Source organism: Micromonospora sp. NPDC051300 (assembly GCF_044455315.1).
GTDB lineage: Bacteria > Actinomycetota > Actinomycetes > Mycobacteriales > Micromonosporaceae > Micromonospora > Micromonospora robiginosa.
The window spans coordinates 1-57,253 of sequence record NZ_JBITEP010000028.1 but is presented as its reverse complement, the minus strand read 5'-3'; the positions used below and the strand labels follow the sequence as shown (position 1 = coordinate 57,253).

Here is a 57,253-nt window from a genome sequence, read left to right as displayed (position 1 = left end):
TGCTCGACATCACGCTCTACCGCGACGACCTGCGCCGGCACGCCACCCGCGCGGTCGGCCCGACCGACCTGCCGCCGGGCGGCATCGACGGCCGGCGGGTCGTGCTCGTCGACGACGTGCTCTTCTCCGGCCGCACCGTGCGGGCCGCGCTGGACGCGCTCAGCGACGTCGGCCGCCCGGCTTCCGTGCAGCTCGCGGTCCTGGTCGACCGGGGCCACCGCCAACTGCCGATCCGCGCCGACTACGTCGGCAAGAACATCCCCACCGCGCTGGCCGAGAACGTCAAGGTCACCCTCGCCGAGACCGACGGCGACGACGAGGTACGGCTGTACGGAGGCGACCTCTCATGATCCGGCATCTGCTCTCCGGCGCCGACCTGGACGCCGACACCGCCACCCTGGTCCTGGACACCGCGGCCGAGATGGCCACCGTGGCCGGCCGGGAGGTGAAGAAGCTGCCCGCGCTGCGCGGGCGGACCGTGGTCAACCTCTTCTACGAGGACTCGACCCGCACCCGGATCTCGTTCGAGGCGGCCGCCAAGCGGCTGAGCGCCGACGTGATCAACTTCTCCGCCAAGGGTTCCAGCGTGACCAAGGGCGAGAGCCTGAAGGACACCGCGCTCACCCTCCAGGCGATGGGCGCCGACGCGGTGGTCGTCCGGCATCCCGCCTCCGGCGCCCCGCACCGGCTGGCCGACTGGGTGGACGGGTCGGTGGTCAACGCCGGCGACGGCACCCACGAGCACCCCACCCAGGCGCTGCTCGACGCGTACACCATGCGGTCCCGGCTGGGCCGGCTCGCCGGCCTGCACGTGGCGATCGTCGGCGACGTGCTGCACTCCCGGGTGGCCCGCTCCAACGTGCTGCTGCTGAGCACGCTGGGCGCCAAGGTCACCCTGGTCGGCCCGCCGACGCTCATCCCGGTCGACATCTCGCCCGCGCTCGCCCCCGGCATCGACGTCTCCTACGACCTGGACACCGTTCTTCCCGACGTGGACGTGGTGATGATGCTGCGGGTGCAGCGGGAACGGATGAGCGACTCCTACTTCCCGTCGGCCCGCGAGTACGCCCGCCGCTACGGGCTGGACGGTCCGCGCATGCGGCGGCTGCCCGAGCACGCGATCGTCATGCACCCCGGGCCGATGAACCGGGGCATGGAGATCACGCCCGAGGTCGCCGACTCGTCCCGCTCCACCATCGTCGAACAGGTCGCCAACGGGGTCTCCGTGCGGATGGCCGTCCTCTACCTGCTGCTCGGAGGGAGCAACCGGTGACCGCGTACCTGGTCAAGAACGTCAGCCCGGTCGGCGGCGAGCCGACCGACCTGCTCATCCGCGACGGCGTGGTCGCCGAGGTCGGCGCCGGCCTGGGTGCGGACGACGCCACGGTGATCGACGCGACCGGCCTGGTCGCGCTGCCCGGCCTGGTCGACCTGCACACCCACCTGCGCGAGCCCGGCCGGGAGGACGCCGAGACGGTCGAGTCCGGCTCCCGGGCGGCGGCGCTCGGCGGCTACACGGCGGTCTGCGCGATGGCCAACACCTCGCCGGTCGCGGACACCGCCGGCGTGGTCGAGCAGGTGTGGCGGCTCGGCCGGGAGGCCGGCCTGGTCGACGTGCAGCCGATCGGCGCGGTCACCGTCGGCCTGGCCGGCGAGCGCCTGGCCGAGCTGGGCGCGATGGCCGACTCCGCGGCCCGGGTGCGGATCTTCTCCGACGACGGGCACTGCGTCGCCGACCCGCGGCTGATGCGCCGGGCGCTGGAGTACGTCAAGGCGTTCGACGGGGTGATCGCTCAGCACGCCGAGGAGCCCCGGCTCACCGAGGGCGCGCAGATGCACGAGGGCGAGGTCTCCACGCGGCTCGGCCTGACCGGCTGGCCGGCGGTCGCCGAGGAGGCGATCATCGCCCGGGACGTGCTGCTGGCCGAGCACGTGGGCAGCCGGCTGCACGTCTGCCACGTCTCCACCGCCGGCAGCGTCGAGGTGCTGCGCCACGCCAAGGCGCGCGGCGTGCGGGTGACCGCCGAGGTGACGCCGCACCACCTGCTGCTCACCGACCAGCGGGCCGAGAGCTACGACCCGGTCTTCAAGGTCAACCCGCCGCTGCGCACCGCCGCCGACGTCGACGCGCTGCGGGCCGCGCTGGCCGAGGGCGTGATCGACGTGATCGCCACCGACCACGCGCCGCACGCGGTGGAGGACAAGGAGTGCGAGTGGGCGTACGCCCGGCCGGGCATGCTCGGCCTGGAGACCGCGCTCTCCGTCGCGCTCGACGTGCTCGGCCCGCGGTGGGACCTGATCGCCGAGCGGATGTCACGCGTGCCCGCCCGGATCGCCGGGCTGACCGGTCACGGCCTCGACCCGGCGCCCGGCGTGCCGGCCAACCTGACCCTTGTCGACCCGGCCGCCCGCCGGGTGATCGAGCCGGCCGAGCTGGCCAGTCGCAGTCGCAACACCCCGTACGCCCGCATGACGCTGCCGGGTCGCATCGTGGCGACCTTCCTGCGCGGCGAGCCGACGGTCCTGGACGGAAAGGCAACCAAGTGAGTCGCAGGCGTTCAGCGATGCTCGTCCTGGAGGACGGGCGCACGTTCCACGGCGAGGCGTACGGCAGCGTCGGGGAGACCTTCGGCGAGGCGGTCTTCAACACCGGCATGACCGGCTACCAGGAGACGCTCACCGACCCCTCCTACCACCGCCAGGTGGTGGTGCAGACCGCGCCGCACATCGGCAACACCGGCGTCAACGGCGAGGACGACGAGTCCGGCCGGATCTGGGTGGCCGGGTACGTGGTGCGGGACCCGGCCCGGATCGGCTCGAACTGGCGCGCCACCGGCGGGCTGGAGGACCGGCTCGCCGCCGAGGGTGTGGTCGGCATCAGCGGCATCGACACCCGGGCGCTCACCCGGCACCTGCGGGAGCGCGGCGCCATGCGGGTCGGCGTCTCCAGCGTCGACGACGACCCGGCCGCCCTGCTGGAGCGGGTCCGCACCTCGCCGGGCATGGTCGGCGCGGACCTGTCCACCGAGGTGACAACCGCCAAGCCGTACGTGGTCGAGGCGCAGGGCGCGCACCGGTTCACGGTGGCCGCGCTGGACCTGGGCATCAAGCGCAACGTGCCGCGCCGGCTCGCCGCCCGCGGGGTCACCACCCACGTGCTGCCGGCCGGCTCGACCATCGACGACCTGCTCGCCACCGGCGCGGACGCGGTCTTCCTCTCGCCCGGTCCGGGCGACCCGGCGACCGCCGACGGACCGGTCGCCCTGGCGCGGGAGGTGCTCACCCGGCGGATCCCGCTGTTCGGCATCTGCTTCGGCAGCCAGATCCTCGGCCGGGCGCTCGGCTTCGGCACCTACAAGCTCGGGTACGGCCACCGCGGCATCAACCAGCCGGTGCTCGACCGGGCCACCGGCAAGGTCGAGGTGACCAGCCACAACCACGGCTTCGCCGTGGAGGTCCCCGGGGTGCGCTCCGGCGCGGTGGTGCCCGACCAGGTGGTCGACACCGACTTCGGCGGGGTCCGGGTCTCCCATGTGTGCCTCAATGACAACGTGGTCGAGGGGCTGCGGGCCGAGGACGTGCCCGCCTTCACCGTCCAGTACCACCCGGAGGCGGCGGCCGGCCCGCACGACGCGGACTACCTGTTCGACCGCTTCGCCGAGCTCATCGAAGGCGGCAAGAATGCCTAAGCGGACCGACCTGAAGCACGTGCTGGTGATCGGCTCCGGGCCGATCGTGATCGGACAGGCCTGCGAGTTCGACTACTCCGGCACCCAGGCGTGCCGGGTACTGCGCAGCGAGGGGATCCGGGTCAGCCTGGTCAACTCCAACCCGGCGACGATCATGACGGACCCGGAGTTCGCGGACGCCACGTACGTCGAGCCGATCACGCCCGAGTTCGTCGAGCTGGTCATCGCCAAGGAGCGCCCGGACGCGCTGCTGCCGACCCTGGGCGGCCAGACCGCGCTGAACACCGCGGTGGCGCTGCACTCCGCCGGCGTGCTGGAGAAGTACGGGGTCGAGCTGATCGGCGCCAACATCGAGGCGATCAACCGGGGCGAGGACCGGCAGCTCTTCAAGGACATCGTGGCCCAGGCCGGCGTACGCCTGGGTGTCGAGGACCCGTCGACGCTGACCCCCCGCTCGCGGGTCTGCCACTCCATGGACGAGGTCCGCGACACGGTCGCCGAGCTGGGCCTGCCGGTGGTCGTCCGCCCGTCGTTCACGATGGGCGGCCTGGGCTCCGGGATGGCGCACACCGACGCCGACCTGGAGCGCATCGCCGGTTCCGGCCTGGCCGCCAGCCCGGTGCACGAGGTGCTGATCGAGGAGAGCGTGCTCGGCTGGAAGGAGTACGAGCTGGAGCTGATGCGCGACCGCCACGACAACGTGGTGGTGGTGTGCTCGATCGAGAACGTCGACCCGATGGGCGTGCACACCGGCGACAGCGTGACCGTCGCCCCGGCCATGACGCTCACCGACCGGGAGTACCAGCGCCTGCGGGACCTGGGCATCGCGGTGCTGCGCGAGGTCGGGGTGGACACCGGCGGCTGCAACATCCAGTTCGCGGTCAACCCGGTCGACGGCCGGATCGTGGTGATCGAGATGAACCCCCGGGTGTCGCGCTCCTCGGCGTTGGCCTCGAAGGCCACCGGCTTCCCGATCGCCAAGATCGCCGCGAAGCTCGCGGTCGGCTACACGCTCGACGAGATCCCCAACGACATCACGCTCAAGACGCCCGCCGCGTTCGAGCCGACGCTCGACTACGTGGTGGTGAAGATCCCCCGGTTCGCGTTCGAGAAGTTCCCCGGCGCCGACCCGGAGCTGACCACCACGATGAAGTCGGTGGGCGAGGCGATGAGCCTGGGCCGCAACTTCACCGAGGCGCTGAACAAGGCGATGCGCTCGATGGAGACCAAAGCGGCCGGCTTCTGGACCGTCCCCGACCCGGCGGGCGCCACGAGGGAGAACACGCTCACGGCGCTGCGGATGCCGCACGACGGCCGGCTCTACACCGTCGAGCGGGCGCTGCGCCTCGGCGCGTCGATCGCCGAGGTGGCCGAGGCGTCCGGCGGCATGGACCCGTGGTTCCTGGACCAGATCGCCGGGCTGATCGAGCTGCGCGACGAGATCGTCGACGCGCCGGTGCTCGACGCCGGCCTGCTGCGCCGGGCCAAGCGGGCCGGCCTGTCCGACCGGCAGCTCGCCGCGCTGCGCCCCGAGCTGGCCGCCGAGGACGGCGTCCGCACGCTGCGGCACCGTCTCGGCATCCGGCCGGTCTACAAGACGGTGGACACCTGCGCGGCCGAGTTCGAGGCGACCACGCCCTACCACTACTCGACGTACGACTCCGAGACGGAGGTGGCGCCCTCGGCCCGGCCGAAGGTGCTCATCCTCGGCTCCGGGCCGAACCGGATCGGGCAGGGCATCGAGTTCGACTACTCGTGCGTGCACGCGGTGCAGGCCCTTCGGGAGGTCGGTTACGAGACGGTGATGGTCAACTGCAACCCGGAGACCGTCTCCACCGACTACGACACCGCCGACCGGCTCTACTTCGAGCCGCTGACCTTCGAGGACGTGCTGGAGGCGTGGCACGCCGAGGACTCGTCCGGCAGGGCGGCCGGCGGTCCCGGCGTGGTCGGGGTGGTGGTGCAGCTCGGCGGCCAGACCCCGCTCGGCCTGGCCCAGCGGCTCAAGGACGCCGGCGTGCCGGTGGTGGGCACCTCCCCGGAGTCGATCCACCTGGCCGAAGAGCGGGGCGCGTTCGGCGCGGTGCTGGCCCGGGCCGGGCTGCGCGCGCCCGCGCACGGCATGGCCACCTCGTACGAGGAGGCGAAGGCGATCGCCGAGGAGATCGGCTACCCGGTGCTGGTCCGGCCCTCGTACGTGCTCGGCGGCCGGGGCATGGAGATCGTCTACGACGACGCCACGCTGCGCGACTACATCGGCCGGGCCACCGAGATCTCGCCCGACCACCCGGTGCTGGTGGACCGGTTCCTCGACGACGCCATCGAGATCGACGTGGACGCGCTCGTGGACGCGGACGGCGACGTCTACCTGGGCGGCGTGATGGAGCACATCGAGGAGGCCGGCATCCACTCCGGCGACTCGTCCTGCGCGCTGCCGCCGATCACGCTGGCCGGCTCCCACCTCACCCAGGTGCGCCGCTACACCGAGGAGATCGCCCGGGGCGTCGGGGTACGCGGCCTGCTCAACGTGCAGTACGCGTTGCAGGGCGACACGCTCTACGTGCTGGAGGCCAACCCGCGCGCCTCCCGGACCGTCCCGTTCGTCTCCAAGGCGACCGCGGTGCCGCTGGCCAAGGCGGCGGCCCGGATCGCGCTGGGCGCCACGATCGCCGAGCTGCGCGCCGAGGGGATGCTGCCGCCGACCGGGGACGGCGGCACCATGCCGCCGGACGCGCCGATCGCGGTCAAGGAGGCGGTGCTGCCGTTCAAGCGGTTCCGCACCCCGTCGGGCAAGGGCATCGACGTGCTGCTCGGCCCGGAGATGCGCTCCACCGGCGAGGTGATGGGCATCGACACCGGCTTCGGTCAGGCGTTCGCGAAGTCGCAGGCCGCCGCGTACGGGTCGCTGCCCACCGCCGGGAAGATCTTCGTCTCGGTAGCGAACCGGGACAAGCGCGGCATGATCTTCCCGATCAAGCGCCTGGCCGACCTGGGCTTCCAGATCGTCGCCACCACCGGCACGGCGGAGGTGCTGCGCCGGCACGGCATCGCCTGCGAGCAGATCCGCAAGCACTACGAGTCGGGCGAGGGCGCGGACGCGGTGTCGCTGATCCTCGGCGGCGACGTGGCGCTCGTGGTGAACACGCCGCAGGGCTCCGGGGCGAGCGCCCGCTCGGACGGCTACGAGATCCGCAGCGCCGCCGTGACGGCGGACATCCCGTGCGTCACCACGGTCCCGGGCGCGGCGGCGGCGGTGATGGGCATCGAGGCGCGCATCAACGGCGACCTCCGCGTCCGCCCGCTCCAGGACCTGCACGCCGCCCTCCGGGCCAACGAGTGACCACCCCGTGGGCCATGAGGGTGGCGGATGTCGCCGCCACCCTCATGATCATCGAGTCGGGGGGCGCGCGGTGATCTTCGAGAGGGTGGTGCGGCCCCGGCTGTTCGCGCTGGGGGGCGGCGACGCGGAGGCGGCGCACGAGTGGACCCTGGCGCGACTCGCCGGGCTGTCGCGGCGTCCGGCGGCGTTGGCGGCGCTGCGTCGCGCGTACTTCCGGGCCGCGCCGCGCGAGGTGTTCGGGGTGCGGTTCCCGAACCCGGTCGGGCTGGCGGCCGGGATGGACAAGAACGGCGTGGCGCTGCCGGCCTGGCCGGCGCTGGGCTTCGGCTTCGTCGAGGTCGGCACCGTCACCGCGCACGCCCAGCCGGGCAACCCCCGGCCCCGGCTGTTCCGGCTGCGCGACAGCGAGGCCGTGGTCAACCGGATGGGCTTCAACAACGCCGGCGCCGAGGCGCTCGCGGCCCGGCTGTCGGCGCTGCCCCGCCCGCTCGGTGTGCCGCTGGGCATCTCGCTGGGCAAGTCCAAGGTGACGCCGCTGGACGAGGCGGTCGAGGACTACCTGGCCTCCTACCGCGCGCTCAGGGGGCACGGCGACTACTTCGCGGTGAACGTGTCCTCGCCGAACACCCCGGGCCTGCGGTCGCTTCAGGACCGCTCGCACCTGGACGCGCTGCTCGCCGCGCTGGTGGGGGAGAAGCCGGTGCTGGTGAAGATCGCCCCGGACCTCACCGACGCGGCCGTGGCCGAGCTGCTGGAGGTCTGCCTGGACCGGGGCGCGGCAGGCGTCATCGCCACCAACACCACGCTCGGCCGCGACGGGCTCGCCCCGGCCGACCGGGCGCGCGGCGCCGAGGCCGGCGGCCTGTCCGGGCGGCCGTTGACCGCCCGGTCCCGGGAACTGGTCGCGTTCGTGCACCGGGAGACCGGGGGTCGGCTGCCGGTGATCGGCGTCGGCGGCATCCTCGACCCCGACGACGCGACCCGGATGTTCGACGCCGGCGCCGCCCTGGTGCAGCTCTACACCGGCTTCATCTACCGCGGCCCGTCCCTCACCCGAGCCATCACCACCCGCACCCCACCCCGCTAAAACCCACCCACCCCACCCACCCCACCCCACCCCACCCCAGCGCCGTCGCGCGATCTTGCAGTTGCGGCCCCGGCATACCGCCCGAACCGGGCAGGCGGCGGGCCGAAACTGCAAGATCGCGGGGGGAGGGGGAAGGAGGGAAGGAGGAGCCGTGACGCCTGAGGAGATCCTCGCCGTGGACCGGCGGCATGTCTGGCATCCCTATGCGGCGATGCCGTCGGGCAGCCCGCCGCTCGTGGTCGACAGCGCCGCCGGGGTACGGCTGCGGCTGGCGGACGGTCGGGAGCTGGTCGACGGCATGTCGTCGTGGTGGGCGGCCATCCACGGCTACCGGCACCCGGTGCTGGACGCCGCGGTGACCGACCAGCTCGGCCGGATGAGCCACGTGATGTTCGGCGGGCTCACCCACGAGCCGGCCGCGCGCCTGGCCGCCACCCTGGTCGAGCTGGCCCCGGACGGCCTGGAGCACGTCTTCCTGGCCGACTCCGGCTCGGTGAGCGTCGAGGTCGCGGTGAAGATGTGCCTGCAGTACCAGCGCGCCGTGGGGCGCCCGGAGCGTCGCCGCCTGGGCACCTGGCGGGGCGGCTACCACGGCGACACGTTCCACCCGATGAGCGTCTGCGACCCGGAGGGCGGCATGCACCACCTCTGGGGCGACGTGCTGCCCCGGCAGGTCTTCGCGCCCTTGCCGCCCGCCGGCTTCGACGCCCCGCCGGACCCGGCGTACGAGGCGGCGCTCGTGGACGCGGTCGAACGGCACGCCGACGAACTGGCGGCGGTGATCGTCGAACCGGTGGTCCAGGGCGCCGGCGGGATGCGCTTCCACCACCCGCACTACCTTCGGGTGCTGCGCGAGGTGACCGCGGCGCACGGCATCCTGCTGGTCTTCGACGAGATCGCCACCGGCTTCGGCCGGACCGGGCGGATGTTCGCCGCCGAGCACGCCGGCGTCACGCCCGACGTGCTCTGCGTCGGCAAGGCGCTCACGGGTGGCTACCTGACGCTGGCCGCGGCGCTCTGCACGCCGCGGGTGGCCGGCGCGATCTCGGCCGACGGGGTGCTGGCGCACGGGCCGACGTTCATGGGCAACCCGCTGGCGTGCGCGGTCGCGAACGCTTCCCTGGGCCTGCTGCGGGCCGGGGACTGGGCCGGGCGGGTGGCGGGGATCGCCGACGGGCTGCGGGCCGGCCTGGCGCCGCTGCGCGGCGTGCCCGGGGTGGCCGACGTGCGGGTGCTCGGCGCGATCGGCGTGGTGCAACTGGACCACGAGGTGGACCTGCCGGCCGCCACGGCCGCCGCGGTGGCCGAGGGGGTGTGGCTGCGCCCGTTCCGGGACCTCGTCTACACCATGCCGCCGTACGTCTGCGACGCCGCGGACGTGGCCCGGATCGCGGCCGGCGTGGCGGCGGCGGCCAAGGCCGGCTGAGTCCGGTCGTGACGCGGCGGAGGGTCCGTCGCGGGGCACGGAGGCGGCCGCGCCGCCGGGAGAGGAAGAGAGAGGCGATGGAGACGTTCGGGGTACGCCTGCACCGGGCGGTGGCGGAGCGGGGACCGCTCTGCGTGGGGATCGACCCGCATCCCGGGTTGCTGGCCGACTGGGGACTGCCCGACGACGTCGAGGGGCTGGAGCGGTTCTGCCGCATCGTGGTGGAGGCGGTCGGCGACCGGGTGGCCGTGGTCAAGCCGCAGTCGGCGTTCTTCGAGCGCTTCGGCGCGCGCGGGGTGGGCGTGCTTGAGTCAACTATCCGACAGTTGCGAAATGGGGGCGCGCTCGTTCTCCTCGACGTCAAGCGTGGCGACATCGGTTCGACGGTCCGCGCGTACGCCTCGGCGTACCTTGATCCATCCAGTCCGCTGTATGTCGACGCGATCACCGCGAGCCCCTACCTGGGAGTAGGTTCGCTCGCGCCGATGATCTCCACGGCCGCCGAGCACGGTGGCGGGGTGTTCGTCCTGGCGCTCACCTCGAACCCCGAGGGCGCCGGTGTGCAGCGTGCCGTCGGTGCCGACGGGCGCACCGTCGCGCAGACCGTGATCGACGAGATTTCCCAGCTCAACCGGGGTGCGGAGCCGCTCGGCAGCTTCGGTCTGGTGGTCGGCGCGACGATCGGTGAGACCGGTCACGACCTCGGCGCGGTCAACGGTCCGCTGCTCGCCCCGGGCCTGGGCGCGCAGGGCGGCACCCCCGCCGGGCTCCGTACGGTGTTCGGCGCCGCGCTCCCGTCGGTGCTGCCGTCGTACTCCCGGGAGGTGCTGGGCGCGGGGCCGGAACCGGACGCCCTGCGGGCCGCCACCGAGCGGGTGCTGGCCGAGTGCCGGGCCGCGCTGGCCACCGCCTGACTGACTGACGGCTCGGTCACTTTACGTTGATCATCGCGCGTCCACGTTGCCGAAAGCTCCGTTGACCGCTAGTTTTCCCCGCGCTGGGAACCACGGACCCCTTTGGTTGCCAGCGACACCACGTTTCACAGCTGCGGTGGGGCTCCGCCCGCCGTACTAGGGACCTGAGGAGAACTGGTGCCGCTCCCGTCACTGACCCCCGAGCAGCGCGCTGCCGCGCTGGAGAAGGCTGCGGAGATCCGCAAGGCCCGCGCTGAGCTGAAGGAGCAGCTCAAGCAGGGCAAGACCACCCTCGCCACCGTCCTTGAGCGGGCCGAGTCCGACGACGTCGTGGGCAAGCTGAAGGTTTCGGCGGTGCTCCAGGCGATGCCGGGCATCGGCAAGATCCGGGCCACCCAGATCATGGAGAAGCTCAAGATCGCCGACAGCCGTCGCCTGCGCGGCCTCGGCGAGCAGCAGCGCAAGGCGCTGCTGGGTGAGTTCGCCGCCAACTGAACGGCCCACCGTGTAGAAACAAGCGGTGAGCACGGATGACGAGGCGCGCTCGGCGGCTCGGCTCACCGTCCTGTCCGGCCCTTCCGGGGCCGGCCGGGGCGGTGTCGTCGAGCAGGTCCGGGCGCGTCTCGCGTCGGTGTGGGTGCCGGTGGTCGCCACCACCCGCCCGCCACGTCCGGGCGAGCGCCACGGCGTGGACCGGCTCTTCCTCGACCCGGCCGGCTTCGACCGGCTGGTCGACGCGGACGGGCTGCTGGAGTGGTGCCGGATCGGGCCGTACCGCCGGGGGGTGCCCCGCGCGGGCGTGCGGACCCGGCTCGCCGAGGGGCGGCCGGTGCTGTTGCCGATCGACCTCGCCGGCGCGCTCGCCGTGCGGGCCGCCGTGCCGCAGGCCCGGCTGGTGCTGCTCGCGCCGCCGGCGTACCGGGCGGATCCGGTCGTCGCGGACGCGTTCGCACACGCCGTGACGCACGACCGCACCGAGCGCGCCGTGGCGGAACTGGTAGGATTGATCGGTTCGTCAGTCCTGGCTCCGGCCCGACCGCCCGTGAGCGGTTGAGCGGCCACCGACCGCCCGCGCGGCGGCGCACGAGACGCAGAGGTCAAATTTCGTGGGATCCATCGCCACCAACCCCGAGGGCATCACCAACCCGCCGATCGACGAGCTGCTCGAGAAGACCACCTCGAAGTACGCGCTGGTGATCTTCGCCGCCAAGCGGGCCCGTCAGGTCAACGCCTACTACAGCCAGCTCGGTGAGGGCCTCCTGGAGTACGTCGGCCCGCTCGTGGAGACCACCCCCCAGGAGAAGCCGCTCTCCATCGCCATGCGCGAGATCAACGCGGGCCTGCTCACCGCCGAGCCGACCGACCAGCCGTAACCGCGCCCGCGCCGATGCCCGCCGAGATCGTCCTCGGGGTCGGCGGCGGCATCGCCGCCTACAAGGCGTGTGAGCTGCTCCGGCTCTTCACCGAGTCGGGTCACCGGGTCCGGGTCGTGCCGACCGCCTCGGCGCTCCGCTTCGTCGGGGCGCCGACATGGTCGGCGCTCTCCGGCCGGCCGGTCGCCGACGACGTCTGGTCCGACGTGCACGAGGTGCCGCACGTGCGGCTCGGGCAGCACGCCGACCTGGTCGTGGTCGCGCCGGCCACCGCCGACCTGCTCGCCAAGGCCGCCCACGGCCTCGCCGACGACCTGCTCACCAACACGTTGCTGACCGCGCGCTGCCCGGTCGTGCTGGCCCCGGCCATGCACACCGAGATGTGGGAGCACCCGGCCACCGTGGCCAACGTCGCCACGCTGCGCTCCCGCGGCGTCCGCGTGATCGAGCCGGCGGTCGGCCGGCTCACCGGGCAGGACTCCGGCAAGGGCCGGTTGCCCGACCCGGCCGAGATCTTCGCGGTCGCCCGCCGGGCGCTGGCCCGGGGCGTCGCCGCCCCGGCCGACCTGACCGGCCGGCACGTGGTGGTCACCGCCGGCGGCACCCGCGAGCCGCTCGACCCGGTCCGCTTCCTGGGCAACCGCTCCTCCGGCAAGCAGGGGTACGCGTTCGCCCGCGCCGCCGTGGCGCGGGGCGCGCGGGTGACTGTCGTCTCGGCGAACGTGGCGCTCGCCGACCCGGCCGGGGTGGACCTGGTCCGGGTGGGCACCACCGAGGAGCTGCGCGCCGCCACGCTGGCGGCGGCCGCCGACGCGGACGCGGTGGTGATGGCCGCCGCGCCCGCCGACTTCCGTCCGGCCAGCTACGCCACCGGTAAGATCAAGAAGTCGGACGACGGTGTCGCGCCGACCATCGAGCTGGTCACCAACCCGGACATCGCCGCCGAGCTGGGCCGGCACCGTCGGAGCGGGCAGGTGCTCGTGGTGTTCGCCGCGGAGACCGACGACGCCGAGGCCAACGGCCGGGCCAAGCTGGCCCGCAAGCGCGCCGACCTGATCGTGGTCAACGAGGTGGGCGTCGACAAGGTCTTCGGCGCGGAGACCAACGCGGCCACCGTGATCGGCGCCGACGGCGCCGTGCACCGCTTCGCCGAACAGCCCAAGGAGGCCCTGGCCGACGCCGTCTGGGACCTCGTGGTCGCTCGACTGGGCCCGCCGTCCTGACGGTTGGTCGACAAGCATTCCTTGAGCCACGCGCCAGCGCGGACGACTAAACTGCCGCCGAGCGACCTTTAAAAGTCTTCACATGCTTAGGAGTGCCGTGACACGTCTCTTCACGTCCGAATCGGTCACGGAGGGCCACCCGGACAAGATCGCCGACCAGATCAGCGACGGCATTCTCGACGCGTTGCTCGACCAGGACCCGCACAGCCGCGTCGCGGTGGAGACGATGATCACCACCGGGCAGGTGCACGTCGCCGGCGAGGTCACCACGAAGGCGTACGCCGACATCCCGACGATCGTGCGGGAGACGATCCTCGGCATCGGCTACGACTCGTCGAAGAAGGGCTTCGACGGCGCCTCCTGCGGGGTCAGCGTCTCCATCGGCGCCCAGTCGCCGGACATCGCGCAGGGCGTGGACAACGCGTTCGAGCTGCGTACCGGCGGCTCGGAGAGCGCGCTGGACGCGCAGGGCGCGGGCGACCAGGGGATGATGTTCGGCTTCGCGTGCTCCGAGACCCCGGAGCTGATGCCGCTGCCGATCGCGCTGGCGCACCGCCTGGCGCGGCGGCTGTCGCAGGTGCGCAAGGACGGCACGATCCCCTACCTGCGGCCGGACGGCAAGACGCAGGTGACCATCGAGTACGACGGGCTGCGCCCGGTGCGGCTGAACACGGTGGTGGTGTCCAGCCAGCACGCGGCGGACATCTCGCTGGAGTCGCTGCTCACGCCGGACGTGCGCGAGCACGTGATCGCGCCGGAGCTGGAGGGCCTCGGTCTGGACACCGAGGGCTACCGGCTGCTGGTGAACCCGACCGGGCGGTTCGAGATCGGCGGCCCGATGGGTGACGCCGGCCTGACCGGTCGGAAGATCATCGTGGACACCTACGGCGGCTACGCCCGGCACGGTGGCGGGGCGTTCTCCGGCAAGGACCCGTCGAAGGTGGACCGGTCGGCCGCGTACGCGATGCGCTGGGTGGCGAAGAACGTGGTCGCCGCCGGCCTGGCCGAGCGGTGCGAGGCGCAGGTCGCGTACGCGATCGGCAAGGCGCACCCGGTGAGCCTGTTCATCGAGACGTTCGGCACCGAGACGGTGCCGGTGGCCTCGATCGAGAAGGCCGTGGCCGAGGTGTTCGACCTGCGCCCGGCCGCGATCATCCGGGACCTGCACCTGCTGCGCCCGATCTACCGGCAGACCGCCGCCTACGGCCACTTCGGCCGCGAGCTGCCGGAGCTGACCTGGGAGAACACCGACCGGGCCGCCGACCTCAAGTCGGCCGCGGGAGCCTGACCACCGCCACGCGCCGCGACCGGCGACCCGCCGAGGGGTCGCCGGTCGCTCGCGTCTGCGTGGACGTGCCGCTGCCGCACCTCGACCGCCCGTTCGACTACCTGGTCCCGGAGGCGCTGGACGCCGACGCCCGGCCCGGGGTCCGGGTGAAGGTCCGCTTCGCCGGGCAGCTCGTCGACGGCTGGCTGCTGGAGCGCGTCGCCGAGTCCGACCACCCGAAGCTCGCGTACCTGGAGAAGGTCGTCTCCCCGGTCCCGGTGCTGTCGCCGGAGGTGGCCCGGCTGGCCCGGGCGGTCGCCGACCGCTACGCGGGCAGCCTGGCCGACGTGCTCCGGCTGGCCGTGCCGCCGCGGCACGCCCGCGCCGAGAAGTCCGCCACCGCCACCGACGTGGAGCCCGACCCCGCCACGGGGCCCGCCGTCACGGACGCGGAGCCGGCCACCGCCGCCGAGCCGGCCACCGCCGTCCCGGCACCGGCCGGCGGTGCTCCGGCGCCTCTCGACCCGCGCGGCTGGCGGGACTATCCGGCCGGGCCGGCGCTGCTGCGCGCGCTCGCCGACGGCCGCGCGCCGCGCGCCGTGTGGTCCGCGCTGCCGGGGGAGGACTGGGCCGACAGGTACGCCGACGCGGTGGCCGCGACCGTGGCCGGCGGCCGGGGCGCGGTGGTCGTGGTGGCCGACGCCCGGGACCTGGACCGCCTCGACGCCGCCCTGACCGCGGTCCTCGGCCCGGGGCGGCACGCCTGCCTGGCCGCCGCCGCCGGGCCGGCCCGCCGCTACCGGGCGTTCCTGGCCGCCCGGCGCGGCGAGGTGCCGGTGGTGATCGGCACCCGGGCGGCCATGTTCGCCCCGGTCGAGCGGCTCGGCCTGGTGGCGGTCTGGGACGACGGGGACGACCTGCACGCCGAGCCCCGGGCGCCCTATCCGCACGCCCGTGACGTGCTGCTCACCCGGGCGCAGCTCACCGGCGCGGCCGCCCTGGTCGGCGGCTACGCCCGGACCGCCGAGGCGCAACTGCTCGTGGAGACCGGCTGGGCCCGGGAGGTGGTCGCCGACCGGGCCACGGTGCGGGAGCGGATGCCGGCGATGGCACCCACCGGGGACGACCCGCAGTTGGCCCGGGACCCCGGCGCGGCCTCCGCCCGGCTCCCCAGCCTGGCCTGGACCACCGCCCGGGACGCGCTCCGCGCCGACCTGCCGGTGCTGGTGCAGGTGCCCCGGCGCGGCTACCTGCCCTCGGTGGCCTGCGCCGACTGCCGGACCCCGGCCCGCTGCCCGCACTGCGCCGGTCCGCTCGGCCTGCCGTCCGCCCAGGGGACACCCGCCTGCCGGTGGTGCGGCCGGGTCGCCGCCGCGTACGCCTGCCCGCAGTGCGGCGGGCGGCGGCTGCGCGCCTCGGTCACCGGCGCCCGGCGTACCGCGGAGGAGCTGGGCCGGGCCTTCCCGGGGGTGCCGGTGCGGACGTCCGGGCGCGAGGAGGTGCTGGCCGGCGTGCCCGGCGGCGCCGGCCTGGTGATCGCCACCCCGGGCGCCGAGCCGGTCGCCGAGGGCGGCTACGGCGCGGTGCTGCTGCTCGACTCGTGGGCGCTGCTCACCCGGGCCGACCTGCGGGCCGGGGAGGAGGCGTTGCGTCGCTGGCTGGCCGGGGCGGCGCTGGCCCGGCCCGGCGCGGCAGGTGGCCGGGTGGTGGTGGTCGCCGACGGCGCGCTGGCCCCGGTGCAGGCGCTGCTGCGCTGGGACGCGGCCTGGTTCGCGGCCCGGGAGCTGGCCGAGCGCCGCGAGCTGGGCTTCCCGCCGGCGGTCCGGATGGCGAGCGTCACCGGCGCGGCCGAGGCGGTGGCCGACCTGCTGGCCGGCGCCCGGCTGCCGGACGACGCCGAGGTGCTCGGCCCGGTGCCGGCCGACGAGGGCCGGGAGCGGATGCTGGTGCGGGTGCCGCGGGCCCGGGCCGCCGCGCTCGCGGACGCGTTGCACGCCGCCGCCGGGCAACGCAGCGCCCGCAAGGCCGTCGATCCGGTCCGGCTCCAGGTGGATCCGCTCAGCCTGTTCTGATCGGGTCCGGAGATCGTGACCCAGCGCACCCGGACCCTCGCGCACGGTCGTGACCTGGGGTTTGCCGCACACCTGGTCCGGCAATTGGGTAGCGCGCGGTGATAGCATCGCCCGTCATGCCCAGGCGTGCGGGATTTCCGCGCGGGATGCGGCGCGACGGGTGCTCAGGGCACGTCGGGCCACACGGATTCGATGTCGTCAGTCAGCCGGTGAGCAGGGGTGGACCAGTCGTGACCGTTCGTCAGTCGATCGTCTTCAACGGTGACCTCGGCAGCGGCAAGAGCACCGTTTCCGTCGAGATCGCCAAGCGGCTCGGGCTGCGCCGGGTCAGCGTCGGCGACCTCTACCGCCAGATGGCGCAGGAGCGGCAGATGACCGCGCTCCAGCTCAACCTGCACGCCGAGCTGGACCAGGCCGTCGACGGCTACGTCGACCAGCTCCAGCGCGACATCGCCGCCTCCGGCGAGTCGCTGGTGATGGACTCGCGCCTGGCCTGGCACTTCTTCACCGACGCGCTCAAGGTGCACATGATCACCGAGCCGACCGAGGCGGCCCGGCGGGTGCTGGCCCGTCCGTCCGGCCCGGCCGAGAGCTACACCTCGCTGGAGGAGGCGCGGGCCAAGCTGCGCGAGCGCAGCGAGAGCGAGCGCAACCGCTTCATCGTCCGCTACGGCGTCGACAAGGCCCGGTTGCGCAACTACGACCTGATCTGCGACACCACCCGGGCCACCCCGCAGCAGGTGATCGAGCACGTGGTCGACGTCTACGAGGGCCGCCTCGGCGCCGACGTGCTGCGCGCCGGCCAGCCGCTGCTCCTGCTCGACCCGACCCGGGTCTACCCGACCGAGGACGTCGCCACGCTGCGCGGCTCCTGGGACCAGGAGCACGGCGGCGACGAGGCGGGGGAGCCGCTGAGCATCGGCTACACCGGCGAGTACTTCTTCGTGGTGGACGGGCACCGGCGGCTCAGCGCGGCGGTGCGCGGCGGCGTCCCGATGATCGCCGCCCGGCTGGTCGCCGAGGTCGACGAGCCGGTGGTCGGCGGGATGAGCGCGGTGGACCTCTTCGCCGCACAGGCCCGGCCGGGCCTGATCCACGACTGGGAGGACGCGCACGGGATCGCGCTGCCGCTGCCCGAGCACGCCCTGCTCGGTGGCGGCACGGTGCTCGCCGGGGAGCCGGGCGCCGGCGCCTGACCGGCCGCCCCCGCGCCGCGACGGGATCGCCCGATCCGGTGCGGCGAAGCATGATGGGGGTCTCCGATGCCTGGGGAGGCCGACCGTGGATCCCGCCGACGCCCTCGCGCTGCTGATGTCCCCCGCGGGTCGGATCGACCCCTACCCGACCTACGAGCGGCTGCGGGCGCACGGCCCGGTGGTCCAGGCCGGTCCGGTCTTCTACGCGGTGACCGGCCACGCCGAGGCCGACGCCATCCTGCGGGACGCCCGGTTCGGGGTGATGGACGACAGCCTGCGCGACCAGTTCATGCCCGGCTGGCGGGAGAGCCAGGCGGTGCTGTCGATCTCCCGGTCGATGCTGCGCACCAATCCGCCCGACCACAGCCGGATGCGGCGGCTGGCCGCCGGCGCGTTCAGCCCGCGCCGCATCGCCGCCATGCGGGGCGTGGTCGAGGCGCAGGCCGACGAGTTGGTCGACGCGATGCTGGCCGCCGGCCGGGACGGGACGCCTGTCGACTTCATGGCCGCGTTCGCCTACCCGCTGCCGGTCGGGGTGATCTGCGCGCTGCTCGGCGTGCCGGCGGCCGACCGGTCGCTGTTCCGACGCTGGGCCACCGACCTGACCGGTGTGCTGGAGCCGGAGATCACCATGGACGAGCTGGCCGTGGCCGACCGGGGCGCGGGTGAGCTGCGGGCCTACGTCACCGAGCTGGTGGCGGCCCGCCGCCGCGCGCCGGCCGACGACCTGACCACCGCGCTGGTGCAGGCCCACGACTCCGGCGGCGAGCGGCTCTCCGGCGACGAGCTGCTGGCCAACCTGATCGTGCTGCTGGTGGCCGGCTTCGAGACCACCACCAACCTGCTCGGCAACGGGCTGGTGACGTTGCTCGACCACCCCCGGGCGGCGGCGGCGCTGCGCGAGCACCCGGAGTTCGCCCCCGGATGCACCGACGAGCTGCTGCGCTACGACTCGCCGGTGCAGCTCACCTCGCGGATGAGCACCGCGCCGTCGCGGCACGGCGGCGTCGACCTGCCGGCGGAGAGCTGGGTCATCGTGATGCTCGGCGCGGCCAACCGGGATCCCCGCCGCCATCCGGAGCCGGCCCGCTTCGACCCCTGGCGCCCACAGGTCCACCCGCTGTCCTTCGGCGCCGGGCCGCACTACTGCCTCGGCGCGGCGCTGGCCCGGCTGGAGGCCCAGGTGGCGTTCCCGCTGCTGCTGCGCCGGCTGCCCGAGCTGGCGGTGGCCGGCACGCCCGAGCGGCGGGCCCGACTCACCCTGCGTGGTTACGCGACGCTGCCGGTCAGCGTCGGCCGGGAGGCGGCCCCGGTCACCGTTCCCGGTACGCCACCGGGGGCGGCGGGCCGCACTCCGTAGACTGGGGGCGCACCAGCCGTCCCAGACAAGGAGCCACGCCGCGTGACCGTCCAGCCCATCCGTCTGTTCGGCGATCCGGTGCTGCGCACGCCGGCCGACCCGGTTGTCGACTTCGACGCCGAGCTGCGCAAGCTGATCGCCGACCTGACCGACACGATGCGCGAGCAGAGCGGCGCCGGTCTGGCCGCGCCCCAGCTCGGGGTGGGCCTGCGGGTGTTCACCTTCGACGTCGACGACATGCTCGGCCACCTGGTCAACCCGGTGCTGGAGTTCCCCGACGAGGAGGAGCAGGACGGCCCGGAGGGCTGCCTGTCCATCCCCGGCCTCTACTTCGACACCAAGCGCCGGCAGAACGTGATTGCCAAGGGCTTCAGCGCCCACGGCGACCCGATGCAGATCGTCGGCACCGGGCTGATGGCCCGCTGCCTGCAGCACGAGACCGACCACCTGGACGGGGTGCTCTTCGTCGACCGGCTCGACCCGGCCGGCCGCAAGGCGGCCATGAAGGCGATCCGCCAGGCCGAGTGGTACGACCAGGGCGCCCCGCCCACGGTCAAGCTCAGCCCGCACCCGGTCAGCAACCCGTTCGGTCTGGGGCGGTGACCCGGATGCGCCTGGTCTTCGCCGGCACGCCGGCGGTCGCCGTACCGGCCCTGGACGCGATCGCCGCCTCCGGCCACGAGCTGCTCGCCGTGGTCACCCGTCCCGACGCGCCGGCCGGTCGCGGTCGGGGGCTGCTCCGCTCGCCGGTCGGCGCGTGGGCCGACGCGCACGGCGTCGAGGTGCTCACCCCGGCCCGCCCGCGTGAGCCCGAGTTCCTCGACCGGCTGCGCGCGCTCGCGCCGGACTGCGTGCCGGTGGTCGCCTACGGCGCGCTGGTGCCACCGGTGGTGCTGGAGATCCCCACGCACGGCTGGATCAACCTGCACTTCTCGCTGCTGCCCGCCTGGCGGGGCGCGGCCCCGGTGCAGCACGCCGTGCTGCACGGCGACGAGCTGACCGGCGCCAGCGTCTTCCAACTGGAGGAGGGGCTGGACACCGGCCCGGTCTTCGGCACGGTCACCGACGAGATCCGGCCCGCCGACACCTCCGGCGACCTGCTGGAACGGCTGGCCCACTCGGGCGCCGGCCTGCTGGTCGCGGTGCTCGACGCGATCGGCGACGGCACCGGCCGGGCCGAGCCACAGCCGGCCGACGGGGTCTCGCCGGCGCCGAAGCTGACCGTGGAGGACGCCCGGGTGCGCTGGGGCGACCCGGCGTTCGCGGTGGATCGGCGGATCCGGGCCTGCACGCCCGCGCCCGGCCCGTGGACCACGTTCCGCGACGACCGGGTCAAGCTCGGCCCGGTCACCCCGCTGGCCAACGGCCCCGAGCTGAAGCCGGGCGAGCTGCTGGTGGAGAAGTCCCAGGTGCTGGTGGGCACGGCGACCGGGCCGGTGCGGCTCGGCGAGGTGCGCGCGGCCGGCAAGAAGGCCATGTCGGCAGGCGACTGGGCGCGCGGCGCCCGGGTCGCCGCCGGGGAGGCTTTCTCGTGACGGGCCCGGAGCGGCCCGTCGAGGGCGAGCGGCCCCGGGGGTACGCGCGTGAGCACGGCGACCGCCGGCGCTCGGACGAGCGTTTCGGCGGGGACCGCCGGCGTGGCGACCGCCCCGGCGCGGACCGGCGCGGTGGTGACCGGTTCGGCGGCGACCGGCGGGGCGGGTCGCGTCCGAGCCGGCCGGCCGTGGACCTGCCCCGGCACGTCGCGTACGAGGCGCTCGCGGCGGTGCACCGCGACGACGCGTACGCCAACCTGGTGTTGCCGGCGATGCTGCGCGAGGCGGGGCTGAGCGGCCGGGACGCCGCGTTCGCCACCGAGCTGACCTACGGCACGCTGCGGCACACCGGCACGCTGGACGCGATCGTCACCGACGCGGCGGGCCGGGACGTGCAGCGGATCGACCCGCCGGTGCGCGACGCGCTGCGGCTGGGCGCCTACCAGTTGCTGCACACGAGGGTGCCGGCGCACGCGGCGGTGTCGTCCACCGTGGACCTGGTCCGCTCGGTGGGTCCGGGCGCGACCGGGTTCGCGAACGCGGTGCTGCGGGAGATCGCCGGCCGGGACGCCGACGCCTGGGTGGCGAAGCTCGCCCCGGACGAGGCGACCGACCCGATCGGCCGGCTCGCGTTGGCGTTCAGCCATCCGCAGTGGATCGTGCGGGCGTTCGCCGAGGCGCTCGGCGGTGACCTGGGGGAGACCACCCGCCTGCTCATCGAGGACAACGAGCGGCCGCCGGTGCACCTGTGTGCCCGCCCCGGTCTGGCCGACGCGGTGGAGCTGGCCGACGAGGTGGGCGGCGCGCCCGGCGCGTTCTCGCCGTACGCGGTCTACCTGCCGGGTGGCGCGCCCGGTGAGCTGGCGGCGGTGGCCGACGGCCGGGCGCACGTGCAGGACGAGGGCTCGCAACTGGTCGCGGACGCGCTGGCGCACGCGCCGCTGGACGGCCCGGACGGCCGGTGGTTGGACCTGTGCGCCGGCCCGGGCGGCAAGGCGGGCCTGCTCGGCGCGCTGGCCGCGACGCGGGGGGCGCGGCTGACCGCGGTGGAGGTGGCCGAGCACCGGGCCCGGTTGGTCGAGCGGGCGACCCGGGGCCTGCCGGTGACGGTGGTGCACGCCGACGGGCGCAGTGTGGGCGACGAGCCGAAGGTGCCGGAGGGGCACTTCGACCGGGTGCTCGTCGACGCGCCGTGCACCGGGCTGGGCTCGCTGCGGCGGCGGCCGGAGTCGCGCTGGCGGCGTCAGCCGTCGGACCTGCCGCCGTTGACCCGGTTGCAGCGGGAGCTGTTGACTGCCGCGTTGCGGGCGGTCCGCCCGGGCGGCCTGGTCGCGTACGTGACGTGTTCGCCGCACGTGGTGGAGACGCACGTGACGGTGACCGAGGCGTCCCGGCGGTGCGGCTTCCCGGTGGACTTCGTGGACGCCCGGGCGCTGCTGCCGGCCGGCATGCCGGGGCTGGGTGACGGGCCGACGGTGCAGCTCTGGCCGCATCGGCACGGCACCGACGCGATGTTCCTGGCGGTGTTGCGCAGGGGCTGACCCGAGGGGTCGGGTGCATCCCTCGCGGGGGAGGGGGTTCGCGGGATGTGACACCCCGTTGACTGTGCGATCGATACATGTAACTGTTCCGATCACCGGTCCAACGGTCCGTCACCCCCGCGTTCCCCCGAGGAGTCTCCATGAGACGCAGCACGCCGACCATGAGCCTCGCGCTCGCCCTCGTCGCCACCCTGACGACGGCGAGCCTGGCCGGCACCGCCTCCGCCGCTCCCGCCCCGGCGGCCGCCCCCGCCGCCACGCTCGCCGCTCCGGACGTCTCCCTGACCAACGTCCAGGCCCACCTCACCCAGCTCAACTCCATCGCCAGCAGCAACGGCGGCAACCGGCGGGCCGGCTCGGCCGGTTACGCCGCGTCGGTCAGCTACGTCAAGGGCAAGCTCCAGGCCGCCGGCTACACGGTCAGCGAGCAGAACTGCACCACCTGCACCTACCCGGGCAGCAACCTGATCGCCGAGTGGCCCCAGGGCCCGGCCGACCAGGTGGTCATGTTCGGCGCCCACCTGGACAGCGTCTCCGCCGGGCCCGGCATCAACGACAACGGCTCCGGCTCGGCCACGCTGCTGGAGAACGCGCTGGTGCTGGCCGCGCAGAACCCGACCATGACCAAGCGGGTCCGGTTCGCCTGGTGGAACGGCGAGGAGCAGGGGCTGCAGGGCTCCAAGCACTACGTCAACCAGCTCAGCACCACCCAGCGGGGCTACATCAAGGGCTACTACAACTTCGACATGGTGGGCTCGCCCAACGGCGGCTACTTCATCAACCGGATCACCTCGGCCACCGCCGCGCCGCTCAAGGCGTACTGGGACTCGTTCGGCATCCAGCCGGAGGAGAACACCGAGGGCCAGGGCCGCTCCGACGACTACTCGTTCGCCAACGCCGGCATCCAGACCTCCGGCTACGCGGCCGGCGCCAGCTACACCAAGACCGCGGCGCAGGCCGCCAAGTGGGGCGGTACCTCGGGCGCGGCGTACGACGGCTGCTACCACCGCTCCTGCGACACCACCAGCAACATCAACACGACGGTGCTCAACCGCAGCGCGGACGGCGTGGCGTACGCGATCTGGGCGCTCGCGGTCGGCGGCGGCACCCCGACCAACGACTTCTCGGTCGCGGTGAGCCCCACCTCCGGCAGCGTCGCGCGGGGCGGCTCCACCACCGCCACGGTCAGCACCGCCACCACGGCCGGCAGCGCCCAGACCGTCACGCTGTCGGCCAGCGGGGCGCCGAGCGGGGTCACTATCGGCTTCAGCCCGTCGTCGGTCACCTCGGGCGGCTCCGCCACCATGACGGTCAGCGCCTCGTCCACCGCGACCACCGGCACGTTCACCGTCACCGTCACCGGGACCGGCTCGGCCACCCGCACCGCCAGCTACACGCTGACCGTGACCGGCGGCAGCGGCGGCTGCACCGGCGGGCAGCTCGTCGCCAACGGCGGCTTCGAGTCCGGCGCCGCGTCGTGGACCGCCAGCTCCGGGGTGATCACCAGCGACTCCGGCCAGGCGGCCCGCACCGGCACCTACAAGGCCTGGATGGACGGCTACGGCTCGTCGCACACCGACACGCTGTCCCAGTCGGTGACCCTGCCGGCCGGCTGCACCAGCTACACGCTGTCGTTCTGGCTGCACGTCGACTCGGCCGAGACCACCACCACGACCGCGTACGACAAGCTGACCGTGCAGGTCGGGTCGACCACGCTGGCGACGTACTCGAACCTGAACAAGGCCACCGGCTACACCCAGCGCACCTTCAACCTCGCCGGCTACGCCGGCCAGACGGTCACGCTCAAGTGGACCGGCGTCGAGGACGCCTCGCTGCAGACCAGCTTCGTCGTCGACGACGTGACGTTGCAGGTCGGCTGAGCGCACCCGGCGGGGCGGGCCGACGCCCGCCCCGCCGTGGGGCTCAGGTGATCGGCAGCGCCCTGCCGCCGGCGCCGCGGACGGAGCGGGTGAGCGTCCGCTCGGACACCCAGAGGAAGCACTGCACGCCCCGGTCGCCGTCGCGCCACTGCTGCTCGAACGGGTGGTAGATGATCGTGCCGGCCCGGTACTGCATGTTCCGGTCGTTCGGCACCTTGGCGTACTTCGCGATCAGGCCCCGGCACGCCTTGTGCGCCCGCAGCGAGGTGCGCTGGAACTCGGCGTAGCTGATGTCGGGCGCCTGGTAGATCCCGACGAACTCGGCGTGGTGCCTCGTGGTGCAGGCGACCGGCCGCATCGCCTGCACCTCGTCCTTGCTCAGCTTCGGGTTGAAGCAGGCCAGCGCCAGCGGCGAGCCGGGCTTGAGGGCGCCGCGCAGGCTGCCGGTGCGGGCGGTGACGTTCCCCTCGTCCAGACCGTTGACCTCGGCGACGTCGCAGCGGTACCAGCGGGCGCCGCCGGACCAGGCCAGCGCCGAGGGGAACACCACGGAGAGCTGCAGGCGCCCGGAGCGCCAGTCCGCGCCGACCGCCCGGGTCACCTGCCGGGCGCACTCGGCGTGCGCGCTGCGGATGCCGGTCGAGCCGGCCCGCGGCGGCGCCGACCGCCCGGCGTCCGGGCCGGTGAGCGTGCCGACGTGCAACGTCTCGACCCGGTGCGACGTGGCGCAGTCGACCGGCTGGTAACCGCTGAGGTAGCCCACGTCGGCGACGGTGGGGTGGCAGACGTCGGCCTCGGGCACGAAGCCCTCCGGGGCGGCGAGGGCGGGCCACTCGTCGGTCAGGTCGCGATCGACCCCGGCCGGCGCGCTGCAGCCGCCGAGCGCCAGCACCGTCACCGCGCCCGCGGCGACCGCCGCCCACCATCGCCGCATCGCGACCGACCTCCCGCCGTCCGGAGCCGCCCGGCCGACCGGTACGCCTCGGCGACGCAGCATACGGCACCGGGGGCCTGACGCGGTCCCACGTCGGCGGCGGCCGGCGTCAGATGACGGGCAGTCCCTCCGGGCCGGCGCCCCGCATCGAGCGGGTCAGTTTGCGGTCGTCGCTCCACAGGAAACACCGCACGCCCCGGTCGCCCTCCTCCCACTCGCGCTGCGACGGCGGATAGAAGATGGACCCGGCCCGGTAGGGCAGCTCGGCGTTGTCCGGCACGTTGGCGAACGCGGCGATCAGCCTCATGCACCGCCGGTGTGCCGCCGGCGCGGCCCGGGCGAACTGCGCCCAGCTCATGTCGGCTTCGGCGTAGACGCCGACGAACTCGGCCCGGTGCGGTTCGGTGCACAGCACCGGGGCCATGTAGTTGAGGTTCGCGCCGATCAGTTTCGGGTCGAAGCAGCGGTGCACCAGCGGGTTGTCGCCGACCAGCGCGCCGCGCAGGCTGCCCACCCGGTTGACCGGCCGGGTGTTGTCGATGCTGTCGGTCTCGGCCAGGTCGCAGCGGAACCAGCGGGCGCCGGACAGCCAGGCGGTCGCCGGCGGCAGCGCGATGTTCAGGGTGAGCCGGGCGGCGTGCCAGTCGCCGCCGATCATCTCCCGGGCCCGCTGGTCGCACTCGGCCCGGGCGGTGCGCAGCTCCGGCGAGCCCGGTTCGGGACGGGCGCCGAGCGCCGCCGGCCCGGTGAACGTGCCGACGTGGACCGCCTCGGCGAGGTGGCTGCGCGCGCAGTCCACCGTCTCGTACGTGGCCGCCTGCACCACCGCGGTCAGCCGGGGCAGGCACGCGTCGGTGGCCGGGACGAACAGCCGGGGCGCCGGCAACGCGGCCCAGTCGTCGACGAGGTCACCGTCGGCCCGGTGCGTCTGCACGCAGCCGGCGAGCACCGCGGTCACCGTGCCGGCCAGCGCGAGCGCGTGGAGCCACCGTCGCATCGTCCGCTCCTTCGCCGGAGAGATGGCAGCCGGTCGCCGCGAGCCCGAGCGGCGTCCCCCGCGCCCGGGCGTGCAGCATATGTGACCGTCCCTGTAGGAGTTTCGCCATCTTTCAGTCGATCGGCCAGTACCGGACGACTATTCGTGTCGATTTCCGGTCCGGACGGGCCGACGCTGCACCCGCGGTGACGGAAGAGTCACCACCCGTACCGTGTGGTGCCGCGCCGCGTCCGGGGTGTGGCCGCGTTCGTACACTGACCCGGTGACCGTACCGCCGCCCGTCGTCGCGCCCAGCATCCTGGCCGCCGATTTCGCCCGCCTCGCCGACGAGGTCCGCGCCGTGGAGTCCGCCGCCGACTGGCTGCACGTGGACGTCATGGACAACCACTTCGTCCCCAACCTGACCATCGGCCTGCCGGTGGTGCAGAGCCTGCTCGCGGCCACCGAGCTGCCGTTCGACGTGCACCTCATGATCGAGGACCCGCGACGCTGGGCCCCCGGCTACGCCGACGCGGGCGCGTACAACGTCACGTTCCACGCCGAGGCGTGCGACGACCCGGTGGCGCTGGCGAAGGACCTGCGCTCGGCCGGGGCGAAGGCCGGGCTGGCGATCGACCGGGACACCCCGATCGAGCCCTACCTGGACCTGCTGCCCAGCTTCGACACGCTGCTGATCATGACGATCAAGGCCGGCTTCGGCGGCCAGCGGTTCCTGCCGCCGCTGCTGGACAAGGTGCGCGCCGCCCGCCGGCACGTCGACAGCGGCCACCTGGAGCTGCGCATCGAGGTCGACGGCGGCATCGCCGCCGACACCATCGAGCAGGCCGCCGCCGCCGGCGCCGACGCGTTCGTCGCCGGCACCGCGGTCTACGGCGCCGACGACCCGGCCGAGGCGGTACGCCGCCTGCGGGGCCTGGCGGAACGTGCGATGACCGGGGCCTGAGATGGACCCGGCCGGCGACCGACCCGACGTCATCCTGGTCGTCGACGACGACGAGGACATCGCCCGCTTCGTCGAGTTCAACCTGCGCCTGCACGGCTTCGAGGTGCTGCACGCCGCCGACGGCCAAGAGGCGTTGGAGGTGATCGAGCGGCAACGGCCGGACCTGGCCGTGGTCGACCTGATGATGCCCCGGGTGGACGGCCTGGAGCTGACCCGCCGGCTGCGTGCCGACCCGATGACCTCGGCGCTGCCGGTGATCATGCTGACCGCCAAGGGGATGACCTCCGACAAGGTCAACGGCCTCAGCGCGGGCGCGGACGACTACCTGGTCAAGCCGTTCGACACCGCCGAGCTGGTCGCCCGGGTCAGCTCCACGTTGCGCCGCAACAAGGAGTTCCGGGAGGTCTCCCCGCTGACCGGCCTGCCCGGCAACAGCCGCATCCGGCGGGAGATCAGCGACCGGGTGCGCAGCGGCGTCGACTACGCCGTCGGCTACGTCGACATCGACCGGTTCAAGAGCGTCAACGACCGGTACGGCTTCGTCCGCGGCGACGAGTTCATCTCCGCGCTGGCCCGCAGCCTGCACCGGGCCGTGGTGTCGATCGGGCTGCCGCCGGCCTTCCTCGGCCACGTCGGCGGCGACGACTTCGTCATCGTCTGCGCGCCGACCCAGGTCCGACCGCTGACCAGCCGCGCGGTGGTCGACTTCGAGAACGCCGCCGACACGCTCTACGACCCCACCGACCGGGAGCGCGGCTTCGTCGAGCTGAAGGACCGGCGCGGCAACATCCGCCGGGCCGCGCTGGTCACCCTCTCGATCGGCGTGTCGCTGTCCGACAGCGGCAAGCGGTTCACCGACCCGCTGGAGGCGATCGCCGTGGCCTCCGAGATGAAGACGGTGGCCAAGAGCCAACCCGGGTCGTACGTGGCGGTCGACCGCCGCCGTGGCGTCACCTGATCGACCGCCCGTGGCTGTGAGGTAGCTCGCCTCTGTGGCGCGCGTCGCCGCGGAACGTGTAAGACTTCCGGGGTACCCACCACGCGCTGGCGGGGCTCGGTGAAATTCCGAACCGGCGGTGATCCACGGTCCGACCGTGGTAAGCCCGCGACCCGGACGGCTTCGGCCGGACGGTGGACCTGGTGAGAATCCGGGGCCGACGGTTGGGGTGCGGCTCGTCCGCCCCCAGAAAGTCCGGATGGGAGACAGCGCGCGGAACGGGGGAGGCCCCTGTCGGCCGCTGAGCACCCTCAGCCGCCGCGTGGGCTCCTCGGGGCGGCCGTGCCGTTCCCGGGTTCTCCGCCGCCGCGTGTCCGCGGCCCCGTGCCGCTGCTTCCCGACCCGCCCGCGCGTGACCGGCGAGCGGGAGGGCAGGGCAGGTCATGGCGAGCGTCTCCGTCGACGAGGCGATGCGTCGCGCCGTCGAGCTGGCCGCCCGCGGCCTCGGCGCCACCAGCCCCAACCCGGTCGTCGGCTGCCTGCTGCTGGACGCCGACGGCGAGGTCGTCGGCGAGGGCTTCCACGCGTACGCGGGCGGGCCGCACGCCGAGATCGTCGCGCTGGCGCAGGCCGGCACGCGGGCCCGGGGCGGCACCGCGGTGGTCACCCTGGAGCCCTGCGACCACACCGGCCGCACCGGCCCCTGCAGTCACGCGCTCATCGCCGCCGGGGTGGCCCACGTCGTGGTCGCCGTGCCTGACCCCAACCCGGTGGCGTCCGGCGGCGCGGCCACCCTGCGCGCCGCCGGGGTCCGGGTGACCCTCGGGGTACGCGGCGAGGAGGCCGAGGCCGGCAACGTCGCCTGGCTCACCTCGATGCGCCGGGGCTGGCCGTACGTGATCTGGAAGTACGCGGCCACGCTCGACGGGCGCTCCGCCGCCGCCGACGGCACCAGCATGTGGATCACCTCGGAGGCGGCCCGCACCGACGTGCACGCGCTGCGCGGCACCGTCGACGCGGTCCTCGCCGGGGTGGGCACCGTGCTCGCCGACGACCCCCGGCTCACCGCCCGCAACCTGCGCGACGGCACGCTGGCCATCCGGCAGCCGCTGCGGGTGGTGGTGGACAGCTCGGGGCGTACCCCGGCCGACGCCCGGGTCCGCGACGGCGCGGCGCGCACCTGGGTGGCGACCGCCGCGGAGGTCGGCGCCGGCCCGGACGGCCGGGTCGACCTGGCGGCGCTGCTGGCCGAGCTGCACCACCGCGGCGTGCGGGCCGCGCTGCTGGAGGGCGGCCCCACGCTGGCCGGCGCGTTCCTCGCCGCCGGCCTGGTCGATCGGATCGTCGGCTACGTCGCGCCGAAGCTGCTCGGCGCCGGCCCCACCGCGTTGCTCGACGCGGGCGTGACGACCATCGCCGACGCCATCGACCTGGAGATCACCGACGTTACGCCGGTCGGCCCCGACCTGCGGATCACCGCGCTGCCCCGGAAGAGGGAGGCCTGAACATGTTCACCGGCATCGTCGAGGAACTGGGCGAGATCGTCCGGAGCACCGAGACCGGAGACGACTCGGCGCTTGTCGCCATCCGTGGCCCGCTCGTCACCTCGGACGCCCGGCACGGCGACTCCATCGCGGTCAACGGGGTCTGCCTGACCGTGGTCGACGTCGACGGGGGCGTCTTCACCGCCGACGTGATGGGCGAGACGCTGCGCCGCACCGCGCTCGGGGCGTTGCGCCCCGGCGACCCGGTCAACCTGGAGCGGGCCGCCGCGCTGAACAGCCGCCTCGGCGGGCACCTGGTGCAGGGCCACGTCGACGGCGTCGGCGAGGTCGTCGCGCGGGAGCCGGCCGCGCAGTGGGAGACGGTCCGGTTCCGGCTGCCCGCCGAGCTGGCCCGCTACGTGGTGGAGAAGGGCTCGATCACCGTCGACGGCGTGTCGCTGACCGTCGCCGAGGTGGGCGACGACTGGTTCTCCGTCGGGCTCATCCCGACCACCCTGAAGCTCACCGTGCTCGGCACGAAGCAGGTCGGCGACCCGGTCAACCTGGAGGTCGACGTGCTGGCCAAGTACGTCGAGCGGCTGATGGGCGGCGCGCGATGACGGGCCCGCTCGGCTGGCTGCTCGACGCCCAGGTGCACGTCGCCGGCTCGCCGGTGCTGGTCCGGGAGATCGTCGGCAACGTCTTCGGGCTCGCCTCGGCGCTGCTCGGGCTGCGCCGGGTGGTCTGGGCCTGGCCGGTCGGCATGATCGGCAACGGGCTGCTGTTCACCGTGTTCCTCGGCGGCGTCTTCGCCACCCCGCAGGCGCACGACCTCTACGGCCAGGCCGGCCGGCAGGTCTTCTTCTTCGCGGTGAGCGTCTACGGCTGGTGGCGCTGGTCGCGCAACCGCCGCTCCGGCGGGGGCGCGGAGCCCGCGGTGGTGCCGCGCTGGGCCACCTGGCGGGAGCGGCTGGGCCTGCTCGTCGTCGCGGCCGTGGGCACCGCAGCCGCCTACCCGGCGCTCGCCGCGCTCGGGTCCTGGGGGCCGCTGCCGGACGCCTGGATCCTGGTCGGCAGCCTGCTCGCCACCTACGGCATGGCCCGGGGCTGGGTGGAGTTCTGGCTGGTCTGGATCGCCGTCGACGCGGTCGGCGTGCCGCTGCTGCTGCGCGGCGGCTTCTACCCCTCGGCCGCCATGTACCTGGTCTACGGCGCGTTCTGCGCGGCCGGTTTCCTCAGCTGGTGGCGCACCTCGCGGGCGGCCACGGCCGCGCGCACCCGGATCCCGGCGACGTACTCGGAGGTCGTGGCATGAGCACCTTCGGCTCGATCGAGCAGGCGGTGGCGGACATCGCCGCCGGCCGGCCCGTCGTCGTGGTCGACGACGAGGACCGGGAGAACGAGGGGGACCTGATCTTCGCGGCCGAGCTGGCCACCCCGGAACTGGTGGCGTTCATGGTCCGCCACACCTCCGGCTACATCTGCGTGCCGCTGACCGAGGACGAGTGCGACCGGCTCGACCTGCCGCCGATGCACCACACCAACCAGGACCGGCGCGGCACCGCGTACACCGTGACGGTGGACGCCCGCGAGGGGGTCAGCACCGGCATCTCGGCCGCCGACCGGTCGCACACCATCCGGCTGCTCGCCGACGCCGGCACCGACCCGACCGACCTGGCCCGCCCGGGCCACGTGGTGCCGCTGCGAGCCCGCGCGGGCGGGGTGCTGCGCCGCCCCGGGCACACCGAGGCGGCGGTGGACCTGACCCGGCTGGCCGGCCTGCGCCCGGCCGGCGTGCTCTGCGAGCTGGTCAACGACGACGGCACCATGATGCGCCTGCCGGACCTGGAGAAGTTCTGCGCCGAGCACGGCCTCACGCTGATCACCATCGCCGACCTGATCGCCTACCGCCGCCGCACCGAGAAGCAGGTCGAGCTGGCCGCCGAGGCGCGGATGCCCACCCCGTACGGCGTGTTCCGGGCGTACGGCTACCGGGCCGAGCACGACTCGGCCGAGCACGTCGCGCTGGTCTTCGGTGACCTCGGCGACGGGCGCGACGTGCTGGTCCGGGTGCACTCCGAGTGCCTCACCGGGGACGTGTTCGGGTCGCTGCGCTGCGACTGCGGCCCGCAGTTGCAGGCGTCGCTGGCCCGGGTCGCGCAGGAGGGGCGCGGGGTGGTGCTCTACGTGCGCGGGCACGAGGGCCGCGGCATCGGCCTGCTGCACAAGCTGCAGGCGTACCAGTTGCAGGACCAGGGCCGCGACACCGTGGACGCGAACCTCGACCTGGGCCTGCCGGCCGACGCCCGCGACTACGGCACCGGCGCGCAGATTCTGTACGACCTCGGCGTCCGCTCGATGCGGCTGCTGACCAACAACCCGGCCAAGCGGGCCGGCCTGGAGGGCTACGGGCTCACCGTGACCGGCCGGGAGGGGCTGCCCGTGCGGTCCAACCCGGAGAACGCGCGCTACCTGCGCACCAAGCGGGACCGGATGGGTCACCTCCTGGAGGGGCTGGACGAGGTGACCGAGGCGCCGATGGGGCGGCCGGTGGCCGGTGACGAGATCGGAGCGTAGGAGATGGCGGGTTTCGGGGAGCCGGGCGCGCCCGCGGTGGACGCGGCCGGGCTGACCGTCGGAGTGGTGGCCGCGCGCTGGCACGGCGAGCTGACCGACCACATGGCCGAGCGCGCGGTGGCCGCCGCGCAGGCGTGCGGGGCGCGGGCCGTGGTGGCCCGGGTGGCCGGTTCGGTGGAGCTGCCGGTGGTGGCCCAGGCGATGGCCCGGCGCTTCGACGTGGTGGTCGCGCTCGGCGTGGTGGTGCGCGGCGCGACCGCGCACTTCGACTACGTGTGCCAGTCGGTGACCGAGGGGCTGACCCGGGTGGCGCTGGACGAGGGCAAGCCGGTGGCGCACGGCGTGCTGACCGTGGACACCATCGAGCAGGCCCGGGACCGGGCCGGGCTGCCCGGCTCGGCCGAGGACAAGGGCTGGGCGGCCACGGTGGCGGCGCTGGAGGCCGCGCTGGCGATCCGCGGCCTGGACGCCGCCAACGCCCACCGCGTCGGCTTCGCCTGACCCCGCCCGCTCGCGCCTGCTCGCGCCTGTCCGTGCCGTGCCTACTCGTGCGGGATCGGGTCGGCGCACGCCACCGCCTCTCCCGAGCACCGGCGGCACTCCTGTCCGCGCTGCCTTTGGAGCTGACAGCACAGACGACTCAGCCCGCGTCCGGGTCACCTCGTCAGCTCACGACTCGCCGCCCCCTGCGCCCCGACCGAAGCCGCCGGGTGGGAGCAGGCGGGCGATCAAGGAGTTCGCGTCGGAGTCGATCTCCCCGCCGACACAAACCCCTTGATCACGCTCCCGGCGGGCGGGAGAGAGGGTTGATCATGAAGTTGGCGGTGACAAATCGGACGCGGAGTGCCGCCAAGTTCATGATCGACGGAGCGGGCCGGGTGTGTCGTCGGTGAGGTCAGCTTGACAGGCGGCGTGGGCAGGAGGCCCAGCGGCGGCTGTTCGTTCGGAAATGGCACCTGGGGGCGGCGTCGGCGGACGGCGGTGGGTCGCGTTGTGGATGGTCGGTGGTGGTCAGGGTGCTGTCGGGGGCGCGGTGATTGGTGGCGGGGCGTTCGGGGAGGACGGGTGGTGAGGTGGGCGACGCGGGCGGACCCGGTCGACGGGCGCACCCGGGGTGGCTGGAAGAATCGCCTTTTGTGAAGACGTTCGAGGAGTTGTTCGCCGAGCTGCAGGCCAAGGCCGCCGCCGGCACCCCGGGCTCGGGCACGGTCGACGCGCTCGCCAAGGGTGTGCACTTCATCGGCAAGAAGGTCGTCGAGGAGGCGGCCGAGTCGTGGATGGCCGCCGAGCACGAGGGCCCGGAGCGGGCCGCGGAGGAGATCTCCCAGCTGCTCTACCAGGCGCAGGTGCTGATGCTGGCCACCGGTCTCGAGCTGAAGGACGTCTACCGACATCTGTGAGTGCCCGTCCGCTGATCATCCGATCGAACGAAGGAGCACTTCCATGCTGCGTGTCGCCGTACCCAACAAGGGCGCCCTGGCCGAGAAGGCGGCCCAGATGCTGCGTGAGGCGGGCTACCGCCAGCGCACCGACCCGAAGGACCTGGTCTGCCGGGACGAGCCCAACGACATCGAGTTCTTCTACCTGCGTCCCAAGGACATCGCCACCTACGTCGGCTCCGGCGACCTGGACGTCGGCATCACCGGGCGGGACCTGCTGGTCGACTCCGGCGCGCCGGCCGAGGAGGTGGTGGACCTCGCCTTCGCCCGGGCCACCTTCCGCTTCGCCGCCCGCCCGCAGGACGTGGACGACGTACGGGAGCTGGGCGGGCACCGGATCGCCACCGCGTACCCGGGGCTGGTCGAACGCCACCTCGCCGAGCTGGACGTCAAGGCCGAGGTGATCCGGCTCGACGGCGCGGTGGAGAACGCCATCCGCCTCGGCGTGGCCGACGTGGTCGCCGACGTGGTGGAGACCGGCGCCACGCTGCGCCAGGCCGGCCTGGTGGTCTTCGGCGAGCCGCTGCTGCGCTCCTCGGCGGTGCTGGTGCGCCGGTCCGGCGCGCCGGGCGGCGCCCAGCAGGGCCAGCTCGAACGCCGGCTGCACGGCGTGCTGGTGGCCCGCCGCTACGTGATGCTCGCCTACGACGTGCCGGCCGGGCTGCTCGACCGGGCCAGCTCGCTCACCCCGGGCATCGAGTCGCCGACGGTCTCGCCGCTGCACCGGGAGGGCTGGGTCGCGGTGCAGGCCATGGTGCTGCGCGACGACGTGCACCGGATCATGGACGAGCTGTACGAGCTGGGCGCCCGGGCGATCCTGGTCACCAACATCCACGCCTGCCGGCTGTGAGGCCGCTGCCGCTCCCCGCCGCGCTGGCCGTGGTCGTCCTGGGCGGCGTGGCCTCGGCCGCCCAGGGGGTGGTCAACGCGAAGCTCGGTGAGCGGACCGGTGACCCGGTGCTCGGCGCGGTGGTCAACAACCTGGGCGGCTGCCTGATCGTGCTGGCCGGGCTGGCCGTGGTCCCGGCGATGCGGGCCGGGCTGGCCGGGTTGCGCCGTGCCGGCCTGCCCTGGTGGTCCTACCTCGGCGGGCTCGGCGGCGCGGTGATCGTGCTGACCGCCCCGGTGGCGGTGCCGGCGCTCGGGGTGGCGGTGTTCACCATCGCCCAGGTGGCCGGCGGCAGCCTCGGTGGCCTGGCCGTCGACCGGGCCGGGCTGGCCGCCGGCGGGCGGCTGCCGCTCACCGTGCCCCGGGTGGCCGGCGCGGCGCTCGGCGTCGGCGCGGTGGCCCTCGCGCAACTCGGCCGGCCGGTCGGCGACCTGGCGGTCGGGCTGGTGCTGCTCTCGGTCGTGGCCGGGCTGGCGGTGTCGTTGCAGTCGGCGCTCAACGGCCGGGTCGCGGCCGGCATCGGGCCGGCCGCCGGGCTGGCGGTGAACTTCCTGGTCAGCACGACCGTGATCGGCGCGGTGGCGGTGCTGGCCGGGTCGCTGGCCGACCAGCCGCGCTGGCCCACCGAGTGGTGGCTCTACGTCGGCGGCGTGTTCGGCGTCGGCATCGTGCTCGCCCTGCTGGTCGGCGTACGCGCCGCCGGGGTGCTGCGGACCGGCCTGGCGCTGGTGGCCGGGCAGCTCGGCGGCGCGCTGCTGCTGGACCTGGTGCTGCCGGGCGGGCCCGGCGTCCGGCTGCCGGTGCTGGCCGGCGCCGTGCTGACGCTGCTGGCGGTGCTGGTGGCCGGGGCGCGGCGGCGCGCGCCGGCCCGTGTGGCGGTGGAACGTGAGCGCGAACCGGATGGCAGACTGGTCGGGTGAGCGATTCCGTGGTGACCGTGCGGCCGCGCCGCATCCGGGTGGTCTGCTGGGCGTCGGCGATCGCGCTGGTGGTCGTCTTCAGCCTGGTCGCGACGTCGCTGACCGGCGCCACCGGTGACGGCTACGGCTCGTTCCAGCGTGGTGACCAGTTCGCCATGGTCGGGCTGGGCGTCTTCGGCGCGCTCGGGTTCCTGCTGTTCACCCGTCCCCGGGTGATCGCGGACGCGAAGGGCGTGCGGGTGCGCAACGTGATCGGCTCCTACGAGCTGCCCTGGGAGGTGGTCCGCGGGGTCCGGTTCGACCGCGGCGCTCCGTGGGCGAGCCTGGAGCTGCACGACGACGACCTGCTGCCGATGGTCGCCCTGCAGGCGGCCGACAAGGAGAGCGCGGTCGAGGCGGTCCGCGCCCTGCGCCGGCTGCACCAGGCGCACCTGGCCGCGCTCGCCGCCGGCCACCCGACGCCCCGCTGACCTGCGGGCCCGGTTTGGGCCGACCTGGGCCGAGGGTGTAGTGTTGCGGAGTCGACCAGACTGCCCCCGTCCCTGACGAGCGGGCGGTCGCGAAGCGGAGCGCCCGCTCCCACCCGAGTCGCCGTCCAGGCGGCCGGGTCCGGTCCCCGGTTTCGGGCACGTCCCGAGCCCGGATGCGCGATCCTGTGATCGTGCCGACCGGTCGAGTGGGCCCTGGCATATGCCGGGGCCTTCTGCTTTCCGGGTCGGCTCCCGCCCGGGAGCCCACGGAGTCGGCACCGTAGGACACTCGACTCGAGGAGGCCACATCAGCGTCGAACCACGCGTGAACGAGCAGATCCGGGCACGTGAGGTCCGACTGGTCGGCCCTGAGGGTGAGCAGGTGGGCATCGTCCCGCTGGAGCGCGCCCTGCAGCTGGCCGCGGACGTCGACCTGGACCTGGTCGAGGTTGCGCCGATGGCGCGCCCGCCGGTGTGCAAGCTCATGGACTTCGGCAAGTTCAAGTACGAGAGCGCACTCAAGGCGCGCGAAGCGCGGCGTAACCAGCAGCAGACCGTCATCAAGGAGATGAAGCTCCGGCCGAAGATCGACCCGCACGACTACGAGACCAAGAAGGGTCACGTGGTGCGGTTCCTCAAGGCGGGCGACAAGGTCAAGGTGACGATCATGTTCCGCGGTCGCGAGCAGAGCCGCCCGGAGCTGGGTTACCGGCTCCTGCGCCGGCTCGAGTCCGAGATCACGGACCTGGGATACGTCGAGGCCGCTCCGAAGCAGGACGGTCGAAACATGATCATGGTTCTCGCTCCGCACCGGGCCGTCAAGGCCTCCGCGGTCGCCGCCACGGCGTCGCGCGGTGGTCCTCGGGACCGTGCCGCGGAGGAGCCCGGAGCCGCGGCGGGTGGCGAGGCCCCGGCGGCCGGCGAGACCGCAGCAGCCGGTGAGACCGGCCCGACCGCTGACACCAGCGGCCAGTAACAGGGAGAGACGTTCCACATGCCGAAGATGAAGAGCCACACGGGTATGGGCAAGCGGGTCAAGGTGACCGGCAAGGGCAAGATCGTTGCCCAGCAGGCCGGCCTCCGCCACAACCTGGAGAAGAAGCCCTCCACCCAGACCCGGCGGCTGACCGGCACGGTCGAGCTGGCCAAGGCCGACACCAAGCGCATCAAGAAGCTGCTCGGCCGCTGACGCGAGCCACCTGAACCGAAGAAGGAGTTGAGATGGCACGCGTCAAGCGGGCTGTTAACGCCCAGAAGAAGCGTCGTACCCTGCTGGAGACCGCGAGCGGTTACCGCGGTCAGCGCTCCCGGCTCTACCGCAAGGCCAAGGAGCAGGTGCTGCACTCGATGCAGTACGCCTACCGGGACCGTCGCGACCGCAAGGGCGACTTCCGGCAGCTCTGGATCCAGCGGATCAATGCCGGGGCCCGGGCCAACGGCATGACCTACAACCGGCTGATCCAGGGCCTGCGCCTGGCCGGCATCGAGGTCGACCGCAAGATCCTGGCCGACCTGGCCGTCAACGACGCCGCCGCGTTCGCGGCGATCGTCGAGCTGGCCCGCGCCGCCGTGGCGGCCGAGGGCACCGGTGGCGCCGCGGCCCAGGCCGCCTGACCACCCGTACGGCACAGATCGAGGCGTCTCCCATGCAGTCACCGTCGCAGGGGAGGCGCCTCGACGCCGTTCCCGGCCCGTTCACCGCGCGTACCCCGAGGGTGGTGGCGGCCCGCCGGCTGCACCGCCGGCGCGACCGTGAGCAGGCCGGCCGGTTCCTGGCCGAGGGGCCGCAGGCGGTCCGCGAGGCGCTCGCCCGCGACGGCACGGTGGTCGAGCTGTTCGGCACCCCGGCCGCGCTGGACCGGTACGCCGACCTCGCCGCCACCGCCGCCCGCGCCGACGTGCCGGTCTCCGAGATCACCGACGACGCCCTGGCGGCGCTCACCGAGACGGTGGCCCCGCAGGGCCTGGTGGCGGTCTGCCGGCACCTCGACGTACCCCTGGCCGACGCCCTGGCGCGCGGGCCGCGCCTGGTCGCGGTGCTCGCCGGGATCCGCGACCCGGGCAACGCCGGGACCGTGCTGCGCACCGCCGACGCGGCCGGCGCGGGCGCGGTGGTCCTCGCCGGCGAGGCCGTCGACCCCTACAACGGCAAGTGCGTGCGCGCCTCCGCCGGCAGCCTGTTCCACGTCGACGTGGTCCGCGCCGACGACCCGGTCCGGGTGGTCGAGACGCTGCGGGCCGCCGGGCTGGCGGTGCTGGCCACCACCGGGTACGGCGACAGCGACCTGGACGACCTCGCCGACGCCGGCCGGCTCGCCGCCCCCACCGCCTGGCTGTTCGGCTCGGAGGCGCACGGCCTGCCGGACGAGCTGACCGCCGCCGCCGACGCCCGGGTCCGGGTGCCGCTGCACGGGCGCGCCGAGAGCCTGAACCTGGCTGCGGCGGCGGCCGTCTGCCTGTATTCTTCCGCCAGAGCACTGCGCCGATCCACGACGACGCAGCACACAGCAGGGGAGTCCGCCTCGTGATGAACGCGCCACGGCGTTCGTTTAGCCAGCCCGCCGGTGTCGGCGGGCGGCAGGCCTGACCCTTCCTCCCTGCACGACTCCCACCGGCGGGCTGCGGCGAAGCCGCGCGTCCGTAGACTCGCCTGGCCGCCCTGTGGAAGGGCCGGCGCCGCCGTGAGGGAGTGCCCGTTCACCATGAGCTACCGCAACGATCCGTACGACCCGAAGCAGGTCGCCCTGCTCGACCCGGACGCCCTGGCCGCGGCCGTGGCCGACGCCGAGAAGGCGTTCGCCGCCGCCGCCGACCCGGACGCGCTGAGCGCGCTGCGCCCGGCCCACCTGGGGGACCGCTCTCCGGTGGCGCTGGCCCGCCGGGAGATCGGCGCGTTGCCGCCGGCCGCGAAGTCCGACGCCGGCAAGCGGGTCAACGAGGCCCGCCGTGCCGTCGAAGCCGCGTACGCCGCCCGGCAGGAGATCCTGGACCGGGAGCGGGCCGAGCGGGTGCTGGTCGAGGAGCGGGTCGACGTGACCCTGCCGTTCGACCGCCGGCCGCGCGGCGCCCGTCACCCGCTGACCGTGCTGATGGAGCAGATCAGCGACCTGTTCGTCGGCATGGGCTACGAGGTGGCCGAGGGTCCCGAGGTCGAGCTGGAGTGGACCAACTTCGACGCGCTGAACATCCCGGCCGACCACCCGGCGCGAGGGCTGATGGACACGTTCCACATCGCCCCCGAGGGCAGCGGCCTGGTGCTGCGCACCCACACCTCGCCGGTGCAGGCGCGCACCATGCTCACCCGCACGCCGCCGATCTACGTGGTGGTGCCCGGCCGGGTCTACCGCACCGACGAGTTGGACGCCACCCACGCGCCGGTCTTCCACCAGGTCGAGGGCCTGGTGGTGGACCGGGGCATCACCATGGCGCACCTGCGCGGCACGCTCGACCACTTCGCCCGGGCCATGTTCGGCGAGGGCGCGAAGACCCGCTGGCGGCCGCACTACTTCCCGTTCACCGAGCCGTCGGCGGAGTTCGACGTCTGGTTCCCGGAGCACCGGGACGGGCCGCAGTGGGTCGAGTGGGGCGGCTGCGGCATGGTCAACCCGCGGGTGCTGCGCGCCTGCGGCATCGACCCGGAGGTCTACTCCGGATTCGCGTTCGGCATGGGCATCGACCGGACCGTGATGGTCCGGCACGGGGTCAGCGACATGCGGGACATGGCCGAGGGCGACGTGCGGTTCACCCGCGCGTTCGGCGCCTGACGAGTTACGGAGACGGTGGTACAGGAGTCATGCGAGTTTCTGTCAGTTGGTTGCGGGAGTACGTGGACCTCCCGGCCGACCTGCCCACCGGCGACCTGGAGCAGGCGCTGGTCGACCTCGGCATCGAGGTCGAGTCGATCGTGGACCTGCGGGCGACGGTCACCGGCCCGCTCGTCGTCGGCGAGGTCCTGGACATCGAGGAGCTGACCGGCTTCAAGAAGCCGATCCGCTTCTGCCGGGTGGACGTGGGCGCCGCGAACGGCACCGGCGAGCCGCAGGAGATCGTCTGCGGGGCGCGCAACTTCGCCCCGGGCGACAAGGTCGTGGTGATCCTGCCCGGCGGTGTGCTGCCCGGCGACTTCGCCATCGGCGCGCGCAAGACGTACGGGCGCAACTCCCACGGGATGATCTGCTCGGCCAAGGAGTTGGGCCTGGGCGACGACCACTCGGGCATCATCGTGCTGCCCGCGGACGTCAAGGCCCAGCCCGGCGACGACGCGCGCCCGATCGTCGGCCTGGACGACGTGGTGGTCGAGATGGAGATCACCCCGGACCGCGGGTACGCGCTCAGCGTCCGCGGCATCGCCCGGGAGCTGTCGCACGCGCTCGGCGTGCCGTTCCGCGACCCGGCCGACGCGCCGGCCACCGGCGGCACCGCCGAGCCGGCGTACCCGGTCGAGGTGCGCGACCCGGTCGGCTGCGACCGGTTCGCCGCCCGGATGGTGCGCGGCGTCGACCCGACGGTGGAGACGCCCGGGTGGATGCGGCAGCGGCTCACCGCGGCCGGCGTGCGCAGCATCTCGCTGCCTGTCGACATCACCAACTACCTGATGCTCGAACTCGGCCAGCCGATGCACGCCTTCGACGCCGACCGGATCGCCGGGCCGCTGGTGGTGCGTCGCGCCGAACCGGGCGAGAAGCTGACCACGCTCGACGGGGTGAGCCGCAGCCTCGTCGCCGAGGACATGGTCATCTGCGACGAGACGGGGCCGATCTCGCTGGCCGCGGTGATGGGCGGCGAGACCAGCGAGGTGCTCGCCTCCACCACGAACGTGCTCTTCGAGGCCGCGCACTGGGACCCGGCGATGGTCGGCCGCACCGCGCGGCGGCACAAGCTGTTCAGCGAGGCCGCGAAGCGCTGGGAGCGGGGCGTCGACCCGGCCCTGCCGCTCGTCGCCTTGGAGAAGGCGGTCCGGCTGCTCACCGACCTGGCCGGCGGCACGGCCGGCGCCGAGGTGCTCGACCTCGACCACGTCCGCCCGTTCCCGCCGGTGACGCTGCCGGCGGACCTGCCGGCGCGGCGGGTCGGCGTGTCGTACTCGGCGGACCGGGTGGCGGAGCTGCTGGAGCAGGTCGGCTGCACGGTCACCCGGGGCGGCGACCGGCTCGGCGAGGACCCCGGCGCGACCGGGGTGGCCGCCGAGGGCGCCGGCGAGGTGCTGACCGTGACGCCGCCGAGCTGGCGGCCCGACCTGACCGACCCGGCCGACCTGGTGGAGGAGGTGGTCCGCCTCGACGGGTACGACCGGGTGCCGTCGGTGCTGCCCACCGCGCGCCCCGGCCGGGGCCTCACCGCCGCCCAGCAGCGTCGCCGCGCGGTGGCCCGCTCGCTCGCCGAGCGCGGCTGGGTCGAGGTGCTGTCCCAGCCGTTCGTCGCGCCGGAGCTGGTCGACCAGCTCGGCCTGCCGGCCGACGACCCGCGCCGGGCCGCGGTGCGGGTGGCCAACCCGCTGTCCGAGGAGGAGCCGCTGCTGCGCACCACGCTGCTCGGCCCGCTGCTCGGCGTCGTCAGGCGCAACGTCGGGCGGGGCCAGCGGGACGTGGCGGTCTACGAGATCGGCGCGGTCTTCCACCCGCGTCCGGGGGCCGGCTCGCCGCCGGCCATGGGCGTGGACCGGCGGCCCACCGACGAGGAGTTCGCCGCCGCCGACGCGGTGGTGCCGGCGCAGCCGCGGCACGTCGCGGTGGCGGTGTGCGGCGAGATCGAGCCGGCCGGCTGGTGGGGCGCGGGTCGCCCGGCCGGCTGGGCGGACGCGGTCGAGGCGGGTCGGGCGGTGCTCGACGCGGCAGGCATCCCCGCCGACCGGGTCACCGTCCGGGCCGGTGAGCGTGCTCCCTGGCACCCGGGGCGGTGCGCCGAGCTGCTTGTCGACGACACCGTCGTCGGGCACGCCGGCGAGCTGCACCCGGCCGTGGTGGCGACGCTGGAGCTGCCCCGCCGCACCAGCGTCATGGAGCTGGACCTGGACGCGCTGCCCGCCGCGCCGCTGGCGGCCGGTCCGGCGATCTCCACGTTCCCGCCGGCGCTGATCGACGTGGCGCTCGTCGTGGACGAGGCGGTGCCGGCGGCCGAGGTGCGGGCGGCGCTTGTCGAGGGCGCGGGCGCGCTGCTGGAGGACGTCCGGCTGTTCGACGTCTACGCCTCCGAGCAGCTCGGCGCCGGGCGGAAGTCGTTGGCGTACAAGCTGACGTTCCGCGCCCCGGACCGGACGCTCGCCGGCGAGGAGGCGGTGGCCGCCCGCGACGCCGCGGTGGCGCTCGCCGCCCAGCGCTTCGGCGCCACCCTCCGCGGCGCCTGAGGTGTAAGGAAGGGCCCCCGCTTAACGCTTTCGGCATAGGCGGGGGCCCCTCTTAACGCCACGATGGCTGACCGGTCACTCCTCGTCGGCCGGCATCTCACCGAGACCCCGCAGACGATGCAGGTCCCGCACCGTGATCCGCCGGTAGTCGGTGTCCACGAGCCGTTCGGTGCGCAGATCTCGCAGGGTCTTCTGGATCGACGTCTCCGCCGCGCCGCAGATCGTGGCCAGCTCGGGCTGGGTCAGGCGGACGTCGATGACCACCCCGTCCGGGCTACGCCGGCCGTGCGTACGGCACAGCTCGGCGATCACCCGGGCCACTCGGATCTTCACCGGGTACGAGGTGAAGTCGATACGCCGGCGGTTCGACCAGCGCAGTCGGTCCGCGACCATCGCCGCGAGTTCGAGCGCGGATTCGGGATGCTCCTTGAGGAACTGCGTGAACCGATCCCTGCTGATGACGCTGTACCGCGTCGGGCCGCAGGTGGTGACCGTCGCGGAGCGGGGCTGATCGTTGAGCGCGGACATCTCACCGACGAGATCACCGCCTACCCGCAGCGAGAGCAGCGCCGATCGGCCGTCGGGCAGGCTGGCCGTCACCTTGGTCAGCCCCGCCTCCAGGAGCACCAGGTGTGACTCCCGGACGCCCTCGTGGATGAGGATCTGGCCGGCCGCCACCTGACGTCGAACACCCAGATCGAGGACGAGCTCACGGGCGCCCGGGCCGAGCCGTTGCAGGAAGGTGCCGTACGGCCACCGGGCTTCCCGCGGTGCATCTCGTCGCATCGACAACCCCACTTTCGCCCGCCAGCGAAGATTGTCGAAGCGTAGCCGAAGTCGAGCGGAGCGCGACGCTCGGCGCAACAGGGCGGCTGCACTGGAATAGAGCACCATCAGGGCCAGCACCTGCGCCGGGTGCCAACCCGAGGCGATGAGCAGTTCGCTGACGACTTCGACCATGTCCTCAGTGCACACCGGCTCGCGACGGCGGATACCCGACGAAGGCGGGAAGCCTGGTTCTGGACAGCCCGGCGGATGCCGTACTTCTACGGGGTGCGGTCCCAGTGATCCCGCTTCGATGTCTCCTGTGGTCCCGCCGACATGGGCGGGCGGGTGACGAAGGGCGAGACACGGATGCGCCATCCCGAGCGACGATTGTTGATCAGTGTGGACATGGAGCGGTACAGCCGCCGTGGCAACCTCCAGCAGTACGAGGCGCAGCAGGATTTCCGGCGGCTCCTGCACGAGGCGGCCGCCCTGGTCGGGTTGGACCGGACCCAGTGGCGCACCCAGCAGGCGGGCGACGGGGAACTGGCGATCCTCCCCCGGGAGGTGCCCGAGGCGCGGATCATCGGCCGGTTCGTCCCCGAACTCAACCGGCGGCTGCGGAGGTACAACGACAGTCGTGTGGCGGCGGCGCGCATCCGTCTGCGGGTGGCCGTCCACGAGGGCCTCGTACATCTCGACGGTGCGAACGGCTTTCCGGGTTCCGCCGTGGTGTTCGTCAGCCGGCTCTGCGACGCGCAGCCGGTCAGGCGCGCGCTGGCCGCCTTCCCGGATGCGGGCGTCGCCCTCGTCGTTTCCGACGGCATCTATCGGGACGTCGTCTGCGAGTATCCGGAGGAGATGCGGCCCGAGCGGTTCCGCCGGGTCCTGGTCAGCCAGCCGGACAAGGGTTTCGAGGCGGCCGCTTGGCTCCACGTTGTCGACGAGGACATGTCGTCGTTGCCGCGGGAGGACGCCGGCCCGGCCGATTCGGTACATCCGGCGGGCGGCGTCGAGAGTGCGCCGACCGGTCGTCCGAACCCCTCGCCGGGTTCCGGCGATGCCGGCATCCGCATCGGCAGCCTCCAGGTACGTGGTCAGAACGCGGTCGGCACGAACGCCACCGCGATCGGCTCGGTCGGCCGGGACGTCGCGGCCGGCCGGGACGGTGGTGATCGGTGAACGACTCCGCGACGCATGACGCCTCGGTCTTGCCGGTCGCTCCCGACGCGGCCGAAGAGGCCGCGCTCGACGCCGCTGACGAGGCAGCCGGCGGCGTGGGGCCGGCAGCCGTCCCGGAGGGGGAGGAACCGCAGGAGGACGATCCGCCGCTCGACCCGGGCGACATCCTCGGCCGGCTCTCCGCGTTGCTCGGCCCGCCCGCCGGTATCGAGATCGGGGACGTCCGCGTCCGCGGGCAGAACGCGACCGGGACCGGCGCCACCGCTATCGGCGCCGTGCACGTCACCATGGCCGGCGCCGAGGGAGGTCGGACCTGGTCGGAGATACTCGGCGGTGCCGCTGTCCGGCAGTCCGCCGACGGCTACGCGCCGGCGTCGAGCGATCAGCACCTCGATCGACGGCTCAAGCAGTTGGAACTGGTTTGTCTGTCCGGCCCGGAAGGCACTGGGCGTTACACCGCGGCGTGCCTGGCCGCCGCCAGGCGGCACGGCTACGACCGGGTGGGCCTGATCAACGTGGAGAGCCCCGGTGACCTGATCCGGGTGGTCGGCACGCTGCGTTCCGGGCACGGCTACGTCCTGCCGCTCGACGACGCGGCGGTGCTGGAACTGGACGGCATGACCCTGGTCGGCGCGGCGTCCCGGGCGGGGGCGGTCGGTTGCACGGTGGTGCTCGTCGGTGACTTTCGGCCGCGCGGCCGCGAGTTCACCGATCAGATCGTCGAACACCGGCCGCCGGCGGCGGTGGACGTCTTCCGGGCGCAACTGCGTCGCGGGTTGCGCGGGCGGTGCGTGGGCCGGTGCGGGAACGACTGCGTCGGCGCCTGCGTGGACCGCTACGTCGAGGACGAGTGCGTCGGACACCCACTATTGATCGGCTATCTGGGCGGCGACCCGCGCCCGGGCGAGGTGGTGCGCGTGGTGGAGTTGATCGCCCGCAACCCGGTGGACGGCGCCGACCTCACCCAGCGGTTGGAGCGTCAACTGCCTCGACAGGTGTGGGAGCGGGCGGCTCGGATCCTGGACTGCGCCGACGGTCAGGGCACGCGGGACGGCTGGGCCGCCGACGAGCGCCGCGCGTTCCGGTTGTCCTGCGCGGTGCTGGCTGGTCAGCCGGTGACGGAAATCCAGCATGCCGCACGACTGTTGACCCGGCCCGGAGTGGACGACCCATGGCACGCGCCGCCACCCGCCCGCAGTTCGGCGCTCGACGAGTTGATGGGGCCGGAGCTACGGCAGGCCGTCCTGGTGGTCGACGACGGCCGGATCGGCGGTGGTCGGCGGGTCGAGTTCATCCCCGCCAACGACGCCCTGCGGTCCAGTCTGCTGGAGGTCGCCTGGCAGGACTGGTGGCTACCGGAGGTGCTTCTCGGGTGGTGGGTCGAGCTCGCCCGCAGCCACGTGCCGGGAGTCCGGCAGGCGGCGGCGGGCGCGATCGGATGGTCGGCGGGATACTCGGTACGGACCGCCCTGGACGCCGTGGACCAGTTGGCTCGGGAGCGGCGTGCCGGCGTACGCCAGACGGCGGCGATCGCTCTGGTCGCCATGGCGATGCAACCGCCGTTGCGGCAGCGGATCCGCGTCGAGGTGGACCGGTGGGCCGATAGCGGCGCCGCGCACCGTCGGGACACGGTGGCCCGGGCGTACGCGCTGGGCCTCGCTCGCCTGTGGCCCGAGGCTGCCCTGCGTCACCTGCGACAGGTGGCCGAGGCGCGGATGCAGCGTTGGCAGAACTCGGTGGTTCGTGGCCTGGTCGAGGTGTACGACGCCGGGCACGCGTCGGGGGTGTTGGCCACACTTGCGGAGTGGTCCGTCTCGACCGATCCAGAGGTGCGCCTGCACGCCGGGCGAGCGCTACGGACACTTGCCGACCGGTGGTCGCCGGCTCCCCGCGAACACTGGCCCGAACTCCTGGACCTGGCGCGCGGCGGTGCCGTCGAACTGCGTGACCTGTCCACCGCCTGGGCCGCCGCGCTCGCGGTCCCCGGGACCGCGTTCCGCGCCTGGCGGACGCTCGGGTTCTGGCTCAACCGCGCTGACGGACATCCCGAGGTGGCGGCGTACTACCTGGAACTGCTCGCGGCGGTGGTACGCGGCCGCCAACCACTCCGGCGACGCCTGGACCACCAGCTCCGGCACGTCTGGCGACCTCTGCTGCCCGGTAACGCCCTACTCGACGATGTCCGACGACTCACCGATGAGGATCAGAGATGAGCACCCAACCGGCACCGCCTTCGCGCACCCCTGCCTCCGTTCCCGGCCAGCCGGAGCGTCGCTGGTGGCACGCGGTCTTCCCGCCGGCCTCCTCGGTGGCCGCCCCGGGGGTGCCGTCCTCCACCGTGTCGTTCCGTCACGACGTACCGCAGCCCCTGCTGGTGCCGGCGAAGGGCGACGCCTTCGACTTCCGCCTGCACGCCGTCTACGTCTGGACGGCGCACCAGATGACGTTGGAAGAGCTGCGGTTCCGCGCCGAGGGCTACCTGACCTGGGCCGGCGGCATCCTTCGGGAGCAGACGGTCGAGTTGGCGCGGCGGCACGAGCCGCATCGATCCCAGGAGCTGGAGCAGGCCCTGAACGCGCACCTGTCGGGCCAGCGTTGGCCACGTCAGGGGAGGGCGCCTTCCTTCACGGTGCAGGTGCGGGTCAGCCCGGACGAACGGGTACGGGAGCGGCTGCGGCCGTACTGGGAGGACCGGATCAAGTTGGAGTGCGACCACGAGCTGCAGAAGATCAGGGCGCGTCAGGCCGACGATCTGACCCGCCGATGGTGTGCGGTGTTGCAGAACCTCGAGAACGACCCGGTGACGGCGCATGCCGCTCAGTTGACGGGTGAACAGTTCGCCGACGTGTTCCGACGCTACGTCGCGGAGCGCCGGGAGACCGTGCCGGAGCTGGTGGAGTTGCTTCGTGAGGCGGTCCGTGGACACAACGACCTGAACATGGGGCCCTCGGAGTACACCCAGGCGTGGGACGCGGCCCTGCGCACCTACGAGCGCGAGCACGGGCTCGTCGAGCGCGGCTGACCGCTGCGGGAACACCCTTCCCGCGCACGTTGCGGGAAGGGCCCGCGCGCGCCCTACCGCCGCAGCTTCATACGGAGCATTGCATGAACTTGCAGTATTGGTGCCGAAACTGCTAGCCTTCTGCATAGTCATGCGGAGGTAGGTATGGGCATTCGGGTAGCGGTGGCCGGGGCGAGCGGTTACGCCGGCGGGGAACTGCTGCGCCTGCTCGCCGGCCACCCCGAGTTCGACCTCGTGGCCGCCACCGCGCACAGCCAGGCCGGTCAGCCCGTCGCCGCCGTACACCCTCAGCTCACCGGCCTGGACCTGGTGCTCGGGGCGACCGAACCGGCGGCCCTGGCCGACGCGGACCTGATCTTCCTGGCCCTGCCGCACGGCCAGTCGGCGGCCCTCGCCGCCGCCCTGCCCGACGGTGCCCTGGTGGTCGACCTCGGCGCCGACCACCGGCTGCGCGACGCCGACGCGTGGGCGCGCTACTACGGCGGCGCGCACGCCGGCGCCTGGACCTACGGGCTGCCCGAGCTGCCCGGGGGGCGGGACGAGATCGCGGCCGCCCGGCGGGTGGCCAGCACCGGTTGCTACGCGGCCGCCACCACGCTGGCGCTGGCCCCGCTGGTCGCCGCCGGCGCGGTACGCCCCGACGACGTGGTGGTGGTCGCCGCCTCCGGCACCTCCGGCGCGGGCCGGGCCGCCAAGGCCCACCTGCTCGGCAGCGAGGTGATGGGCGATCTGACCCCCTACAAGGTGGGCGCGCACCAGCACGTACCGGAGATCAAGCAGGCCACCGGCGCGACCGGCCTGTCGTTCACGCCGGTGCTCGCCCCGATGCCACGCGGGATCCTCGCCACCGTCACCGCGGTGCCGACCGGCGACGCCGACCCCCGGGCGGTGCTGGCCGCCGCCTACGCCGACGCGCCCTTCGTGCACCTGCTGCCGGAGGGGGCCTGGCCGCACACCGCCGCGACCGCCGGCTCGAACTCCTGCCACCTCCAGGCGACGGTGGACGTCGACTCGGGGCGGGTGATCGTGGTCAGCGCTCTGGACAACCTGGGCAAGGGCGCGGCCGGTCAGGCCGTGCAGAACGCCAACCTGATGGTCGGTCTCCCCGAGACCACCGGACTGTCCGTCTACGGAGTAGCCCCATGAGTGTCACCACCCCCCGTGGCTTCCGGGCCGCCGGTGTCGCGGCCGGCCTGAAGACCTCCGGCGCCGCCGACGTGGCCCTCGTGGTCAACGACGGCCCGGACGCCGGTGTCGCCGGTGTCTTCACCGCCAACCGGGTGAAGGCCGCCCCGGTGCTCTGGACCCAGCAGGTCGTCCACGGCGGCGTGGTCCGCGCCGTGGTGCTCAACTCCGGCGGCGCGAACGCGTGCACCGGCCCGGCCGGCTTCCAGGACACCCACGCGACCGCCGAGCACACCGCCGCCGCGCTCACCGCCGGCAGCGCCCGGCTGATCGTCGGCGCCGGCGAGGTCGCGGTCTGCTCGACCGGACTGATCGGCGAGCGGCTGCCGATGCCGAAGCTGCTGCCGGGCGTCCGGGACGCGGTGCGCCGGCTGTCCCGCGACGGCGGGCCGCCCGCCGCCGAGGCGATCATGACCACCGACACCCGGCCGAAGACCACTGTGGCCCGGGGCAGCGGCTGGACGGTCGGCGGGATGGCCAAGGGCGCCGGCATGCTCGCGCCGGCCATGGCCACCATGCTCTGCGTGCTCACCACCGACGCGGTGGCCGGGCCGGACGCGTTGGACGCGGCGCTGCGTGCCGCCACCCGGGTCACCTTCGACCGGGTCGACTCCGACGGGTGCATGTCCACCAACGACACGGTGTTGCTGCTGGCCAGCGGCGCCTCCGGCATCGCGCCGACCGACGCGGAGCTGACCGCCGCGGTCACCGCCGCCTGCGACGACCTGGCCCAGCAGCTTCTCGCCGACGCGGAGGGCGCGACCAAGCAGATCGCCATCGAGGTGGTCGGCGCGGCCGGCGAGGACGACGCGGTCGAGGTGGGTCGCGCGGTGGCCCGCAACAACCTGGTCAAGACCGCGCTGTTCGGCAACGACCCGAACTGGGGCCGGATCCTCGCCGCCGTCGGCACCACCGCCGCCGCGTTCGAGCCGGACGACGTCGACGTCGCGGTCAACGGCATCTGGGTGTGCCGGTCCGGGGCCGCCGCCGAGGACCGCGCCAAGGTGGACCTCACCGGCCGGGCCGTCACCATCCGGATCGACCTGCACGCCGGCGCCGACGCCGCGACCATCTGGACCAACGACCTGTCGCACGCGTACGTCCACGAGAACTCGGCCTACTCCACATGAACGCTGACCTCACCCGGGCCCAGGCCAAGGCCGCCACGCTGATCGAGGCGCTGCCCTGGCTGGCGCGCTTCGCCGGCGCCACCGTCGTGGTCAAGTACGGCGGCAACGCGATGGTCGACGACGCGCTGCGGCGGGCCTTCGCCGCGGACATGGTCTTCCTCCGGTACGCCGGCCTCAAGCCGGTCGTGGTGCACGGCGGCGGCCCGCAGATCTCCGCCATGCTGGGCCGGCTCGGCATCGCCAGCGAGTTCCGCGGCGGCCTGCGGGTCACCACTCCCGAGGCGATGGACGTGGTCCGGATGGTCCTCGTGGGGCAGGTCGGCCGGGAACTGGTCGGACTGATCAACGCGCACGGCCCGTTCGCGGTGGGGCTCTCCGGCGAGGACGCCGGCCTGTTCACCGCGGTCCGCCGCCCGGCGTACGTGGACGGGGAACCGGTCGACGTGGGGCAGGTCGGGGACGTGGAGTCGGTGAACGCCTCGGCGGTCACCGACCTGATCGCGGCCGGCCGGATCCCGGTCGTGTCCACCGTCGCGCCGGACGCCGACGGGGTGCTGCACAACCTCAACGCGGACACCGCCGCCGCCGCGCTCGCGGTCGCCCTTCAGGCCCGCAAGCTGGTCGTGCTCACCGACGTGCCGGGCCTCTACGCCGACTGGCCGGACACGTCCAGCCTGGTCAGCGAGATCGTCGCGGACGACCTGGCGAAGCTGCTGCCGTCGTTGGAGTCGGGCATGGTCCCGAAGATGGAGGCGTGCCTGCGGGCGGTGCGTGGGGGAGTGCCCGCCGCGCACGTCGTCGACGGCCGGGTCGCCCACTCCACGCTGCTCGAGGTGTTCACGTCGGAAGGGTTCGGCACGATGGTCGTGAGCGCGAGGAGCGAGCTTGCGAGCCCCGCAGTCGCGAACAGGGAAGGCACGGTCGGTTCATGAGCACGCTGCTGCGGCGCTGGAGCGCCACCATGATGGACAACTACGGCACACCGCCGCTGGCGCTCGTCGCGGGCAGCGGCGCCGTCGTGGTCGACGACACCGGCCGGGAGTACGTGGACCTGCTCGGCGGCATCGCCGTCAACGCGCTCGGGCACGCCCACCCGGCCGTGGTGGCGGCCGTGTCGAAGCAGGTCGCCACGCTCGGGCACGTGTCGAACCTGTTCGTCGCCGAGCCGCCTGTCGCGCTCGCCGAGCTGCTGCTGGCGCTGGCCGGCCGGCCCGGCCGGGTCTTCTTCGCCAACTCCGGCGCGGAGGCCAACGAGGCCGCGTTCAAACTCTCCCGGCTCACCGGGCGCCGCCACGTGGTGGCCGCCCGGGGCGGGTTCCACGGCCGGACCATGGGCGCGCTGGCGCTCACCGGCCAGCCGGCCAAGGCCGACCCGTTCCGTCCGCTGCCCGGCGACGTCACCCACGTGCCCTTCGGTGACGCGGACGCGCTCGCCGACGCGGTCACCGACGACACCGCCATGGTGATCGTCGAGCCGATCCAGGGCGAGAACGGCGTGGTCGTCCCGCCGCCCGGCTACCTCACCGCGGCCCGGCGGATCACCGCCGCGCACGGCGCGCTGCTGGTGCTCGACGAGGTGCAGACCGGCGTCGGGCGCACCGGGCACTGGTTCGCCCACCAGGCCGAGGGCGTCGAGCCGGACGTGGCCACCCTGGCCAAGGGGCTCGGCGGCGGCCTGCCGCTCGGCGCCTGCCTGGCCTTCGGCCGCGCCGCGGACCTGCTCACCCCCGGTTCGCACGGCACCACGTTCGGCGGCAACCCGGTCAGTTGCGCCGCCGCGCTCGCGGTGGTCGCCACGATCGCCAACGAGGGTCTGCTCGACCACGTCAAGCGCGTCGGCGAGCGGCTGCGACGCGGCGTGGAGGCGCTCGGGCACCCGCTGGTGCGCGAGGTGCGCGGCGCCGGCCTGCTGCTCGGCGTCGTGCTGGCCGGGCCGGTGTCCGGCGCGGTGACGTCCGCGCTGCGGGAGGCGGGCTTCCTGGTCAACCCGGTGCAGCCGGACGTGGTCCGGCTGGCCCCGCCGCTGATCCTCACCGCGGCGCAGGTCGACGCGTTCCTCGCCGCCCTGCCCGCCGCCCTCGACCGCGCGCCCGGCGACAGCGGCGGGCCCGCCGCGCCGGCGCCCACCCCCGCGAGCCGCACGGAGGCCCCCGCATGATCCGTCACTTCCTGCGCGACGACGACCTCAGCCCCGCCGAGCAGGCCGCCGTGCTCGACCTGGCCGCCCGGATGAAGGCCGACCGGTACGCGCACCGGCCGCTCGCCGGACCCCGCTCGGTGGCGGTGCTGTTCGACAAGCAGAGCCTGCGCACCCGGATCTCGTTCGACGCCGGCATCGCCGAGCTGGGCGGCCACCCGCTGGTGGTGGACACCCAGGTCACCCACTTCGGTCGGGGGGAGACGCTCGGCGACGCCGGGCGGGTGCTGTCGCGCTACGTGGCCGCGATCGTGCTGCGCACCCACGGCGACGACCGGATCGCCGAGGTGGCCGAGCACGCGACAGTGCCGGTGGTCAACGCGCTCACCGACACCTACCACCCCTGCCAGTTGCTGGCCGACCTGCTCACCGTGCGGGAGCGGTTCGGCGCTACCGCCGGGCGGATCCTCGCGTACGTCGGCGACGCGGCGAACAACATGGCCCACTCGTACCTGCTGGCCGGCGCGACCGCCGGGATGCACGTGCGGGTCGCCGGCCCGGCCGGGTTCGGCCCGGACCCGGCGATCGTGGCCCGGGCGGCGAAGATCGCCGCCGGCACCGGCGGCTCGGTCGACGCGCTCACCGACCCGGTCGAGGCGGTACGCGGGGCGCACGTCGTCGCCACCGACACCTGGACGTCGATGGGCCAGGAGGAGGACGGGCTGGACCGGATCACCCCGTTCCGCCCCTACCAGGTGAGCGACGCGCTGCTGGGGCACGCCGCGGCCGACGCGATCGTGCTGCACTGCCTGCCCGCGCACCGGGGCGAGGAGATCACCAGCGAGGTGCTGGACGGTCCGCGCAGCGCGGTGTTCGACCAGGCGGAGAATCGCCTGCACGCCCAGAAGGCGCTGCTGACTTTTCTCCTGGAGGCCTCCTCATGACCGCCCCGCTGACCCGCGCCGCGCGGCACGCCCGCATCGTCGAGCTGATCCGCGACACCGCCATCCACTCGCAGACCGAGCTGGCCGACCTGCTCGCCGGCGACGGCATCCAGGTCACCCAGGCCACGCTCTCGCGGGACCTCAAGGAACTGGGGGCGGTGACCGCGCGCGGCGGCGACGGGCGCGGCGTCTACCTGATCCCGGAGGACGGCCACCGGCCGCTGCGCGACGCCGAGGGGGCGCCCGCCCGGCTGGTCCGGCTGCTGCACGAGCTGCTCAACGGCGTCGACTCCAGCGGCAACATCGCGGTGCTGCGGACCCCGCCGGGCGCGGCGCACTACCTGGCCAGCGCGTTGGACCGGGCCGGTCTGTCCGAGATCGTCGGCACCATCGCCGGCGACGACACCATCCTCGTCGTCGCCCGTGAGGCCGACGGCGGCGCCGCGTTGGGGGACCGGCTCGCCGGGTGGGCCCGCCGGGGCGAGCACGTCGAAGGGAACAGCACACCATGAGCGAACGGGTCGTCCTGGCGTACTCCGGGGGTCTGGACACCTCCGTCGCCATTCCCTACCTGGCCGAACGGACCGGCGCCGAGGTGATCGCGGTCGCGGTCGACGTCGGTCAGGGCGGCGAGGACATGGAGGTGATCCGGCGGCGCGCGCTGGACTGCGGCGCCGTCGAGTCCGAGGTGGTGGACGCGCGCGACGAGTTCGCCGCCGACTACTGCCTGCCGGCGATCCGGGCCAACGCGCTCTACATGGACCGCTACCCCCTGGTCTCGGCGCTGTCGCGGCCGCTGATCGTCACCCACCTGGTGGCCGCCGCGCGCCGGCACGGCGGCACGATCGTGTCGCACGGCTGCACCGGCAAGGGCAACGACCAGGTCCGCTTCGAGGTCGGCCTGAACGCGCTCGCGCCGGACCTGACGGTCGTCGCGCCGGCCCGCGACTTCGCCTGGACCCGGGACAAGGCGATCGCGTTCGCCGAGGAGAAGGGGCTGCCGATCGACGTGACGGCCCGGTCGCCCTACTCGGTCGACCAGAACCTGTGGGGCCGGGCGGTGGAGACCGGCTTCCTGGAGGACATCTGGACCGCGCCGGTCGAGGACCTCTACGCGTACACCGAGGACCCGGCGGAGCAGCGCGACGCCGACGAGCTGGTCCTCACGTTCGACGCCGGCGTGCCGGTCGCGATCGACGGCGAGACGGTCACCCCGTACGAGGCGGTCCGGGAGCTGAACCGGCGCGCCGGCGCGCAGGGCGTGGGCCGGCTCGACATGGTCGAGGACCGGCTGGTCGGCATCAAGAGCCGCGAGGTCTACGAGGCGCCCGGCGCGCTCGCCCTGATCACCGCGCACCGGGAGTTGGAGGCGGTGACGGTGGAGCGGGACCTCGCCCGGTTCAAGCGTGGCGTCGAGCAGCGCTGGGGCGAGCTGGTCTACGACGGTCTCTGGTTCAGCCCGCTGAAGCGTTCGCTGGACGCGTTCATCGACGACGCGCAGCGGCACGTCAGCGGCGAGGTGCGGCTGACCCTGCACGGCGGACGCGCGGTGGTGACCGGCCGGCGCTCCGAGGCCAGCCTCTACGACTTCGGGCTGGCCACCTACGACACCGGTGACACGTTCGACCAGACGATGGCGAAGGGTTTCGTGCAGCTCTGGGGCCTGCCCAGCACGATCGCCGCGGCACGCGACGCCCGGTGGACGGGGGTGCGGTCGTGACCAGCACAATGGGTGGGGTGGACGACAAGAGCCTGACCGAGAACAGCGCCGCCACCAACCGGACGAGTCTCTGGGGAGGCCGGTTCGCCGGCGGGCCCGCCGAGGCGCTCGCGCGGCTGTCGGTGAGCGTCCAGTTCGACTGGCGCCTCGCCCCGTACGACCTCGCCGGGTCCCGCGCGCACGCCCGGGTCCTCGCCGGCGCCGGCCTGCTCGACCCGGACGAGCTGGGCCGGATGCTGGCCGCGCTGGACGACCTGGAGGCCGCCTGCGCCTCCGGCACGTTCCGTCCGACGGTCGACGACGAGGACGTGCACACCGCCCTGGAGCGCGGCCTGCTGGAGCGGCTGGGCAGCCTGGGCGGCAAGCTGCGCGCCGGCCGGTCCCGCAACGACCAGGTCGCCACCGACCTGCGGCTCTACCTGCGCGACCACGCCCGGGGCGTGGCCGCCCGGCTGGTCGAGCTGGCCGAGGCGCTGGTGGAGCAGGCGGAGCGGCACGTGGACACCGCCGCGCCCGGCATGACGCACCTGCAGCACGCCCAACCGGTGACGTTCGGGCACTGGCTGCTGGCGCACGTGCAGCCGCTGCTGCGGGACCTGGAGCGGCTGCGCGACTGGGACGAGCGGACCGCGATCAGCCCGCTCGGCGCCGGCGCGCTGGCCGGCTCGGGCCTGCCGCTGGACCCGGTGGCGGTGGCCAAGGAGTTGGGCTTCCGCACCTCGTTCGCCAACTCGATGGACGCGGTGGCCGACCGGGACTTCGTCGCCGAGTTCCTCTTCGTCACCGCGCTGACCGGCGTGCACCTGTCCCGCCTCGGCGAGGAGGTGGTGCTCTGGACATCGCAGGAGTTCGGCTGGGTCGAGCTGGACGACTCGTTCGCCACCGGCTCGTCGATCATGCCGCAGAAGAAGAACGCGGACATCGCCGAGCTGGCCCGGGGCAAGTCCGGCCGGCTGGTCGGCGGGCTGATGAGCGTGCTCACCATGCTCAAGGGCCTGCCGATGACCTACGACCGGGACATGCAGGAGGACAAGGAGCCGGCGTTCGACGCGGTCGACACGCTGGAGCTGCTGCTGCCCGCGCTGGCCGGCATGATCTCCACGATGACGGTCCGGGTGGACCGGCTCGCGGCCACCGCGCCGTCGGGCTTCTCGCTGGCCACCGAGGTCGCCGACTGGTTGGTCCGGCGCAACGTGCCGTTCCGCGACGCGCACGAGATCACCGGCCGGCTGGTGGCGCTCTGCGCGGCCCGCGACTGCGCGCTGGACGAGGTGTCCGACGCCGACCTGGCCGCGGTGAGCGAGCACCTGGACCCGTCGGTGCGCGACGTGCTCTCGGTGCGCTCGGCGCTCGCCGCCCGCACCACTCCCGGCTCGACCGGGCCGGGGCCGGTCGCCGATCAGCTCGCCGCCGCGGCGGACAAGCTGGCCGGCTGGCGGGACTGGGCCGCCGAGCAGGTCGTACCCCGCTGATCCGCGCGCCCCGCGCGGTGGCCCGGCCGCCGCGCGGGGCTCAGGTCGTCGGCCGTTCCCGCCTGGGCAGCTTGGCCACCACCGCGTCGTACGACCCGTCGACCGCGTCGACCAGCTCGTCGTCGGGGATGCCGCCGGTCAGGCGCAACGTGTTCCAGCCGGACCGGCCGATGTAGGGAGACGGCCGGGCGTCGTCCGGGAACCGGTGCAGCCACTCGTCGGCCACCTCCCGCGACGGCCCGCACTTGACCCCGAGTCGCGCCTCGCCCGCCGGGGAGCCGAGGAACGCGAAGATCCGGCTGCCCACCTTCACCACCTCGTCGCCCTCTCACGGGCTGTCCAGCCAGGCGCCCGGCTTGGCCAGGCAGTAGGCCACCATCTCCTCGCGCGTCATCGCGTCCTCCCGTGCCGTCGTCGTCCGGCACAGTCTCGCCCGCGGCTGTGACAGCCCTCGGCTTCCCACCTCGGACGCCGGTGCCGGCAGATGCGGTCGCGTCGGCTCAGTCGCCGGTGCCGGTGCGGACGGTGAGGCGCTCGAAGCGCTGCCGGGCCGCCTGAGCGCTGCCCAGCCCCAGCCCGAAGGCGATCGCCTGCCAGGTCATGCCCCGGCCGCGGGCCACCTGCAGCAGCCCGGCCTCCAGCGCGTCCACCTCGGCCCGCACGTGCGGGATCAGGGTCAGCGCGGCCATCAGGTCGGCCTGGTCCACCGGCTCCTCGCCCGCGTCCAGCTCCGCCCCGCCGGCGAGCGCCATCACCAGCGTGGCCGCCTCGTAGGCGTCGGGCACGTCGGGGTGCGCGTAGCGCCGGCGGCGGGAGTTGGTGCCGGCGTGCCGCTCGGCGATCCGCAGCAGCGCCGCGTAGTTGCGGTGGGCCCGGGCCTGGGCAGCATCCGGAGCGGTGAACGGGTCGTTGTCCACGGTGACCATGCCGTAAATCAGACACCCAAGAACGGCATGTTGTCAACACCCCGTTGAAACTCATTCGTACGCCAAGGCCCCGGTTCTCCCGATAGAGACGCGCCAGACCGACACCGGGTTGCCACCCGCACGCCCGGCCCGGTCGATCAAGGAGTTCGCGTCGTCCGTGCCGCGCCCCTCACGCGAACTCCTCGATCGGCGGAGCGGGGCGCGGGGGGCGGATCAGCGCGGGGTGGGGCGGCGGCGAGGGCTGTGCCGGCGGTAGACGCTCACGCTCGGCTCGCCGGCCAGCCAGAACCGCCAGGGCAGGTCGTGCGCCGCGGCGACGCCGACCCGGGGGCCGGCGACGATCCGCGCCGGGTCCACCGGGTCCGCCGGCGGGGCCAGCCGCAGCGGGCCGGTCCCGTCGACAGCCGAGGTGCCGTTCGCGTCGCGATCGAGGCCGAGCGCGGTGACCAGCCGGGCCGGCCCCCGGGCCAGGTCCCGGTCCGAGGCGTGGGGGCGCCGCTCCCGGGCGGTCCCGATCCCGTCGACCACCTCGCCGGCGCGCAGCAGCACGGCCGCCGCCTCGCCGTCGCGACCGCAGACGATGTTCGCGCACCAGTGCATGCCGAACACGAAGTACACGTAGACGTGCCCGGCCGGCCCGAACATCACCCGGTTGCGCGGCGTCGGCCCGCGGTGGGCGTGCGACGCCGGATCCTCGCCGGCGCCGGCGTACGCCTCGACCTCGGTCAGCCGGATCCGCACGCCGTTCGCCGACACGATCCAGCCGAGCAGGGTCCGCGCGGTCGCCGCGACATCCGCGGCCGGCGCGTCGAGCCAGGGGTACGTCATGGCCGGCAAGGCTAGGGCCTGTCCTGTCGATCATGGAAGCCAGATGACAGCGGCGACGAGGACCAGGCTGGCTCGGTAGAGGGATGCCCGTTTGGCGTAGCGGGTG

Annotated in this window: 54 protein-coding genes and 1 riboswitch (1 of these 55 cut by a window edge); of the genes, 48 read left to right on the top strand and 6 right to left on the bottom strand. The window is 74.0% G+C overall.

All coding sequences use genetic code 11. The annotated features are described in order from the left end of the window. From pyrR to ACIA5A_RS25005, 20 genes are all read left to right on the top strand, one after another. Positions 1-350: the 3' portion of a bifunctional pyr operon transcriptional regulator/uracil phosphoribosyltransferase PyrR gene (pyrR, locus tag ACIA5A_RS25100; protein ID WP_396766848.1), read on the top strand. 235 nt of this gene lie to the left of the window's left edge; only the last 350 of its 585 coding nucleotides appear in the window; the start codon falls outside the window, past its left edge; the stop codon is at positions 348-350. Then, positions 347-1,273, top strand: coding sequence for an aspartate carbamoyltransferase catalytic subunit (locus tag ACIA5A_RS25095; protein WP_396766846.1), 927 nt, complete (start codon positions 347-349; stop codon positions 1,271-1,273). Before pyrR ends, ACIA5A_RS25095 begins: the two co-directional genes overlap by 4 nt. Then, positions 1,270-2,547: a dihydroorotase gene (locus ACIA5A_RS25090; protein WP_396766844.1), complete on the top strand. Its 1,278-nt coding sequence runs from the start codon at positions 1,270-1,272 to the stop codon at positions 2,545-2,547. Before ACIA5A_RS25095 ends, ACIA5A_RS25090 begins: the two co-directional genes overlap by 4 nt. Positions 2,548-2,564: 17 nt before the next feature. Beyond that, positions 2,565-3,689, top strand: coding sequence for a glutamine-hydrolyzing carbamoyl-phosphate synthase small subunit (gene carA, locus ACIA5A_RS25085; protein WP_396766842.1), 1,125 nt, complete (start codon positions 2,565-2,567; stop codon positions 3,687-3,689). Beyond that, positions 3,682-7,029, top strand: coding sequence for a carbamoyl-phosphate synthase large subunit (gene carB, locus ACIA5A_RS25080; RefSeq protein WP_396766840.1), 3,348 nt, complete (start codon positions 3,682-3,684; stop codon positions 7,027-7,029). The genes carA and carB overlap by 8 nt, the downstream gene beginning before the upstream one ends. Positions 7,030-7,099: 70 nt before the next feature. Further along, positions 7,100-8,116: a quinone-dependent dihydroorotate dehydrogenase gene (locus tag ACIA5A_RS25075; RefSeq protein ID WP_396766836.1), complete on the top strand. Its 1,017-nt coding sequence runs from the start codon at positions 7,100-7,102 to the stop codon at positions 8,114-8,116. 151 nt (positions 8,117-8,267) lie between these two features. Then, entirely contained in the window at positions 8,268-9,542 is a 1,275-nt protein-coding gene (locus ACIA5A_RS25070; protein WP_396766834.1) for an adenosylmethionine--8-amino-7-oxononanoate transaminase, read from the top strand. Between the two features lie 77 nt (positions 9,543-9,619). Further along, on the top strand, positions 9,620-10,456 hold the full coding sequence (gene pyrF / locus ACIA5A_RS25065; RefSeq protein ID WP_396766832.1) for an orotidine-5'-phosphate decarboxylase: 837 nt from the start codon (positions 9,620-9,622) through the stop codon (positions 10,454-10,456). A 177-nt stretch (positions 10,457-10,633) separates the two neighbouring features. Next, entirely contained in the window at positions 10,634-10,951 is a 318-nt protein-coding gene (gene mihF / locus ACIA5A_RS25060; RefSeq protein WP_013285515.1) for an integration host factor, actinobacterial type, read from the top strand. Positions 10,952-10,976: 25 nt separating this feature from the next. Next, positions 10,977-11,510: a guanylate kinase gene (locus ACIA5A_RS25055; RefSeq protein WP_396766830.1), complete on the top strand. Its 534-nt coding sequence runs from the start codon at positions 10,977-10,979 to the stop codon at positions 11,508-11,510. 52 nt (positions 11,511-11,562) lie between these two features. Beyond that, a complete protein-coding gene (gene rpoZ, locus ACIA5A_RS25050; RefSeq protein ID WP_013285517.1) occupies positions 11,563-11,829 on the top strand; it encodes a DNA-directed RNA polymerase subunit omega in 267 nt (88 codons plus the stop codon). A 14-nt stretch (positions 11,830-11,843) separates the two neighbouring features. Continuing rightward, positions 11,844-13,052 (top strand): bifunctional phosphopantothenoylcysteine decarboxylase/phosphopantothenate--cysteine ligase CoaBC, encoded by a 1,209-nt coding sequence (gene coaBC, locus ACIA5A_RS25045; RefSeq protein WP_396766828.1) that lies wholly within the window; start codon positions 11,844-11,846, stop codon positions 13,050-13,052. Positions 13,053-13,149: 97 nt separating this feature from the next. Next, positions 13,150-14,340, top strand: coding sequence for a methionine adenosyltransferase (metK, locus tag ACIA5A_RS25040; RefSeq protein ID WP_396766826.1), 1,191 nt, complete (start codon positions 13,150-13,152; stop codon positions 14,338-14,340). Between the two features lie 59 nt (positions 14,341-14,399). After that, positions 14,400-16,391 carry a primosomal protein N' gene (locus ACIA5A_RS25035; protein WP_396766824.1) on the top strand — a complete coding sequence of 664 codons (1,992 nt, stop codon included), beginning with the start codon at positions 14,400-14,402 and terminating at the stop codon, positions 16,389-16,391. 230 nt (positions 16,392-16,621) lie between these two features. Beyond that, positions 16,622-17,587, top strand: coding sequence for an AAA family ATPase (locus ACIA5A_RS25030; protein ID WP_396766822.1), 966 nt, complete (start codon positions 16,622-16,624; stop codon positions 17,585-17,587). An 85-nt stretch (positions 17,588-17,672) separates the two neighbouring features. Continuing rightward, on the top strand, positions 17,673-18,947 hold the full coding sequence (locus ACIA5A_RS25025) for a cytochrome P450 (protein WP_396766820.1): 1,275 nt from the start codon (positions 17,673-17,675) through the stop codon (positions 18,945-18,947). Between the two features lie 42 nt (positions 18,948-18,989). After that, positions 18,990-19,550, top strand: coding sequence for a peptide deformylase (def, locus tag ACIA5A_RS25020; protein ID WP_396766818.1), 561 nt, complete (start codon positions 18,990-18,992; stop codon positions 19,548-19,550). A gap of 5 nt (positions 19,551-19,555) precedes the next feature. Then, positions 19,556-20,482, top strand: coding sequence for a methionyl-tRNA formyltransferase (gene fmt, locus ACIA5A_RS25015; RefSeq protein WP_396766816.1), 927 nt, complete (start codon positions 19,556-19,558; stop codon positions 20,480-20,482). Next, positions 20,479-22,023: a transcription antitermination factor NusB gene (locus tag ACIA5A_RS25010; protein WP_396766814.1), complete on the top strand. Its 1,545-nt coding sequence runs from the start codon at positions 20,479-20,481 to the stop codon at positions 22,021-22,023. The genes fmt and ACIA5A_RS25010 overlap by 4 nt, the downstream gene beginning before the upstream one ends. Before the next feature lie 140 nt (positions 22,024-22,163). Then, on the top strand, positions 22,164-23,903 hold the full coding sequence (locus ACIA5A_RS25005; RefSeq protein WP_396766812.1) for a M28 family peptidase: 1,740 nt from the start codon (positions 22,164-22,166) through the stop codon (positions 23,901-23,903). A 43-nt stretch (positions 23,904-23,946) separates the two neighbouring features. Here the strand turns inward: ACIA5A_RS25005 and ACIA5A_RS25000 are convergent, their stop codons facing one another. Together ACIA5A_RS25000 and ACIA5A_RS24995 are read right to left on the bottom strand one after the other, a co-directional pair. Further along, positions 23,947-24,837, bottom strand: coding sequence for a septum formation family protein (locus tag ACIA5A_RS25000; protein WP_396766810.1), 891 nt, complete (start codon positions 24,835-24,837; stop codon positions 23,947-23,949). 109 nt (positions 24,838-24,946) lie between these two features. Then, positions 24,947-25,834, bottom strand: coding sequence for a septum formation family protein (locus ACIA5A_RS24995; protein ID WP_396766808.1), 888 nt, complete (start codon positions 25,832-25,834; stop codon positions 24,947-24,949). Positions 25,835-26,096: 262 nt separating this feature from the next. Here ACIA5A_RS24995 and rpe point away from each other — a divergent pair, with 262 nt between their 5' ends. The 17 genes from rpe to pheT all read left to right on the top strand — a co-directional run bounded on the left by rpe (position 26,097) and on the right by pheT (position 41,836). Continuing rightward, a complete protein-coding gene (rpe, locus tag ACIA5A_RS24990; RefSeq protein ID WP_396766806.1) occupies positions 26,097-26,777 on the top strand; it encodes a ribulose-phosphate 3-epimerase in 681 nt (226 codons plus the stop codon). 1 nt (position 26,778) lies between these two features. Next, positions 26,779-27,735 (top strand): response regulator, encoded by a 957-nt coding sequence (locus ACIA5A_RS24985; protein ID WP_278106407.1) that lies wholly within the window; start codon positions 26,779-26,781, stop codon positions 27,733-27,735. Positions 27,736-27,816: 81 nt separating this feature from the next. Then, positions 27,817-27,989, top strand: a riboswitch (FMN riboswitch). 168 nt (positions 27,990-28,157) lie between these two features. Further along, a complete protein-coding gene (gene ribD, locus ACIA5A_RS24980) occupies positions 28,158-29,219 on the top strand; it encodes a bifunctional diaminohydroxyphosphoribosylaminopyrimidine deaminase/5-amino-6-(5-phosphoribosylamino)uracil reductase RibD (RefSeq protein WP_396766804.1) in 1,062 nt (353 codons plus the stop codon). 2 nt (positions 29,220-29,221) lie between these two features. Next, positions 29,222-29,818: a riboflavin synthase gene (locus tag ACIA5A_RS24975; protein ID WP_396766802.1), complete on the top strand. Its 597-nt coding sequence runs from the start codon at positions 29,222-29,224 to the stop codon at positions 29,816-29,818. Then, positions 29,815-30,513 carry a nicotinamide riboside transporter PnuC gene (pnuC, locus tag ACIA5A_RS24970; RefSeq protein WP_396766800.1) on the top strand — a complete coding sequence of 233 codons (699 nt, stop codon included), beginning with the start codon at positions 29,815-29,817 and terminating at the stop codon, positions 30,511-30,513. The genes ACIA5A_RS24975 and pnuC overlap by 4 nt, the downstream gene beginning before the upstream one ends. Continuing rightward, positions 30,510-31,775: a bifunctional 3,4-dihydroxy-2-butanone-4-phosphate synthase/GTP cyclohydrolase II gene (locus ACIA5A_RS24965; protein WP_396766798.1), complete on the top strand. Its 1,266-nt coding sequence runs from the start codon at positions 30,510-30,512 to the stop codon at positions 31,773-31,775. Before pnuC ends, ACIA5A_RS24965 begins: the two co-directional genes overlap by 4 nt. A gap of 3 nt (positions 31,776-31,778) precedes the next feature. Then, positions 31,779-32,276 carry a 6,7-dimethyl-8-ribityllumazine synthase gene (gene ribH / locus ACIA5A_RS24960; protein ID WP_181567804.1) on the top strand — a complete coding sequence of 166 codons (498 nt, stop codon included), beginning with the start codon at positions 31,779-31,781 and terminating at the stop codon, positions 32,274-32,276. Positions 32,277-32,911: 635 nt separating this feature from the next. Further along, complete coding sequence (locus tag ACIA5A_RS24955) at positions 32,912-33,175, top strand: phosphoribosyl-ATP diphosphatase (RefSeq protein WP_043324932.1); 264 nt, start codon at positions 32,912-32,914, stop codon at positions 33,173-33,175. A gap of 43 nt (positions 33,176-33,218) precedes the next feature. Then, entirely contained in the window at positions 33,219-34,064 is an 846-nt protein-coding gene (hisG, locus tag ACIA5A_RS24950) for an ATP phosphoribosyltransferase (RefSeq protein WP_396766796.1), read from the top strand. Beyond that, positions 34,061-35,023, top strand: coding sequence for a DMT family transporter (locus tag ACIA5A_RS24945; protein ID WP_396766794.1), 963 nt, complete (start codon positions 34,061-34,063; stop codon positions 35,021-35,023). The genes hisG and ACIA5A_RS24945 overlap by 4 nt, the downstream gene beginning before the upstream one ends. Beyond that, positions 35,020-35,493 (top strand): PH domain-containing protein, encoded by a 474-nt coding sequence (locus ACIA5A_RS24940; RefSeq protein ID WP_396766792.1) that lies wholly within the window; start codon positions 35,020-35,022, stop codon positions 35,491-35,493. The genes ACIA5A_RS24945 and ACIA5A_RS24940 overlap by 4 nt, the downstream gene beginning before the upstream one ends. A gap of 325 nt (positions 35,494-35,818) precedes the next feature. Continuing rightward, positions 35,819-36,469, top strand: a complete 651-nt coding sequence (infC, locus tag ACIA5A_RS24935) for a translation initiation factor IF-3 (RefSeq protein WP_181567808.1) — start codon at positions 35,819-35,821, stop codon at positions 36,467-36,469. 18 nt (positions 36,470-36,487) lie between these two features. Next, entirely contained in the window at positions 36,488-36,682 is a 195-nt protein-coding gene (gene rpmI / locus ACIA5A_RS24930) for a 50S ribosomal protein L35 (protein WP_007075851.1), read from the top strand. Between the two features lie 32 nt (positions 36,683-36,714). Next, entirely contained in the window at positions 36,715-37,107 is a 393-nt protein-coding gene (gene rplT / locus ACIA5A_RS24925; protein WP_030335718.1) for a 50S ribosomal protein L20, read from the top strand. A 32-nt stretch (positions 37,108-37,139) separates the two neighbouring features. Then, positions 37,140-38,021 carry a TrmH family RNA methyltransferase gene (locus ACIA5A_RS24920; protein ID WP_396766789.1) on the top strand — a complete coding sequence of 294 codons (882 nt, stop codon included), beginning with the start codon at positions 37,140-37,142 and terminating at the stop codon, positions 38,019-38,021. 174 nt (positions 38,022-38,195) lie between these two features. Beyond that, positions 38,196-39,257 carry a phenylalanine--tRNA ligase subunit alpha gene (gene pheS / locus ACIA5A_RS24915; RefSeq protein WP_396766787.1) on the top strand — a complete coding sequence of 354 codons (1,062 nt, stop codon included), beginning with the start codon at positions 38,196-38,198 and terminating at the stop codon, positions 39,255-39,257. A 29-nt stretch (positions 39,258-39,286) separates the two neighbouring features. Further along, positions 39,287-41,836, top strand: coding sequence for a phenylalanine--tRNA ligase subunit beta (pheT, locus tag ACIA5A_RS24910; protein ID WP_396766785.1), 2,550 nt, complete (start codon positions 39,287-39,289; stop codon positions 41,834-41,836). A 75-nt stretch (positions 41,837-41,911) separates the two neighbouring features. Here pheT and ACIA5A_RS24905 read toward each other — a convergent pair whose 3' ends face one another. Next, positions 41,912-42,742: a Crp/Fnr family transcriptional regulator gene (locus ACIA5A_RS24905; protein ID WP_396766783.1), complete on the bottom strand. Its 831-nt coding sequence runs from the start codon at positions 42,740-42,742 to the stop codon at positions 41,912-41,914. Between the two features lie 207 nt (positions 42,743-42,949). Between ACIA5A_RS24905 and ACIA5A_RS24900 the strand changes: the two genes are divergently transcribed. From ACIA5A_RS24900 to argH, 11 genes are all read left to right on the top strand, one after another. After that, on the top strand, positions 42,950-43,783 hold the full coding sequence (locus ACIA5A_RS24900) for a hypothetical protein (RefSeq protein ID WP_396766781.1): 834 nt from the start codon (positions 42,950-42,952) through the stop codon (positions 43,781-43,783). Next, positions 43,780-45,996, top strand: a complete 2,217-nt coding sequence (locus ACIA5A_RS24895) for a hypothetical protein (RefSeq protein WP_396766779.1) — start codon at positions 43,780-43,782, stop codon at positions 45,994-45,996. Before ACIA5A_RS24900 ends, ACIA5A_RS24895 begins: the two co-directional genes overlap by 4 nt. Beyond that, positions 45,993-46,805 (top strand): hypothetical protein, encoded by an 813-nt coding sequence (locus ACIA5A_RS24890; protein ID WP_396766777.1) that lies wholly within the window; start codon positions 45,993-45,995, stop codon positions 46,803-46,805. The genes ACIA5A_RS24895 and ACIA5A_RS24890 overlap by 4 nt, the downstream gene beginning before the upstream one ends. Before the next feature lie 144 nt (positions 46,806-46,949). After that, positions 46,950-47,951 carry an N-acetyl-gamma-glutamyl-phosphate reductase gene (gene argC, locus ACIA5A_RS24885; protein WP_396766775.1) on the top strand — a complete coding sequence of 334 codons (1,002 nt, stop codon included), beginning with the start codon at positions 46,950-46,952 and terminating at the stop codon, positions 47,949-47,951. After that, positions 47,948-49,120: a bifunctional glutamate N-acetyltransferase/amino-acid acetyltransferase ArgJ gene (argJ, locus tag ACIA5A_RS24880; RefSeq protein WP_396766773.1), complete on the top strand. Its 1,173-nt coding sequence runs from the start codon at positions 47,948-47,950 to the stop codon at positions 49,118-49,120. Before argC ends, argJ begins: the two co-directional genes overlap by 4 nt. After that, entirely contained in the window at positions 49,117-50,052 is a 936-nt protein-coding gene (argB, locus tag ACIA5A_RS24875) for an acetylglutamate kinase (protein WP_396766771.1), read from the top strand. Before argJ ends, argB begins: the two co-directional genes overlap by 4 nt. Then, entirely contained in the window at positions 50,049-51,278 is a 1,230-nt protein-coding gene (locus ACIA5A_RS24870) for an acetylornithine transaminase (protein ID WP_396766769.1), read from the top strand. The genes argB and ACIA5A_RS24870 overlap by 4 nt, the downstream gene beginning before the upstream one ends. Continuing rightward, positions 51,275-52,201 carry an ornithine carbamoyltransferase gene (argF, locus tag ACIA5A_RS24865; RefSeq protein WP_396766767.1) on the top strand — a complete coding sequence of 309 codons (927 nt, stop codon included), beginning with the start codon at positions 51,275-51,277 and terminating at the stop codon, positions 52,199-52,201. Before ACIA5A_RS24870 ends, argF begins: the two co-directional genes overlap by 4 nt. After that, a complete protein-coding gene (locus tag ACIA5A_RS24860; RefSeq protein WP_396766765.1) occupies positions 52,198-52,713 on the top strand; it encodes an arginine repressor in 516 nt (171 codons plus the stop codon). The genes argF and ACIA5A_RS24860 overlap by 4 nt, the downstream gene beginning before the upstream one ends. After that, positions 52,710-53,921 (top strand): argininosuccinate synthase, encoded by a 1,212-nt coding sequence (locus ACIA5A_RS24855; protein WP_396766764.1) that lies wholly within the window; start codon positions 52,710-52,712, stop codon positions 53,919-53,921. The genes ACIA5A_RS24860 and ACIA5A_RS24855 overlap by 4 nt, the downstream gene beginning before the upstream one ends. 8 nt (positions 53,922-53,929) lie before the next feature. After that, positions 53,930-55,393 (top strand): argininosuccinate lyase, encoded by a 1,464-nt coding sequence (gene argH, locus ACIA5A_RS24850; protein ID WP_396766877.1) that lies wholly within the window; start codon positions 53,930-53,932, stop codon positions 55,391-55,393. 40 nt (positions 55,394-55,433) lie between these two features. Here the strand turns inward: argH and ACIA5A_RS24845 are convergent, their stop codons facing one another. The 3 genes from ACIA5A_RS24845 to ACIA5A_RS24835 form a co-directional block, all read right to left on the bottom strand. Next, positions 55,434-55,700, bottom strand: coding sequence for an MmcQ/YjbR family DNA-binding protein (locus ACIA5A_RS24845; protein WP_396766762.1), 267 nt, complete (start codon positions 55,698-55,700; stop codon positions 55,434-55,436). A gap of 193 nt (positions 55,701-55,893) precedes the next feature. Continuing rightward, positions 55,894-56,319 carry a DNA-binding protein gene (locus tag ACIA5A_RS24840; protein WP_396766760.1) on the bottom strand — a complete coding sequence of 142 codons (426 nt, stop codon included), beginning with the start codon at positions 56,317-56,319 and terminating at the stop codon, positions 55,894-55,896. Positions 56,320-56,532: 213 nt separating this feature from the next. Next, positions 56,533-57,147 carry a DNA-3-methyladenine glycosylase gene (locus ACIA5A_RS24835; RefSeq protein ID WP_396766758.1) on the bottom strand — a complete coding sequence of 205 codons (615 nt, stop codon included), beginning with the start codon at positions 57,145-57,147 and terminating at the stop codon, positions 56,533-56,535. Between the last annotated feature and the right edge of the window lie 106 nt (positions 57,148-57,253).

What these genes read in the sequence shown, in the direction of transcription:
- ACIA5A_RS25095 (WP_396766846.1), top strand. Translation starts at nt 347, where the DNA reads ATGATCCGGCATCTGCTCTCCGGCGCCGACCTGGACGCCGACACCGCC.
- carA (WP_396766842.1), top strand. Translation starts at nt 2,565, where the DNA reads ATGCTCGTCCTGGAGGACGGGCGCACGTTCCACGGCGAGGCGTACGGC.
- carB (WP_396766840.1), top strand. Translation starts at nt 3,682, where the DNA reads ATGCCTAAGCGGACCGACCTGAAGCACGTGCTGGTGATCGGCTCCGGG.
- pyrF (WP_396766832.1), top strand. Translation starts at nt 9,620, where the DNA reads ATGGAGACGTTCGGGGTACGCCTGCACCGGGCGGTGGCGGAGCGGGGA.
- coaBC (WP_396766828.1), top strand. Translation starts at nt 11,844, where the DNA reads ATGCCCGCCGAGATCGTCCTCGGGGTCGGCGGCGGCATCGCCGCCTAC.
- fmt (WP_396766816.1), top strand. Translation starts at nt 19,556, where the DNA reads ATGCGCCTGGTCTTCGCCGGCACGCCGGCGGTCGCCGTACCGGCCCTG.
- ACIA5A_RS25005 (WP_396766812.1), top strand. Translation starts at nt 22,164, where the DNA reads ATGAGACGCAGCACGCCGACCATGAGCCTCGCGCTCGCCCTCGTCGCC.
- ACIA5A_RS25000 (WP_396766810.1), bottom strand. Translation starts at nt 24,837, where the DNA reads ATGCGGCGATGGTGGGCGGCGGTCGCCGCGGGCGCGGTGACGGTGCTG.
- ACIA5A_RS24995 (WP_396766808.1), bottom strand. Translation starts at nt 25,834, where the DNA reads ATGCGACGGTGGCTCCACGCGCTCGCGCTGGCCGGCACGGTGACCGCG.
- ACIA5A_RS24985 (WP_278106407.1), top strand. Translation starts at nt 26,779, where the DNA reads ATGGACCCGGCCGGCGACCGACCCGACGTCATCCTGGTCGTCGACGAC.
- ribD (WP_396766804.1), top strand. Translation starts at nt 28,158, where the DNA reads ATGGCGAGCGTCTCCGTCGACGAGGCGATGCGTCGCGCCGTCGAGCTG.
- ACIA5A_RS24975 (WP_396766802.1), top strand. Translation starts at nt 29,222, where the DNA reads ATGTTCACCGGCATCGTCGAGGAACTGGGCGAGATCGTCCGGAGCACC.
- pnuC (WP_396766800.1), top strand. Translation starts at nt 29,815, where the DNA reads ATGACGGGCCCGCTCGGCTGGCTGCTCGACGCCCAGGTGCACGTCGCC.
- ACIA5A_RS24965 (WP_396766798.1), top strand. Translation starts at nt 30,510, where the DNA reads ATGAGCACCTTCGGCTCGATCGAGCAGGCGGTGGCGGACATCGCCGCC.
- ribH (WP_181567804.1), top strand. Translation starts at nt 31,779, where the DNA reads ATGGCGGGTTTCGGGGAGCCGGGCGCGCCCGCGGTGGACGCGGCCGGG.
- hisG (WP_396766796.1), top strand. Translation starts at nt 33,219, where the DNA reads ATGCTGCGTGTCGCCGTACCCAACAAGGGCGCCCTGGCCGAGAAGGCG.
- rpmI (WP_007075851.1), top strand. Translation starts at nt 36,488, where the DNA reads ATGCCGAAGATGAAGAGCCACACGGGTATGGGCAAGCGGGTCAAGGTG.
- rplT (WP_030335718.1), top strand. Translation starts at nt 36,715, where the DNA reads ATGGCACGCGTCAAGCGGGCTGTTAACGCCCAGAAGAAGCGTCGTACC.
- ACIA5A_RS24920 (WP_396766789.1), top strand. Translation starts at nt 37,140, where the DNA reads ATGCAGTCACCGTCGCAGGGGAGGCGCCTCGACGCCGTTCCCGGCCCG.
- pheS (WP_396766787.1), top strand. Translation starts at nt 38,196, where the DNA reads ATGAGCTACCGCAACGATCCGTACGACCCGAAGCAGGTCGCCCTGCTC.
- pheT (WP_396766785.1), top strand. Translation starts at nt 39,287, where the DNA reads ATGCGAGTTTCTGTCAGTTGGTTGCGGGAGTACGTGGACCTCCCGGCC.
- ACIA5A_RS24890 (WP_396766777.1), top strand. Translation starts at nt 45,993, where the DNA reads ATGAGCACCCAACCGGCACCGCCTTCGCGCACCCCTGCCTCCGTTCCC.
- argC (WP_396766775.1), top strand. Translation starts at nt 46,950, where the DNA reads ATGGGCATTCGGGTAGCGGTGGCCGGGGCGAGCGGTTACGCCGGCGGG.
- argJ (WP_396766773.1), top strand. Translation starts at nt 47,948, where the DNA reads ATGAGTGTCACCACCCCCCGTGGCTTCCGGGCCGCCGGTGTCGCGGCC.
- argB (WP_396766771.1), top strand. Translation starts at nt 49,117, where the DNA reads ATGAACGCTGACCTCACCCGGGCCCAGGCCAAGGCCGCCACGCTGATC.
- ACIA5A_RS24870 (WP_396766769.1), top strand. Translation starts at nt 50,049, where the DNA reads ATGAGCACGCTGCTGCGGCGCTGGAGCGCCACCATGATGGACAACTAC.
- argF (WP_396766767.1), top strand. Translation starts at nt 51,275, where the DNA reads ATGATCCGTCACTTCCTGCGCGACGACGACCTCAGCCCCGCCGAGCAG.
- ACIA5A_RS24860 (WP_396766765.1), top strand. Translation starts at nt 52,198, where the DNA reads ATGACCGCCCCGCTGACCCGCGCCGCGCGGCACGCCCGCATCGTCGAG.
- ACIA5A_RS24855 (WP_396766764.1), top strand. Translation starts at nt 52,710, where the DNA reads ATGAGCGAACGGGTCGTCCTGGCGTACTCCGGGGGTCTGGACACCTCC.
- argH (WP_396766877.1), top strand. Translation starts at nt 53,930, where the DNA reads ATGGGTGGGGTGGACGACAAGAGCCTGACCGAGAACAGCGCCGCCACC.
- ACIA5A_RS24840 (WP_396766760.1), bottom strand. Translation starts at nt 56,319, where the DNA reads ATGGTCACCGTGGACAACGACCCGTTCACCGCTCCGGATGCTGCCCAG.
- ACIA5A_RS24835 (WP_396766758.1), bottom strand. Translation starts at nt 57,147, where the DNA reads ATGACGTACCCCTGGCTCGACGCGCCGGCCGCGGATGTCGCGGCGACC.